Origin of the sequence: Curtobacterium sp. C2H10, from assembly GCF_025407985.1 — a bacterium.
In the GTDB taxonomy this organism is placed as follows: Bacteria; Actinomycetota; Actinomycetes; order Actinomycetales; family Microbacteriaceae; genus Curtobacterium.
The window spans coordinates 1-57,145 of sequence record NZ_JABXGF010000009.1; the positions used below are offsets into that span (position 1 = coordinate 1).

Annotated in this window: 54 protein-coding genes (1 of these 54 cut by a window edge); 11 read left to right on the top strand and 43 right to left on the bottom strand. The window is 71.4% G+C overall.

What is annotated here, in order from left to right; genetic code table 11:
- Positions 1 to 111: 111 nt before the first annotated feature.
- Complete coding sequence (glgB, locus tag HWD93_RS06075; RefSeq protein WP_306577003.1) at positions 112 to 2,610, top strand: 1,4-alpha-glucan branching protein GlgB; 2,499 nt, start codon at positions 112 to 114, stop codon at positions 2,608 to 2,610.
- Positions 2,611 to 2,822: 212 nt separating this feature from the next.
- Here glgB and HWD93_RS06080 read toward each other — a convergent pair whose 3' ends face one another.
- Complete coding sequence (locus HWD93_RS06080; RefSeq protein ID WP_261646357.1) at positions 2,823 to 3,827, bottom strand: tetratricopeptide repeat protein; 1,005 nt, start codon at positions 3,825 to 3,827, stop codon at positions 2,823 to 2,825.
- Positions 3,824 to 5,560: a hypothetical protein gene (locus HWD93_RS06085; protein WP_261646358.1), complete on the bottom strand. Its 1,737-nt coding sequence runs from the start codon at positions 5,558 to 5,560 to the stop codon at positions 3,824 to 3,826. Before HWD93_RS06085 ends, HWD93_RS06080 begins: the two co-directional genes overlap by 4 nt.
- Before the next feature lie 185 nt (positions 5,561 to 5,745).
- On the opposite strand from HWD93_RS06085, the gene HWD93_RS06090 reads away from it, so the two are divergent.
- Entirely contained in the window at positions 5,746 to 7,638 is a 1,893-nt protein-coding gene (locus HWD93_RS06090; protein ID WP_261646359.1) for a hypothetical protein, read from the top strand.
- An 89-nt stretch (positions 7,639 to 7,727) separates the two neighbouring features.
- On the opposite strand, the gene HWD93_RS06095 is transcribed toward HWD93_RS06090, so the two are convergent.
- From HWD93_RS06095 to HWD93_RS06140, 10 genes are all read right to left on the bottom strand, one after another.
- Positions 7,728 to 8,456, bottom strand: a complete 729-nt coding sequence (locus HWD93_RS06095; protein ID WP_261646360.1) for an alpha/beta hydrolase — start codon at positions 8,454 to 8,456, stop codon at positions 7,728 to 7,730.
- Complete coding sequence (locus HWD93_RS06100) at positions 8,453 to 8,758, bottom strand: hypothetical protein (protein ID WP_070416388.1); 306 nt, start codon at positions 8,756 to 8,758, stop codon at positions 8,453 to 8,455. The genes HWD93_RS06095 and HWD93_RS06100 overlap by 4 nt, the downstream gene beginning before the upstream one ends.
- 14 nt (positions 8,759 to 8,772) lie before the next feature.
- Positions 8,773 to 9,429: a transglycosylase SLT domain-containing protein gene (locus HWD93_RS06105; RefSeq protein WP_374115144.1), complete on the bottom strand. Its 657-nt coding sequence runs from the start codon at positions 9,427 to 9,429 to the stop codon at positions 8,773 to 8,775.
- Positions 9,430 to 9,825: 396 nt separating this feature from the next.
- Positions 9,826 to 10,374 (bottom strand): DivIVA domain-containing protein, encoded by a 549-nt coding sequence (locus HWD93_RS06110; protein ID WP_070419098.1) that lies wholly within the window; start codon positions 10,372 to 10,374, stop codon positions 9,826 to 9,828.
- Between the two features lie 68 nt (positions 10,375 to 10,442).
- A complete protein-coding gene (locus tag HWD93_RS06115; protein WP_261646362.1) occupies positions 10,443 to 11,435 on the bottom strand; it encodes a phosphatidate cytidylyltransferase in 993 nt (330 codons plus the stop codon).
- Positions 11,435 to 11,989 (bottom strand): ribosome recycling factor, encoded by a 555-nt coding sequence (gene frr / locus HWD93_RS06120; protein ID WP_070416389.1) that lies wholly within the window; start codon positions 11,987 to 11,989, stop codon positions 11,435 to 11,437. Before frr ends, HWD93_RS06115 begins: the two co-directional genes overlap by 1 nt.
- 47 nt (positions 11,990 to 12,036) lie before the next feature.
- Positions 12,037 to 12,756: a UMP kinase gene (gene pyrH, locus HWD93_RS06125; RefSeq protein WP_070416390.1), complete on the bottom strand. Its 720-nt coding sequence runs from the start codon at positions 12,754 to 12,756 to the stop codon at positions 12,037 to 12,039.
- A gap of 153 nt (positions 12,757 to 12,909) precedes the next feature.
- A complete protein-coding gene (gene tsf / locus HWD93_RS06130) occupies positions 12,910 to 13,737 on the bottom strand; it encodes a translation elongation factor Ts (protein WP_261646363.1) in 828 nt (275 codons plus the stop codon).
- Positions 13,738 to 13,818: 81 nt separating this feature from the next.
- On the bottom strand, positions 13,819 to 14,751 hold the full coding sequence (gene rpsB / locus HWD93_RS06135; RefSeq protein ID WP_261646364.1) for a 30S ribosomal protein S2: 933 nt from the start codon (positions 14,749 to 14,751) through the stop codon (positions 13,819 to 13,821).
- Between the two features lie 300 nt (positions 14,752 to 15,051).
- On the bottom strand, positions 15,052 to 16,494 hold the full coding sequence (locus HWD93_RS06140; RefSeq protein ID WP_071296160.1) for a sugar porter family MFS transporter: 1,443 nt from the start codon (positions 16,492 to 16,494) through the stop codon (positions 15,052 to 15,054).
- A gap of 335 nt (positions 16,495 to 16,829) precedes the next feature.
- Here HWD93_RS06140 and HWD93_RS06145 point away from each other — a divergent pair, with 335 nt between their 5' ends.
- Positions 16,830 to 17,411, top strand: a complete 582-nt coding sequence (locus HWD93_RS06145) for a M23 family metallopeptidase (protein WP_261646365.1) — start codon at positions 16,830 to 16,832, stop codon at positions 17,409 to 17,411.
- A gap of 6 nt (positions 17,412 to 17,417) precedes the next feature.
- Here HWD93_RS06145 and HWD93_RS06150 read toward each other — a convergent pair whose 3' ends face one another.
- From HWD93_RS06150 to rplS, 9 genes are all read right to left on the bottom strand, one after another.
- Entirely contained in the window at positions 17,418 to 18,428 is a 1,011-nt protein-coding gene (locus tag HWD93_RS06150; protein WP_261646366.1) for a tyrosine recombinase XerC, read from the bottom strand.
- 25 nt (positions 18,429 to 18,453) lie between these two features.
- Entirely contained in the window at positions 18,454 to 19,647 is a 1,194-nt protein-coding gene (gene dprA, locus HWD93_RS06155; protein ID WP_261646367.1) for a DNA-processing protein DprA, read from the bottom strand.
- Complete coding sequence (locus tag HWD93_RS06160; protein ID WP_261646368.1) at positions 19,644 to 21,170, bottom strand: YifB family Mg chelatase-like AAA ATPase; 1,527 nt, start codon at positions 21,168 to 21,170, stop codon at positions 19,644 to 19,646. The genes dprA and HWD93_RS06160 overlap by 4 nt, the downstream gene beginning before the upstream one ends.
- On the bottom strand, positions 21,167 to 21,535 hold the full coding sequence (locus HWD93_RS06165; protein WP_261646369.1) for a YraN family protein: 369 nt from the start codon (positions 21,533 to 21,535) through the stop codon (positions 21,167 to 21,169). The genes HWD93_RS06160 and HWD93_RS06165 overlap by 4 nt, the downstream gene beginning before the upstream one ends.
- 153 nt (positions 21,536 to 21,688) lie before the next feature.
- Positions 21,689 to 22,036, bottom strand: coding sequence for an Lsr2 family protein (locus HWD93_RS06170; RefSeq protein ID WP_070416398.1), 348 nt, complete (start codon positions 22,034 to 22,036; stop codon positions 21,689 to 21,691).
- A 109-nt stretch (positions 22,037 to 22,145) separates the two neighbouring features.
- Positions 22,146 to 22,469 (bottom strand): DUF2469 family protein, encoded by a 324-nt coding sequence (locus HWD93_RS06175; protein ID WP_070419101.1) that lies wholly within the window; start codon positions 22,467 to 22,469, stop codon positions 22,146 to 22,148.
- Between the two features lie 102 nt (positions 22,470 to 22,571).
- The gene (locus tag HWD93_RS06180) at positions 22,572 to 23,279 is read right to left on the bottom strand and encodes a ribonuclease HII (RefSeq protein ID WP_261646370.1); all 708 of its coding nucleotides are present in this window, start codon (positions 23,277 to 23,279) and stop codon (positions 22,572 to 22,574) included.
- The gene (gene lepB / locus HWD93_RS06185; RefSeq protein ID WP_092386757.1) at positions 23,276 to 24,022 is read right to left on the bottom strand and encodes a signal peptidase I; all 747 of its coding nucleotides are present in this window, start codon (positions 24,020 to 24,022) and stop codon (positions 23,276 to 23,278) included. The genes HWD93_RS06180 and lepB overlap by 4 nt, the downstream gene beginning before the upstream one ends.
- A gap of 142 nt (positions 24,023 to 24,164) precedes the next feature.
- Complete coding sequence (gene rplS, locus HWD93_RS06190; protein ID WP_022905818.1) at positions 24,165 to 24,521, bottom strand: 50S ribosomal protein L19; 357 nt, start codon at positions 24,519 to 24,521, stop codon at positions 24,165 to 24,167.
- A gap of 166 nt (positions 24,522 to 24,687) precedes the next feature.
- Here rplS and map point away from each other — a divergent pair, with 166 nt between their 5' ends.
- Positions 24,688 to 25,479: a type I methionyl aminopeptidase gene (gene map, locus HWD93_RS06195; protein WP_261646371.1), complete on the top strand. Its 792-nt coding sequence runs from the start codon at positions 24,688 to 24,690 to the stop codon at positions 25,477 to 25,479.
- Positions 25,480 to 25,751: 272 nt separating this feature from the next.
- Here the strand turns inward: map and trmD are convergent, their stop codons facing one another.
- The 8 genes from trmD to aroA all read right to left on the bottom strand — a co-directional run bounded on the left by trmD (position 25,752) and on the right by aroA (position 35,235).
- Complete coding sequence (trmD, locus tag HWD93_RS06200) at positions 25,752 to 26,444, bottom strand: tRNA (guanosine(37)-N1)-methyltransferase TrmD (RefSeq protein WP_070416402.1); 693 nt, start codon at positions 26,442 to 26,444, stop codon at positions 25,752 to 25,754.
- A 5-nt stretch (positions 26,445 to 26,449) separates the two neighbouring features.
- Positions 26,450 to 26,995, bottom strand: coding sequence for a ribosome maturation factor RimM (gene rimM / locus HWD93_RS06205; protein ID WP_261646372.1), 546 nt, complete (start codon positions 26,993 to 26,995; stop codon positions 26,450 to 26,452).
- Positions 26,996 to 27,014: 19 nt separating this feature from the next.
- A complete protein-coding gene (locus HWD93_RS06210) occupies positions 27,015 to 27,251 on the bottom strand; it encodes an RNA-binding protein (protein ID WP_022902329.1) in 237 nt (78 codons plus the stop codon).
- Between the two features lie 4 nt (positions 27,252 to 27,255).
- Positions 27,256 to 27,672 carry a 30S ribosomal protein S16 gene (gene rpsP / locus HWD93_RS06215; RefSeq protein WP_070416404.1) on the bottom strand — a complete coding sequence of 139 codons (417 nt, stop codon included), beginning with the start codon at positions 27,670 to 27,672 and terminating at the stop codon, positions 27,256 to 27,258.
- A gap of 167 nt (positions 27,673 to 27,839) precedes the next feature.
- On the bottom strand, positions 27,840 to 29,972 hold the full coding sequence (locus HWD93_RS06220; protein WP_261646373.1) for an FAD-dependent oxidoreductase: 2,133 nt from the start codon (positions 29,970 to 29,972) through the stop codon (positions 27,840 to 27,842).
- Positions 29,973 to 29,976: 4 nt separating this feature from the next.
- A complete protein-coding gene (locus HWD93_RS06225; RefSeq protein ID WP_071296154.1) occupies positions 29,977 to 30,831 on the bottom strand; it encodes an SDR family oxidoreductase in 855 nt (284 codons plus the stop codon).
- Positions 30,832 to 30,909: 78 nt separating this feature from the next.
- On the bottom strand, positions 30,910 to 32,079 hold the full coding sequence (locus tag HWD93_RS06230) for an acyl-CoA dehydrogenase family protein (protein WP_217647253.1): 1,170 nt from the start codon (positions 32,077 to 32,079) through the stop codon (positions 30,910 to 30,912).
- 3 nt (positions 32,080 to 32,082) lie between these two features.
- Positions 32,083 to 35,235: a 3-phosphoshikimate 1-carboxyvinyltransferase gene (gene aroA, locus HWD93_RS06235; RefSeq protein ID WP_261646374.1), complete on the bottom strand. Its 3,153-nt coding sequence runs from the start codon at positions 35,233 to 35,235 to the stop codon at positions 32,083 to 32,085.
- A gap of 118 nt (positions 35,236 to 35,353) precedes the next feature.
- Here aroA and HWD93_RS06240 point away from each other — a divergent pair, with 118 nt between their 5' ends.
- Positions 35,354 to 36,493: a glutamate--cysteine ligase gene (locus tag HWD93_RS06240; protein ID WP_217637395.1), complete on the top strand. Its 1,140-nt coding sequence runs from the start codon at positions 35,354 to 35,356 to the stop codon at positions 36,491 to 36,493.
- Between the two features lie 91 nt (positions 36,494 to 36,584).
- Here HWD93_RS06240 and ffh read toward each other — a convergent pair whose 3' ends face one another.
- Both ffh and HWD93_RS06250 read right to left on the bottom strand, forming a co-directional pair.
- Positions 36,585 to 38,135, bottom strand: a complete 1,551-nt coding sequence (gene ffh / locus HWD93_RS06245; protein WP_022905829.1) for a signal recognition particle protein — start codon at positions 38,133 to 38,135, stop codon at positions 36,585 to 36,587.
- 44 nt (positions 38,136 to 38,179) lie between these two features.
- Positions 38,180 to 38,893 carry a hypothetical protein gene (locus HWD93_RS06250; RefSeq protein ID WP_261646375.1) on the bottom strand — a complete coding sequence of 238 codons (714 nt, stop codon included), beginning with the start codon at positions 38,891 to 38,893 and terminating at the stop codon, positions 38,180 to 38,182.
- Between the two features lie 59 nt (positions 38,894 to 38,952).
- Here HWD93_RS06250 and HWD93_RS06255 point away from each other — a divergent pair, with 59 nt between their 5' ends.
- The 3 genes from HWD93_RS06255 to lipA all read left to right on the top strand — a co-directional run bounded on the left by HWD93_RS06255 (position 38,953) and on the right by lipA (position 41,237).
- Positions 38,953 to 39,486 (top strand): hypothetical protein, encoded by a 534-nt coding sequence (locus HWD93_RS06255; protein ID WP_261646376.1) that lies wholly within the window; start codon positions 38,953 to 38,955, stop codon positions 39,484 to 39,486.
- A 63-nt stretch (positions 39,487 to 39,549) separates the two neighbouring features.
- On the top strand, positions 39,550 to 40,257 hold the full coding sequence (gene lipB, locus HWD93_RS06260) for a lipoyl(octanoyl) transferase LipB (protein WP_261646377.1): 708 nt from the start codon (positions 39,550 to 39,552) through the stop codon (positions 40,255 to 40,257).
- A complete protein-coding gene (gene lipA, locus HWD93_RS06265) occupies positions 40,254 to 41,237 on the top strand; it encodes a lipoyl synthase (protein ID WP_261646378.1) in 984 nt (327 codons plus the stop codon). The genes lipB and lipA overlap by 4 nt, the downstream gene beginning before the upstream one ends.
- A gap of 96 nt (positions 41,238 to 41,333) precedes the next feature.
- Here the strand turns inward: lipA and HWD93_RS06270 are convergent, their stop codons facing one another.
- Positions 41,334 to 41,492 carry a DUF4175 domain-containing protein gene (locus HWD93_RS06270; RefSeq protein WP_139199230.1) on the bottom strand — a complete coding sequence of 53 codons (159 nt, stop codon included), beginning with the start codon at positions 41,490 to 41,492 and terminating at the stop codon, positions 41,334 to 41,336.
- Between the two features lie 58 nt (positions 41,493 to 41,550).
- Complete coding sequence (gene ftsY / locus HWD93_RS06275; protein WP_261646379.1) at positions 41,551 to 42,420, bottom strand: signal recognition particle-docking protein FtsY; 870 nt, start codon at positions 42,418 to 42,420, stop codon at positions 41,551 to 41,553.
- Between the two features lie 218 nt (positions 42,421 to 42,638).
- Between ftsY and HWD93_RS06280 the strand changes: the two genes are divergently transcribed.
- A complete protein-coding gene (locus tag HWD93_RS06280; RefSeq protein ID WP_070416415.1) occupies positions 42,639 to 43,667 on the top strand; it encodes a TerC family protein in 1,029 nt (342 codons plus the stop codon).
- A gap of 164 nt (positions 43,668 to 43,831) precedes the next feature.
- Here HWD93_RS06280 and HWD93_RS06285 read toward each other — a convergent pair whose 3' ends face one another.
- The 7 genes from HWD93_RS06285 to HWD93_RS06315 form a co-directional block, all read right to left on the bottom strand.
- A complete protein-coding gene (locus HWD93_RS06285; protein WP_261646380.1) occupies positions 43,832 to 47,623 on the bottom strand; it encodes a chromosome segregation SMC family protein in 3,792 nt (1,263 codons plus the stop codon).
- Positions 47,624 to 47,655: 32 nt separating this feature from the next.
- A complete protein-coding gene (mutM, locus tag HWD93_RS06290) occupies positions 47,656 to 48,627 on the bottom strand; it encodes a bifunctional DNA-formamidopyrimidine glycosylase/DNA-(apurinic or apyrimidinic site) lyase (RefSeq protein ID WP_261646381.1) in 972 nt (323 codons plus the stop codon).
- Positions 48,628 to 48,631: 4 nt separating this feature from the next.
- Positions 48,632 to 49,357: a ribonuclease III gene (gene rnc / locus HWD93_RS06295; protein ID WP_229086630.1), complete on the bottom strand. Its 726-nt coding sequence runs from the start codon at positions 49,355 to 49,357 to the stop codon at positions 48,632 to 48,634.
- Positions 49,358 to 49,370: 13 nt separating this feature from the next.
- The gene (gene rpmF, locus HWD93_RS06300) at positions 49,371 to 49,574 is read right to left on the bottom strand and encodes a 50S ribosomal protein L32 (RefSeq protein WP_022905230.1); all 204 of its coding nucleotides are present in this window, start codon (positions 49,572 to 49,574) and stop codon (positions 49,371 to 49,373) included.
- A gap of 47 nt (positions 49,575 to 49,621) precedes the next feature.
- The gene (locus tag HWD93_RS06305) at positions 49,622 to 50,224 is read right to left on the bottom strand and encodes a DUF177 domain-containing protein (RefSeq protein ID WP_070416418.1); all 603 of its coding nucleotides are present in this window, start codon (positions 50,222 to 50,224) and stop codon (positions 49,622 to 49,624) included.
- Between the two features lie 87 nt (positions 50,225 to 50,311).
- Positions 50,312 to 50,806 carry a pantetheine-phosphate adenylyltransferase gene (coaD, locus tag HWD93_RS06310; protein ID WP_070416419.1) on the bottom strand — a complete coding sequence of 165 codons (495 nt, stop codon included), beginning with the start codon at positions 50,804 to 50,806 and terminating at the stop codon, positions 50,312 to 50,314.
- 20 nt (positions 50,807 to 50,826) lie between these two features.
- Entirely contained in the window at positions 50,827 to 53,016 is a 2,190-nt protein-coding gene (locus tag HWD93_RS06315) for an ATP-dependent DNA helicase RecG (protein ID WP_261646393.1), read from the bottom strand.
- Positions 53,017 to 53,145: 129 nt separating this feature from the next.
- Between HWD93_RS06315 and HWD93_RS06320 the strand changes: the two genes are divergently transcribed.
- On the top strand, positions 53,146 to 53,709 hold the full coding sequence (locus HWD93_RS06320; RefSeq protein WP_070416420.1) for an RsmD family RNA methyltransferase: 564 nt from the start codon (positions 53,146 to 53,148) through the stop codon (positions 53,707 to 53,709).
- Positions 53,710 to 53,738: 29 nt separating this feature from the next.
- On the opposite strand, the gene thiL is transcribed toward HWD93_RS06320, so the two are convergent.
- Positions 53,739 to 54,746: a thiamine-phosphate kinase gene (gene thiL, locus HWD93_RS06325; RefSeq protein ID WP_261646382.1), complete on the bottom strand. Its 1,008-nt coding sequence runs from the start codon at positions 54,744 to 54,746 to the stop codon at positions 53,739 to 53,741.
- A 24-nt stretch (positions 54,747 to 54,770) separates the two neighbouring features.
- On the opposite strand from thiL, the gene HWD93_RS06330 reads away from it, so the two are divergent.
- Complete coding sequence (locus HWD93_RS06330) at positions 54,771 to 55,256, top strand: DUF3515 family protein (protein ID WP_071302177.1); 486 nt, start codon at positions 54,771 to 54,773, stop codon at positions 55,254 to 55,256.
- Positions 55,257 to 55,263: 7 nt separating this feature from the next.
- Here HWD93_RS06330 and HWD93_RS06335 read toward each other — a convergent pair whose 3' ends face one another.
- Together HWD93_RS06335 and HWD93_RS06340 are read right to left on the bottom strand one after the other, a co-directional pair.
- Entirely contained in the window at positions 55,264 to 56,364 is a 1,101-nt protein-coding gene (locus HWD93_RS06335) for a D-alanine--D-alanine ligase family protein (RefSeq protein ID WP_261646383.1), read from the bottom strand.
- A gap of 32 nt (positions 56,365 to 56,396) precedes the next feature.
- Positions 56,397 to 57,145 carry the 3' portion of an NAD(P)H-dependent glycerol-3-phosphate dehydrogenase gene (locus tag HWD93_RS06340; RefSeq protein ID WP_070419107.1) on the bottom strand. The gene runs 265 nt beyond the window's last position, so only the last 749 of its 1,014 coding nucleotides appear in the window; its start codon lies off the right edge, out of view; its stop codon occupies positions 56,397 to 56,399.

Here is a 57,145-nt window from a genome sequence, read left to right on the forward strand (position 1 = left end):
GCACAGCACGTCGCACCGGAGCCGCCGGCAGCCGGAGGACCGCGTCCGTCCGCCTCCCCGGAGCCTGCGACCCCCCGCTACGAGCCGCGTGTCTCGGCGCCCGGCGAGGACCTGCCCGGTGCACCCCCGGCCCGACGGGAAGCGCCGGACCGCGACGTCGCCGAGTCGGCCACGCTCGCGGGACACGCGTCCGACGCGGCCCATCCGCGGCACGTCACGGTCGAGGCGGTCGAGTCCGTCGAGCGGTCCGCGGCCGCCGGTGACGGCACGGGAGGCGCGACCGGCGTCACGACGTCGGCCGACGCGGGCGACACGGACGGCCCCGGCGACGGGGCGGACGCGCCGACCAGCGAAGGCGGCAGCCCGCTCGCCGCGACGAGCGAGGCGGGGTCGACCCGCGCCTCCCGTCCGACCGACACCACGCCGGAGACGACCGGCCCGCGTCCCGCCCCCGTCGAGGAGTGGCTCCGCCAGCAGGTCGCCGAGGCCCGCTGGTCGCAGCCGCACGACGTCCTCGGACCGCACCCCGTCGACGGCGGCACGAGCGTCCGGGTGGTTCGCCACCTCGCGACCGCCGTGCGGATCGTCCGACCGGACGGCGACGACGTCGAGCTCACGCACGAGGGCGACGGCCTCTGGGCCGGCGCGACCCCCGGCGAGCTCGGACGGTACCGGGTCGAGGCCGACTACGACCCGGACCCGTCGACCGACAGCGACGACATCACCTGGACGACCGACGACGCGTACCGGTTCCCCCCGACGATCGGCGAGCTCGACCTGCATCTCTTCGGTGAGGGCCGTGACGAGCAGCTGTGGCACCACCTCGGCGCGCACGTCACCACGGTCGACGGCGTGGACGGCGTCTCGTTCACGCTCTGGGCCCCGCGGGCGACCGCAGCCCGGGTGATCGGTGACTTCGAGGGCTGGGAAGGCCGCACCACCGCGATGCGTCGCCTGACCGACCTCGGTGTCTGGGAGCTGTTCTGGCCCGGCGCCCTCGTCGGTCAGCGGTACAAGTTCCAGCTCCTCACCGACTCCGGCTGGGTGGAGCGGGCCGACCCGTTCGCCCGGCGGACCGAGGTACCGCCGCTGACCGCCTCGGTGATCGACGAGTCGCACCACGAGTGGTCCGACGGCGACGCGCAGTGGATGGAGCACCGGGCACGGACGACCACGCACGACCGTCCGATGAGCGTCTACGAGGTCCACCTCGGTTCGTGGCGTCCGGGGCTGTCCTACCGCGAGGTCGCCGACCAGCTCATCGGCCACGTCCAGTACACGGGCTTCACCCACGTGCAGTTCCTGCCGCTCGCCGAGCACCCCTTCGGCGGATCGTGGGGCTACCAGGTCACGGGCTACTACGCCCCGACTGCCCGGTTCGGCTCCCCCGACGACCTCCGGTACCTCGTCGACCGGCTGCACTCCGCCGGCATCGGCGTGATCATGGACTGGGTCCCCGGGCACTTCCCGAAGGACGAGTGGGCGCTGGCGAAGTTCGACGGCTACGCGCTGTTCGAGCACCCGGACCCCCGCCGTGGCGAGCAGCTCGACTGGGGCACCTACGTGTTCGACTTCGGGCAGCCGCAGGTCCGCAACTTCCTCGTCGGGAACGCGCTCTACTGGCTCGAGGAGTTCCACATCGACGGGCTCCGCGTGGACGCCGTCGCCTCGATGCTGTACCTCGACTACTCGCGCACCGAGTGGCTGCCGAACATCCACGGCGGGCGCGAGAACCTCGAGGCGATCTCCTTCTTGCAGGAGACGAACGCCACCGCGTACAAGCGCTACCCGGGCATCGTGATGATCGCCGAGGAGAGCACCTCGTGGCCGGGCGTCACGCAGCCGACCAGCGCGGGCGGTCTCGGGTTCGGCCAGAAGTGGAACATGGGCTGGATGCACGACACCCTGCAGTACATCGAGCGCGACCCGGCGTACCGCAGCTACCACCACGACGAGATCACGTTCTCGTTCGTGTACGCGTTCAGCGAGCAGTTCACCCTGCCGATCAGCCACGACGAGGTCGTGCACGGCAAGGGATCGCTCTACGGCAAGATGCCCGGCGACGAGTGGCAGAAGCTCGCGAACGTGCGGGCCTACCTCGCGTTCATGTGGGCGCACCCCGGCAAGCAGCTGCTCTTCATGGGGCAGGAGTTCGCCCAGCCCAGCGAGTGGTCCGAGGCGCGCGGGCTGGACTGGTGGCTCCTCGACGACCCGGGGCACCGCGGTGTGCAGGACCTCGTGTCCTCGCTCAACCGGGTGTACCGCGAGACGCCGGCGCTCTGGACGCACGACGCCACGGCCGACGGCTTCGAGTGGATCGAGGGTGGCGACGCACCGCACTCGACGCTCGGGTTCCTGCGGAAGGACGGCGACGACCGGCTCGCGGTGTTCGTGAACTTCTCCGGCGTGCCGGTCGAGCGACGCTTCGGGTTGCCGGCGGCCGGTGCCTGGCACGAGGTCCTCAACACCGATGCCGCGGAGTACGGCGGGTCGGGCGTGGGGAACCTCGGCGTGGTCACGGCCGAGGACACCCCGTGGGCGGGGCGTCCGGCGTCCGCGCACCTCGTGGTGCCGCCGCTCGGCGCGGTCTGGCTGAAGCTGGCGCGCTAGCACCGCGCACGACGGACGGGAGGCGCGGTGCCGGCTGGCACCGCGCCTCCCGTCCGTTTCGTGGTCGCGTCCCGGACGCGACCACGACCGCGGTGCAGACCCACGGTGTCGAACCACGAAAGCGACGTCGAACCAGGGTGCGACCGTGGTTCGACGTCGGTTTCGTGGTTCGACGCTCGCGCTTGGCGCGCCCCGCGCCGACGCGCCGGCGCTCAGTACAGCGCGCTCGCCAGACGCCGGCGCGCGGCGACCACGCGCGGGTCCTCGGTGCCGATCAGCTCGAAGTACTCGACGAGCCGCACGCGGAGCGCCTCGCGCTCGTCCCCGAACACCGTCGGGACGAGGTCGAGCAGCCGGCCGAACGCGTCGTCGACGTGCCCGCCGGAGATGTCGAGGTCGGCGACCGCGAGCTGCGCATGCACGTCGGAGGGCCCGGCGGCCGCAGCAGCCCGGATGTCGTCCGCGGTGCGACCGTTCAGCCGGTCGAGCAGCGACACCTGTGCGAGCCCGGCGACGGCCATCTGGTCGTGCGGGTCCTGCGCGATCGCGGTCTTGTACTCCTGGATCGCGGTGGCGTAGTCGCCCTGCTCGATCGCGTCGTACGCGGCCTGGTGGTGCGGCGGCAGCGGCTCCGGCTCGGGCTCGCCCTGCTCGACGGCGTCGGCCGGGGCCGCTCCGTCGACCGTGACGCGGCCGGAGACACCGTTCTCGGCGGCTGCGGCGAGGACCTGCTCGTAGACGTCGCGGACCTGCGCCTCGGGCAGCGCCCCGACGAAGAGCCCGAGGGGGCGTCCGCCGATGAGCGCGGCCACGGTCGGGATCGACTGCGCCTGGAACGCCTGCACGAGCTGCGGGTTCGTGTCGGCGTCGACCTTGGCGAGCAGCACGCGGCCGTCGTACTCGGCGGTGAGCTGCTCGAGGATCGGCGAGAGCTGCTTGCACGGCCCGCACCACTCGGCCCAGATGTCGACGATCACGGGGACGATCGTGGAGAGCTGCAGGACGTCCTGGAAGGTCTGGTCGGTGACGTCGAGGACGAGCGACGGGACGGTCAGGTCGGCACCGGTCTCGCTGCCGGGAGCACCGGCGGCGACGCCGGACCCGGGGCCGCCGGCAGCGGCCCCGCCGGGCTGGGGCGGCCGCTGGGCGCGGTCCACCAGGGACGACAGGTCGACGGCTCCGCGGAGACCGGACGGGGTCGGGGGGACGTTGGTCATTGCACCTCACTCGCTGCTGTCAGGCCCTGCGTGAACCCGAGCAGGACCACTTTGTCATCGGTGCCCACCGGGGGCACGTAGAAGAGCAGCTGCACGCCGTAGGTCGCGCTGATGCCCTTCGTGCTGGAGTCGACACCGGAGAGCGCCTTCACAGCACCCTCGGTGTTCACCTCGGCGCCGGCCGCGGTCGGCGTGACCTTCTCGACCTCGTTCAGGTCGGCGGACACGAGTGCTCCGGCACCGTCCGTCGCGATCGCCACGGCGCTGTCGTCGGGGACCTCGGACGAGTACTCGATCTTCGCGGTGTCCGGCAGCGACTCGGACTTCTTGTCCTTGTAGGCCTTGCCGATGGTCGACCGGAGGCCGTCGCCGTCCGCCTGGAACAGCGACGCGTACGAGCTGTCCTTGTCCTTGGAGAGGATGTCGCCGTACGCCTTCGCGATCTCGTCGGGTGCGATGGCGAGCAGCTTCGTGTTCGACGCGAGCAGGGCGGCACCGATCGACGTGGGCGCGAGGCTCGGGATCTTCGCCGCGGCCTCGAGCGAGACGTCGTAGGCGACCTTGTAGTCGTCGCGGGCGGAGTCCTGCACGAGCGTCAGCGCCTGCGGGGCCGACTTCGCGTCGCAGTCCTCGGCGACGACCGCGAACACGGTGCGCGGCCACGAGTCGGTCTGCTGCGGCAGCGCCACGCACACCTGCTCCCCCGAGATCGTCGGCGGGGCGTCGACGTCCGAGTCCTTGCCGCGGATCGTGTAGTTCGCCGCGCGCAGGTCGAGGGCCGCACCGGTGAAGCGCTGCTCGGCGAGCTTCGCGTCGCGAGCGTCGTCGGCACGCTTCGCCACGTACGCGACCCGCTGGACGATCCGGGTGATCTGCTGCTTCGTGGCGGCGGTCGGCTCGGTCTGTGCAGCCGTCCCGGTCGCCGTCGCGGTGGGCGTCGGGCTGGCCGCGGACGCTCCCTGCGGCCAGTAGTCGGACGAACAGCCGGCGAGACCGAGGGCCCCGACGAGCAGGACCGGGATCGCCACGAACGCCCGGCGACCGCGACGACCGCGGACCGGTACCTGGGCGCCGGCGGCCGCGGCACGGCGCGAGGCACGCACGCGCGGCGGACGGGAGCCCCCGCTGCGGCGGCGGGGTCCGCGGCCACGACGCTGGTGCACGAACGCCCAGACGAGCAGGACGATGCCGCCGACCAGGAACACGCCACCGGCGACGAGGAGCGGACCGACCGACGGCGTCGCGGTGTCGCGCGGCCACGTGACCGAGACGTCGCTCGGCGCCGCGGCCGTGCCGTCGCCGACGATGATCACGCTGACGTCCTCGGGCAGACGGACGGTGAACTGTCCGGCACTGTCGTACTCCTGGTACCAGAGGTCGCTTCCCGCGGGGTCCGGCACGGTGGACTCCGACCCGGTCGTGCGGCCGACGAGCTTCGCCTGCTCGGCGTCGAACCGCATCGTCGTGTGCTTCGCGTCACCGATCCAGGCGTCGACGTCGCTCGTCTTGCCGTAGGCCGCGAACACCTTGCCCGAGCCGGAGACGGTGATGCGCTGGTAGCCGGGGTTGGCGTTGAGCGTCGAGCCCGGGATCACGGTCACCGGGGCGGAGCTCTTCGAGGACGATGCCGCGACGAGCGACGACGGTGGCTCGAACACGGTCCGCTGGCCGACCGCGAGGGCGACGAGCAGCAGCCCGATGACGAAACTGACGATCGCCAGGACGAATCGCACGGATCTTCTCCCTACCGCGCCGGGGTGGGGGTGTCGGCGCGCGAATCAGCGCTCCAGGATAGCGAGGGAGTCTGGACGGCGCATCCCCCACCGCTGTCCGCGGTCACAGCCCACCGTCTCCGCACGCCACTACAATCGTGCCGGGCCTTCCCTGTGCCCTCCGCCGAACACCCAGGAGCGAACACGTGGCGAACGACGAGGCAGAGTTCGGGACCGAGCTGCGCGGGTACCGCCGCGAAGACGTGGACCGCTCGCTGAACGATCTGCGCCGCGAGCTCATCAAGTCGAACAACGACCGGGCCGACGCCGCGAAGGAGATCCGCCTCCTCCAGGCGCGCGTCTCCGAGCTGCAGGGCGAGCTCGACGAAGCCGGCACCCCCACGTACAGCGGCCTCGGCACCCGTCTCGAGTCGACCCTCCGCGTCGCCGAGGAACAGTCCACGCGGCTCATCAGCCAGGCCGACATCGACGCGCAGCGGCTCCGTGCCTCGAGCCGTGCCGAGGCCGACCGCACCCTGCGCGAGGCGCAGGACGAAGCCCGCGACACGCTCGAGGACGCCCGCACCCGGTCGACGAACGAGCTCACCCGCGCCCGCGCCGAGTCGGCCGACACCGTCGAACGCGCCCGCGCCGAGGCCGGGCTCCTGACGCAGGACGCCCGCAACGAGGCCGCCGCCATCCGCGGTGCCGCCGTGACCGAGGCGGCCGAGGTCCGCTCGGTCGCGATCCGCGAGACGAACGCGCTGCGCGCCCAGGTCGAGCACGAGGTCGCCGAGCTGCGCGAGATCACCCAGCGCGAGTCCGCCGAGGCCCGTCGCGCCGCCGCCGACCTCGACCGCGAGACCGAGCACCGCCGCAGCGTGTTCGAGGCCGACCACGCCCGCCGTGTCGAGGACCTCGACCGCGACGAGACCACCCGCCGCGACGCCCTCGAGCGCGAGATCGCCGAGGGTCGCGCCGCCTGGCACCGTGAACGCGACGACGAGCAGCAGGCCCACGCGCTCGAGCTCGAGACCGGACGCGCCGACCTCGCCGCCGAGGTCGACCGCCGTCGCGCCGAGCTCGACACCGAGCTCGCCGACCGCCGCCGTGTCCTCGACGAGGAGCTCGCGGCCGCCCGCGCTGAATGGGACCGCGAGCTCGCCTCGGCCCGCGCCGCGCTCGAACAGGAGATCGAGGCCGCGCGCGCCCAGCTCCGCGTCGACGAGGAGCAGACCCGCACCGAGAACGCCCGGCTGGTGCAGGAGACCGCGGACCGCATCGCCCGCGAACTCGACGAGCACGCGACGCGCATCGAGCGGGAGCGCGCCGAGGCCGAGGCGACCGCGGAACGCGCCGCCCGCGAGCACGAGAACGAACTCGCCGCCCGCCGCGAACGCGAACACGCCGAGGTCGACACCGAGATCGCCGACCGCCGCACCGCCGAGCTCGGCACGCTCGAGGCCGAGCGCACGGCGCTCCGGCAGGAGATCGACACGGCCCGTGCCGACCTCACCCGCGAGCGCGACGAGGTCCGTGCCGAGATCGCCCGCGAGCGCGACGAGGCCCGCACGACCCTCGAGTCGGAACTCGCCGCCCGACGCGACGACGCCGAGCAGGACTACCTGCAGAAGCACCACGACACCGTCACCGAGACGCAGAAGTACCTCGACGAGGCGAACCTGCAGCTCGCCGAGGCGACGCGCCGCGCGACCGAGGCACGCGAACGGGCCGAGCGCCTCCAGCAGGAGGCCGACGACCTCGAGCGCTCCAGCACCTCGGACGCGCAGGAGCACGCACGCACGATCGTCGCGGACGCCCAGGACCGCGTGCACAAGATGATCGCCGACGCCGAGGAGCGCACCGCCGCGATCATCGCCGAGTCCGAGGACCGCCTCGCGGCCATCCGGACCGAACGCGACGCCGTCGCCGGCTACCTCGAGAACCTCCGCGGGGTCCTGACCAACGCGACCGGCCTGCTCGGCACCGCACCGTCGGTCGACACCGCCGAGCCGGCGGAGCTCGTCATCGAGCCCGACGACGAGTCGGTCACCGACGACGCGACGGTCACCGACGACGAGGACGCGACCACGCGCTGAGCGTCGGCCGGTCCAGGAGGCGCGACCCGCGCCTCCTGGACCGCCCCGCGTCGTCGACGCGACCCGTCCCCCGCGACCCGGCCCGTCCGTCAGTCGGTGACGTGCGTCGGCAGCGGTGCACTGCCCGGCACGACGAGGTCCGCGATCGCGTCGAGCACGATCCGGACGTACTTCTCCCCCACCCAGAGGTGCTTCGCCCCCTCGACCGGGACGACACGGACGTTCGGCGCGATGGCGAACCGACGTGCCGCCTCGTCCGGCTGCAGGAAGTCGTCGTGCTCGGGGACGAGGGCCACGACGGGGACGGACACCTCCGCCCAACGGGCGAGTTCGTCGTCGGTGGTGCGGTGCAGCGGCGGCGAGAGCAGGACGACACCGGCGACCCGGCCGGCCTCGACGTGCTCGAGCGCGTGCTTGAGGATCACCTCGGTGCCGAACGACCACCCGACGAGCCACGGTGTCGGCAGACCGCGGTCGGCGACGTCCGTGACGGCGGCGCGCAGGTCGAACCCCTCGGAGACGCCGTCGCCGAAGACGCCCTCGGACGTGCCGCGCGGGGACGTCACCGAACGGAAGTTGAACCGGAGCACCGCGATGTCCGCGAGGGCCGGGAGCCGGGCCGCCGCCTTCTTCAGCACGTGCGAGTCCATGAAACCGTGCGCGGTCGGCAGCGGGTGCAACGTGACGATCGTGCCGCGAGCAGCGTGCCCCAGCGGCTCGGCGAGCTCACCTACCAGGGTGAGGTGGTCGTGCGTGACGAGCTCGATGTCGGTGCGTCGGGCCGGCAGCTCGGTGTTCGACCGGATCTCGGTGGTCATGCGATGCTCCAGCAGTGGTTGTGCCAGTGGCGGCGGGACGCCAGGTCGGCCTCGTCTCCGAGGACCCCGTCGGCACGCCAGACGACGACGTGCGCCACGCCGGGCAGCACCGTGCCGCCGCAGCCCGGGCAGATGTACTCCTTCTGCGCCGAGGCGGCGGAGATGGGCTGCACGAGGTACTCACGGCCGCGGCGCACCTCGGTGCGCTTCCACGAGCTCATCATCCGGTCGAGACCGGTCGGCTCGTCGTCCTGCTCGGGACCGCGGCCCCGAGGGCGTCGCGGCCGGTTGCTCCGCGGCACCTGCGTTCAGCCGATCAGTACCAGTTGTTCGCGACGCTGTGGCCCCAGGCACCGCACGGCGTGCCGTAGACGCCGGAGATGTAGTTGAGGCCCCAGGTGATCTGCGTCGCCGGGTTGGTCTGCCAGTCAGCGCCGGCCGTGGCCATCTTGCTGCCGGGGAGCGCCTGCGGGATGCCGTAGGCACCGCTCGGGTTGTACGCGTTCACGCGCCAGCCCGACTCCTTGTTCCAGAGCGAGACGAGGCAGTTGTACTGGTCGGTCCCCCAGCCGCGCGCGGCCACCATCTCCTGCGCGATGGCCTGGGCGCTGCCCGGGTCCGGCGTCGCAGCGGTCGCCGCGAGGGTGTTCGAGGCGCTCACCGAGGCGGTCTCGTCCGTGGTGGTGTCCGCGTCGGCATCCGTGGTCTCGGTCTCGGTCTTCAGCTTCTCGACGACCTTGGGCTTCGGGAGCGTCACGCCGTACGCGTCGCGGGAGACGTCGAACGCGGCGTAGGTGCCGTGCGCCGTGTACTCCTGCGGGGCCGCCGGCGCCTTGACGAGCACCGGAGCGGAGACCGCTGCCTGGGCCACGTCGGGCTGCAGCGGGTTGAACAGCGAGCCGACGACGATGCCGGACACCGCGAAGAAGGACAGCACCGGCACTGCAGCGCGCTTGCGCACGAAGGTGTTCATGCTCTGCGGGGACGACGACGGCTTCGCGGCTGCGGGGACGGCACGGGCGCGACGCTGCTTGACGATGCGGGGGTCGGCGGGGGTGGCGGGCACCGCGTTGGCGACCGACGCCTGCGCGTCCGTCGTGTCCGACACGCGGTTCGCCGCGACCGACTTGGGGGCGACGGCCGGAGCGGTCGGCACCGATGCCGTGACCACCGTCGGGTTCGCCGGGAGGACCGAGTTCTCCGCCGTGCGGGTTCGGTTCAGTGCCGCGCGGCGCTCACCGGCGGCCGTGAGGCCGAGGTGCTCGCGGGTATCGCGGTCGGAGCTGATGTCTGCCGTGTGCCTGCCCATGAGTTCGACCAGGATAACGGAACGATCACGGAAAGCGAAGCACCCGCCACCAGCGCGTCGTCAGCGGACAGCGAGCATGACCTCGACGACGGCGTCGAGCAGCGCGTCGACCTGTGCTTCGCGGTAGCCGCCGTGCTTCGGTCGGAAGACGATCGAGCGGACCTCGGTCAGGCTGAGCGGCTTGCCGTCGCGGAAGTAGCCCTCGAGCCGCTTCGCGAAGGCGTCGACGTCCTTCGGGTGGTACCCGGTGCCGAGGAAGCTGACGCGACCGAACCGCTGCCCGTCCGGACGCTCGAGACGCGCCACGACGTCGGAGGCCTTCGACCGGGCTTCGGCGTACCAGGCCTTCTGCCCGATGTCCGCGATCTCCCGCTCGCGCTCACGAGCCGCGAAGGCGTCCTCGAGCCGTTCGAGTGCAGCGTCGACGTGTGCGGTGGAGTAGCCGCCCTTGCGCATCGAGAAGGCGGTGGCCCGGATCTTCGCGGCCTCGATCGCCGGAGCGGTGTCGTTCGCCGTGTAGGCGCGGCGGGCGTCCTCGAGGAAGCGCTCGACCTCGTCGACGTCGTATCCGAGGGCGGAGCGGTCTGCGTTCGGGAAGGTGGTGGCCACGGCGACATTCTGCCAGGACCGGACCATGGTGTGACCTGGACGCGCTGGGGCGTGGACCAGGGGTCCGTTCAGTGGTTGACGACGAGGTACAGCACGTAGGCGACGGCGGCGGACGGCAGGATGCTGTCGATGCGGTCGAGGAGTCCACCGTGCCCGGGCAGGAACGACGAGATGTCCTTGATGCCCAGGTCGCGCTTGATCATCGACTCGGTGAGGTCGCCGAGCGTGGCGGACCCGGAGATGAGCACGCCGAGGATGATGCCCGTCCACCAGGGCAGCCCGAGCATGAGCCACGAGACGAGGATGCCGACGATGATGCTGGCGGCGACCGAGCCGGCGAAGCCCTCCCACGTCTTCTTCGGGCTGATCCGCGGCGCCATCGGGTGCTTGCCGAGGTTGAGCCCGGTGGCGTACGCGCCGGTGTCGACCGCGACGACCACGAGGATGAAGCCGATCACCCAGAGCTGTCCGCTGGGCTGTGCCGCCAGCAGGACCACGCAGGCGCCGAGGAGCGTGATGTAGGCCTGCACGAACAAGCCGTTCGTGAGGTCCCGCACCACGTTGCCCGCGGCCGGCTTCGGACGCGCGATCGCGACCTCGACCAGGCGCCAGAGGCTGATGAACACGATGCCGCCGAGGAGCGTGAACAGCGCCGGGATCTGCCCGCCGATGAACGCCGCCGGCACGATCGCCACACTCACGATGACGCTCGGGATGCGCGGCACGTCGCGCCCGGCGAACCGCATGGCGCTCGCGAGCTCGTAGACGCCGACGCCGAGCAGGAACGCCCCGACGACCATGAACGACGGCTTCCAGATGAGCAACGAGCCGAGCATCACGACCGCGAACGCCAGGGCGATCCCGATCGCGGCCGGCAGGTTGCGTCCGGTGCGTGCCGTCAGCGCCTCGTTGCGGGCGCCGAAGTCGGCCTTCCGCTGCCGGAGCTGCGCCTCGAAATCGGTGCGTGCGGCTCGTGCGCGCGCGTCGAAGTCCTGACGCAGCCCCTTCGCGGAACGCTTCTCTGCTGTGGGGCGGTCACCGCCCTGGTCCGGAGGGTGCATCAGACCTCGAGGAGTTCGGCTTCCTTCTTCTTCAGCGAGTCGTCGATCTGGTCGACGTGCTTCTTCGTCAGGGCTTCGAGGTCCTTGTCGCCACGGGAGATCTCGTCGTCCGAGATCTCGCCCTTGAGCGCGTCGAGGTCGTCCTTGGCCTTGCGGCGGATGTTGCGGATGACGACCTTGTGGTCCTCGCCCTTGCTCCGGACGAGCTTGACGAACTCCTTGCGGCGGTCCTGCGTGAGCTCCGGGATCGTCACGCGGACGATGTCACCGTCGTTCGTCGGGCTGGCGCCGAGGTTCGGGAACGTCGCGATCGCGCGCTCGATCTCCTTGAGCGCCGTCTTGTCGTACGGCGTCACGATGAGCGTGCGGGCCTCGGGGGTCTGCAGCGACGCGAGCTGCGCGAGCGGCGTCGGCGTGCCGTAGTACTCGACCGGGATCTTCTGGAAGAGCGCCGCGTTGATGCGGCCGGTGCGGACGGTCGAGAAGTCGTCCTTGGCGACCTCGACCGCCTTCGCCATCTTCTCGGTGGCTTCGGTCAGGACATCACTGATCACGGTGTTACTCCTTCGGTACTGGCGTCGAGTCTAGTCAGCGGACGGGGTCAGTTGCTGACCACCGTGCCGATGCGCTCGCCCCGGATCGCGGCGGCGACGTTGCCGTCGCCCTCCATGCCGAAGACGTGCATCGGCATGCCGTTGTCCATGCAGAGCGAGAACGCGGTGGCGTCGACGACCTTGAGGCCCTTCAGGAGCGCGTCCTGGTAGGTGACGTGGTGGAGCTTCTCCGCCGTGGCGTCCTTCTTCGGGTCCGCCGTGTAGACGCCGTCGACGCCGTTCTTGGCGACGAGGACCTCTTGCGCGTCGATCTCGAGGGCACGCTGCGCGGCGACCGTGTCGGTGGAGAAGTAGGGCAGGCCCGCTCCGGCACCGAAGATGACGATGCGCCCCTTCTCGAGGTGCCGCTCGGCCCGCCGCGGGATGTACGGCTCGGCGACCTGGGTCATGCTGATCGCCGACTGCACGCGCGTGGCGGCTCCGGCCTGCTCGAGGAAGTCCTGCAGCGCGAGGGCGTTCATGACGGTCCCGAGCATGCCCATGTAGTCGGCGCGCCCGCGGTCCATGCCCCGCTGCGAGAGCTCGGCGCCGCGGAAGAAGTTCCCGCCGCCGACGACGATCGCGACCTCGACCTCCTGCGCGGCGACCGCGATCTCCTTCGCGATCGTGCTGATGACGTCCGGGTTCACACCGAGCGAACCGGCACCGAACGCCTCCCCCGACAGCTTCAGCAGGACCCGGCGGCGTCCGGTCTTCTCGTTCGTCATGTGGTCGCACCCTTCGTCGAATGTCTCGTGGGAATCTACCCGGCCGCAGCCGGTCCGGCGGAGGCGGGTCGCGCCTCCAGCCGGTGCTCGCGCGTGTCGGCGCGCGAAAACGGGGCCCGGAACCTGGTGGTTCCGAGCCCCGTCACGGGTTCGTTACGCGCCGACCTTGACGCGGGCGAAGCCCTGGATCGTGATGCCGGCGTTCTCGGCGGCCTTCGCGACGGAGATCTTGTTGTCCTTCGCGTAGTCCTGGTCGAGGAGCGCGACCTGCTTGCGGTAGGCGTTGAGGCGACCCTCGACGATCTTCGGCAGGGCGGCCTCCGGCTTGCCCTCCTCGCGCGTGATCGCCTCGACGGTCGCGCGCTCCTTCTCGATCGCCTCGGCCGGGATCTCGTCCCGCGTGAGGTAGGTCGGGTTCGCGAACGCGACGTGCTGCGCGATGGAACGGGCCTCGGCCGCGTCGGAGCCCGAGTAGGCGATGACGACGGCGATCTGCGGCGGGAGGTCCTGGCTGGTCTTGTGCAGGTAGACCTCGAAGGCGTCGCCCTCGACACGGGTGACCGTGCGGAGCGCGAGCTTCTCACCGAGCGCGGCGGCAGCCTCGTCGATGACCTCGGCGACCGTCTTGCCGTCCAGCGGCGCGGCGTTGCCGGCTTCGACGTCGGTGGCACCGGCGGCGGCGACCGCGGCGACGACCTTGTCGGCGAGGGTGGTGAACTTCTCGTTCTTCGCGACGAAGTCGGTCTCGCTCGCGAGCTCGACGACGGTCGCGGCGCCACCGTCGGTCGACGCGACGACGACACCCTCGGAGGTCGCACGGTCGTCGCGCTTGGCGACGGCCTTCGCGCCCTTGATGCGCAGCAGCTCGACGGCCTTGTCGTAGTCGCCGTCGGCCTCGACGAGCGCGGTCTTCGCGTCCATCATGCCGGCCCCGAGTTCCTCACGGAGCTTCTTCACGTCAGCAAGGCTGTAGTTGGCCATTGACTGGAGTCCTTTCTGGACTGAGCGTTTGTGGAGAGTGGAGCAGGGGCGCCGGACCGATCGGCCCGACGCCCCCGATGGTCACTCGGCGGGGGTGGTCTCCGCAGCGGCCTCGGCCTCGGCCGTCGGCTCTGCGTTCTTCGCGTCGTCGGCGATCGGCTCGCCGATCTCCTTCGCGGCGACCTGCGCGTCAGCGTCGTTCTCTTCGACCGGGGTCTCGGCCTCGGCGGCGGCGGGCGTCGCGGCCGGCGCGGCGGTCTCGCCACCGAGGAGCTCCTGCTCCCACTCGGCGAGGGGCTCGGCCGCAGCCTCGTCGTCGCCACCGTTGTGGCGGGTCTTCAGACCCTCGGCCGCGGCGTCGGCGACGATGCGGGTGAGGAGACCGACGGAGCGGATCGCGTCGTCGTTGCCCGGGATCGGGTACGTGATCTCGTCGGGGTCGCAGTTGGTGTCGAGGATGCCGATGATCGGGATACCGAGCTTCTGCGCCTCGTCGACGGCGAGGTGCTCCTTCTTGGTGTCGACGATCCAGAGCGCGCTCGGGGTCCGCGTGAGGTTGCGGATACCACCGAGGGTCTTGTGGAGCTTGTCCAGCTCGCGCTTCTTGATGAGGAGCTCCTTCTTGGTGAAGCCCTTCGTCGTGTCGTCGAAGTCGATCTCCTCGAGCTCCTTCATGCGCGCGAGGCGCTTGGAGACCGTCTGGAAGTTCGTGAGCAGACCGCCGAGCCAACGCTGGTTGACGTACGGCTGGCCGACGCGGGTCGCCTGCTCGGCGATGGAGCCCTGGGCCTGCTTCTTGGTGCCCACGAAGAGGATCGTGCCACCGTGCGCGACCGTCTCCTTGACGAAGTCGTACGCGCGGTCGATGAAGGCCAGCGACTGCTGCAGGTCGATGATGTGGATGCCGGAGCGCTCGGCGAGGATGAATCGCTTCACCTTCGGGTTCCACCGACGGGTCTGGTGTCCGAAGTGGACGCCGCTGTCGAGCAGCTGGCGGATGGTGACGACGGCCATGTGCCGTCCTCCTTCTGTCTTCTCGGCGCGCAGCCGTGCTCTCGCACGTCGCTGCGGACCTGTTGCGGTTGTGTCGATCACGACCGTCGGTCGTGGTCCCTGGTGCCCTGGCACGCGACCGCCCGCTCGTGAGAGCGAGACCGATGGTCGGGTGCCGCGCCGGTGACGGCGCTGTGGACACGCGAAGTCAGCGCGCCGGAGCGCACTGCTGAGGAGATGCTAGCAGACGGTGGACGCACAGGAGGCGCGGTGCGGGTCGGACCCGCACCGCGCCTCCTGGACGGTGGTGACGCTGGTGCGTCAGGCCTTGGCGTCCACCGTGTCGCCCTCGGCCGTGATGCCCATCTCCTCGAGGGAGCGGCCCTTGGTCTCCGGGATCTTCGCGATGACGAAGAACAGGGAGAGCAGGGCGAACAGCGCGTAGATGCCGTAGGTCACGGTCAGGTTGAAGCCGGACAGGACGGGGAACGTGATGGTGACGAGGAAGTTCGCGATCCAGTTCGCCGCGGACCCGATGCCGAGTGCGGTCGCACGGATGCGGTTCGGGAACATCTCACCGAGCAGGACCCACATGAGCGGACCCCACGTGGCACCGAACGAGACGACGAAGAGGTTCGCGAAGATCAGCGCGATGACGCCCCATGCACCGGGGAGGTTCGGTTCGCCGTTCACGATCGTCGCCTGCGAGAACGCGATCGCGACCATGAGCAGCGACACGAACATGCCCGTCGAACCCGCGATGAGCAGCGGCTTCCGGCCGAGCTTGTCCACCGTGAAGATCGCGATGAAGGTGACGGCGACGTTCACGACCGAGGTGATGGTCGAGATGAGGAAGGACTGGTCCTCCTTGAAGCCGACCGCCTGCCAGAGCGTCGTCGAGTAGTAGAAGATCACGTTGATGCCGACGAACTGCTGCAGCACGGCGAGGATGATGCCGACCCAGACGATCGGCTGGAGCCCGAAGCGGTTGCCCCGGATGGAGCCCTTCTTCTCGCTGGCCTCCTTCTTGATGCCGTCCTGGATCTCCTCGAGGCTGGTGTTCACCGTGTCGCGCGGCACGATCTTGCCCATCACCTCGCGCGCGTCGTCCGTCCTGCCCTTGGCGAGGAGGAAGCGCGGCGATTCGGGGAGCGTGATGGCGAGGACGCCGTACACGACCGAGGGGATCACACCGACCAGGAACATCCAGCGCCATGCGGCGAGGCCGAGCACCTGCTCCGAGGCACCACCGGCGGTCACCGCGAAGAGCTGGTCGGACAGGAGCGCGGCGAAGATACCGAGCGTGATCGCGAGCTGCTGGAACGAGGCCAGGCGACCGCGGATGGCCTTCGGCGAGACCTCGGAGATGTACGCCGGCGCGATGACCGACGCGGTGCCGATGCCCAGACCGCCGACGAGGCGCCAGATCACGAGGTCCCACGTGGCGAACGCGAACGCGCTGCCGATCGAACTCACGAAGAACAGGACGGCGGCCCAGAACATGACGCGCGTGCGACCCCAGCGGTCCGCCAGGCGGCCGGCGAAGTAGGCGCCGAACGCGCAGCCGATGAGTGCCGAGGCGACGGCGAAGCCGCTCGCGGCCTCGGACAGGCCGAACTCGCCCTTGATTGCCTCGACCGCACCGTTGATGACGGACGAGTCGAATCCGAAGAGGAAGCCGCCGACCGCTGCCGCGATGGCGAACAGCGTGACCTTCCCCTTGAAGGCACGGTCTTCGCCGTGCTGCGTTGTCGCGTTCGACACGATGCTCCAGGTTTCCCGCCGCCGTGCGGGATGCTGCACGGTGCCCCGGCGGTCGGCTGGTTCGCCGTCCGAGCGGCGTTGCGTGTTCCGGAGCGGCCCCGACTGTACTCCCGGATCGGGCGCGGGGGCCAACCGGGCGCGCGGGTGGGGTGGGTGGCCGGTTGGTGCGATCCACGAGTCTTTCGACATTCCGCGCGTCGAACCGCTGGTGGAGTGTCGCATTGCTCGTCCGGATCGCTCCCGCTTCCCCTCCACGGTCCAGGAGGCGCGGGTCACCGTCCACAGGACGGGTCGCCTTCGGCGCGATCGGCGCCACGCACCGCGATGCTGGGCGGATGTCGTTCCGTCACCCGGGTCCAGTCGTCGTCGCGTTCCTGCTGCTCCTGTGCCCACTGCAGCACGGGATCGACTCCCGTGCGACCGGGTCACCCATCGCCACGTCATCGCCGGTCCGGAACGACGTCGCCCGTGACCGCCCGACGCCTGCGTCGGCGGAGGCACCGTGGGTGTGGCCGACCGGTAGCCGGGTGGTCGGCCGGCCGTGGGAGGCCCCGGCGGACGACTACGCAGCGGGCCACCGCGGGATCGACGTCGCGGCGCCGCTCGGGACCGCGGTGGTGGCCGTCGACGACGGGACGGTGACGTTCGCCGGGCAGGTCGCCGGGCGCGGGGTCGTGACGATCGACCACGGCGGCGGGCTCCGGAGCACGGTGGACTCCGTCGCGCCCGGGGTCGCGACGGGCGACACCGTGGCGCAGGGTGACGCGGTGGGCACGGTGTCGGTCGGCCACTGTCCGGCAGCGGACCCGTGCCTGCACCTCGGCGCACGGCTCGACGACCGGTACGTCGATCCGACGCCGTACCTGCCCGCGGCGGCGTGGCCGGTGCTGCTGCCCGAGTCCGCCTGGACGGGGTGAGTCCGGTCAGGCGCGGGGGTGTGCCGTGCGGTAGACCTCGCGCAGCCGTGCGGAGGAGACGTGCGTGTAGATCTGGGTCGTCCCGAGGCTGGCGTGCCCGAGCAGCTCCTGCACGGCACGGAGGTCCGCTCCCCCGTCGAGCAGGTGCGTCGCCGCCGTGTGCCGGAAGGTGTGCGGACCGCTCGGACCGTCGCCCGGCAGGTCCTGCAGGAGCCGAGCGACGATCCGGTACGCGCCACGGACGCCGAGCCGGCCACCGCGGTCACCGAGGAACAGCGCGTCCGCAGCCGGCGCGGCGTTCCGGGCACCGCTGACCGCCGCGTGGCCGTCGCCCGCCGCGCGGCCATCGCCCGACGCGCGACCATCGCCCGCCTGCGCGCTGGTGAGCAACGCCGGGCGACCACGGTCGAGCCACGCCTCGAGCGCATCGCGTGCGGGCACCCCGAACGGCACGACGCGCTCCTTCCCGCCCTTGCCGAGCACCCGGACGGTCAGCCGGCCCCGGTCGAGGTCGCGCACGTCGATGCCGACGAGTTCGCTCACCCGGATCCCCGCCGCGTACAGGAGTTCCACGACCGCGAGGTCGCGGAGCGCGCCGGGATCGTCGGTCGCAGCCCGAGCGGCCAATCCGTCGAGCATCGTCCGGACCTGGTCGGACGACACCACGCGCGGGAGGTGCGACGCCCCCTTCGGCGCCCGGAGCCGCACGCCCGGGTCGGACGCGATCCACCCGGACTCGCTCGCCCACCGGGTGAACGCCCGGACCGACGACGACCGGCGAGCGATGGTGGACCGAGCCAAGCCCCGGTGGTCCGCATCCCACAGCCAGTCGCGCAGCAGCTCGAGGCCGAGGTCCGACAGCCGATCGACTCCGCGGGCGGTGGCGAACGCGACGAGCTGCTCGAGGTCGTTGGCGTAGGCGCGGACGGTCTGCTCGCTGAGTCCGCGGCCGTGGCGGGCGTGCGCGAGGAACGCGTCCACCGCCACTGCGAGCCGTTCCCCGGTGCGTTCCGTCACCCGCCCAGCGTAGGTCCGACGTCCGTCATCGACGGCACCATCCCTCGGCCAGTGCCACCACCAGCCCCTCGAGCTGCGCCAGGGCGAGGGCGTCCGCCGTGTCGTCGACGGAGAGCCCGCTCCGACGGGCGATCTCCTCCACCGGGAGCGGCCGCCGGTCGAGTGCGTCGAGCGCCCGCGTGACGTGCGGATCCGACCGGGTCCCGAGGACGAGCACCTCCGCCACCGGCGGCGCGTCGTGGACGACGACCGCGGACACCGCTGCGACCGGGTCGCGGGGCTGGACGACGATCTGCGCGGTGCCGTCGGCGATCAACCGGTGGCATCCGACCGAGGCGGCCGACGCGAAGGGTCCGGGCACGGCGAACACCGGACGACCGAGGTGCAACGCGTGGTGGGCGGTGTTGAGCGCCCCCGACCGAGCAGCGGCCTCGACGACCACCGTTGCCCCGGACAGAGCAGCGATCAGCCGGTTGCGGTGCAGGAAGCGCCACCGCGTCGGCCGGGTCCCCGGTGGCGACTCGGACAGCACCCGGCCCCGTCCGAGCACGTTGCGCAGCAGGTCGTGGTTGCCCGCCGGGTAGAACTGGTCGACACCGCCGGCGAGCACCGCCGTCGTGGGGGTCCCGGCGGCGACGGCGACCCGATGGGCCACGGCATCGATGCCGTACGCGCCGCCGGACACGATCTCGACGCCGTCGTCCGCCGCGACGGAGGCGATCTCCGCCGTGGCCTCGGCCCCGGCGACGGTGTTCGCCCGGCATCCGACGATCGCGAGCGCCCCGCGGCAGCCGGCTGCACCGACCGGGTCGTCCAGCTCCGAACGACTCCACAGCACGAACGGCGCGTGCGGCCCGAGGTCCTCCAACCCGCTCGGCCACTCAGGCGTGCCCGGGACGAGGAGGCGCGCGCCGACCGCGCTGGCGGACGCCATGGCCGCGACGGCGCGGTCGTCCGCTCCCCCGAGGCGCGGTCGCCACCGGTCGAACGCCGACTCGAGCGCCGCGCGGGCCCGGTCGGGGCCGTCGGCGAACGACGCGTCCGTACCGACCTGCTCGAGGAGTTCGCTCGCGCCGCCCGCAGCCGCACGACGGACCAGTGCGAGGGACTCGTCCGGTCCGAGCGCCGCGACGAGTTCCCCCGCGACGGCGTCGCCCGGTTCGGCGAGGACGCTCCAGACGACCCGGGCGAGGGTGTCCTCGTCGGGCGACGGGTTCACAGCGCGCTCCGCAGTGTCAGCGCGCGCCGGACCTCGACGGAGCCCGGACGCTCGACGTCGTCGAGGTCGGCCATCGTCCACGCCAACCGCATGACCCGGTCCCACCCCCGCATCGTCAGCGTGCCGAAGTCGAGTGCCCGGTCGAGCGGTGCCGTCGCGCCCGGCTCCGCCCGACCTTCCGACCGGAGCCACGGCCCGGTGACCTCGGCGTTGCAGGCCCAGCCGGTGCCGTGCAGCCGATCGGCCATCCGACGTCGGGCTGCGGCCACACGCGCTGCCGCCTCGGCCGTGGTGGGCGCGGTGCCCTCCGCCGAGCGGATCGTGCCCGTCGTCACCCGGGGTACCGCCACGCGGATGTCGATCCGGTCGAGGAGCGGTCCGGAGAGGCGGCCGAGGTACTTCCGCACCGTGCTCGGGCTGCAGGAGCACGGTGGGCCACCCCGGGTCCCCGCGTTGCCGCACGGGCAGGGGTTCGCCGCGAGCACGACCTGGCACCGTGCGGGGAACTCAGCACTGCCGACGCTGCGGTGGATCGTGATCCGACCGGACTCGAGCGGCTGGCGGAGTGCGTCGAGGACCGCTCGGGGGAACTCGGTCGCCTCGTCGAGGAAGAGCACCCCGCGCGTGGCCCGCGACACGGCACCGGGGCGGAGGAGCCCCGAGCCCCCGCCGATCAGGGCCATCGCCGACGACGAGTGGTGCGGCGCTTCCCACGGCGGTCGCACACTCCAGGACTGGTTGCCGAGCCCGCTGACGGAACGGACGGCCGCGACCTCGAGCGCTGCCTCGGGGTCGAGGTCCGGCAGGAGACCCGGCAGGCGCTCGGCGAGCATCGTCTTGCCGGCACCGGGCGGGCCGAGCAGGAACACGTGGTGCCCTCCGGCCGCGGCCGCGATCACCGCCCGGACGCCGACGGCGTTGCCGATCACGTCTGCGAGGTCGTGCACGTCCGGACGGACCTCTGCCACGGCGGGCTGCAGGACGGGGTCGGTCTCGACCGGCGGCAGGAGCGCACCGGCGGTGATCGCGCTCGCCCGGAGCGACGGTGTGCCGATCACCTCGACGCCCGGCACGATCCGGGCTTCCTCGACGTTGCCGAACGGCACGACGACCGTGTGGATGCCGGCGTCCCGCGCGGCGATCACCATCGGGATGACCCCGGGCACGGGCCGGACCCGCCCGTCGAGTCCGAGCTCGCCGATGTACGCGACGTCGCGGGAGACCTGCGGCGCGATGCCCTCGGCCCCGAGGACCGCCATGGCGATGGCGAGGTCGAACCCGGAGCCACGCTTCGGGATCGACGCCGGGGTGAGGTTCACGGTGATCCGCCGAGCCGGGAGCGGACAGCCGGCGACGGCGCTGGCCGACCGGACCCGCTCACGCGCTTCGCCCAGGGCCGCGTCGGGCAGCCCGATGATGCTGAAGCCGGGCAGTTGGCTGGTGAGGTGCGCCTCGACCTCGATCACGCGCCCCTGGACCCCGACGAGCGCGATCGCCGACGCGCGCCCGATGTCCGTCGTCACAGCACACCCGCCACGTGCTCGACCCCGACGCGGTCACCGTCGACGTGCACGGCGACGGCATCGATGCGGATCATCCGCGCCGAGACCTCGGGATGGTCCGCGAACCAGGCCGGTACGAGGCGGCGCAGTCGTGTGACCTTCGAGGCCGTGATCGCCTCGAACGGATGGCCGGTCGCGTTCCCCGACCGGGTCTTCACCTCGATGAAGCACAGCGTGCAGGACTGCCACGCGACGATGTCGATCTCCCCGCGGGCGCATCGCCAATTGCGTTCGACGACGCGGAACCCGTGGCGTTCGAGCCATTCCGCAGCCTGTCCTTCGCCGAATCGTCCGAGACTGCTGTTCCGCAGCGGTGTTCGTTCCATGTCGTTGCCTCCGCCACGACGATCCCGGGAATCGACGCGCCATCGAGTCGCACCTCGACGATTTGTGGACGGGAATCGGCGGACGACGACTTGTGGAGGACAAGGAAGGACCCCGGTCGGCCGAAGCCGTCCGGGGTCCTGCAGCAGGGGCACTCAGTGTGCGGCTGCGTACGCTTCCTGCACCTGGGTGGAGATACGCCCGCGGGTCGAGACCTCGTACCCGTTCTCCTTCGCCCATTCACGGATCTTGGCGAGCTCTTCCGAGTTGCCGCGCTTCGGCGCCGCCTTCGGAGCAGTCCCACCGGAACGGCGGCCGGAGACCTTGCGCGCAGCGGCGACGTAGTCGGAGATCGCCTCACGGAACTTGTCGACGTTGTCGTCGGTCAGGTCGATCTCGTACGACGATCCGTCGAAGGCGAATTCGACGGTCCGACCCGAGCCGGCGGTGATGGGCGTGTCGTCGAGATCGTCGACGAGTTGAACGGTGACCTTCTGTGCCATGACGTGCTCCTTGTGCAGGGGACGGGAAATCCCCTTCACATTAGCGGGCGGAATGCATTCCGGCACAATTGTCTCGGCGATTCTCAGATTCACCGAAAAGAAGTGAAGATCACTCGTCGAGCGCGAGTTCTTTCGGCAGCTCGAGTTCGCGGGAAGTGAGTTCCTCGACGTTCACGTCCTTGAACGTCAGCACCCGGACGGACTTCACGAAGCGGTCGGAACGGTAGACGTCCCACACCCAGACGTCGTTCATCGTCAATTCGAAGTAGAAATCGTGTTCAGTGTCACGGCGGGCGAGTTCCACCTCGTTGGCCAGGTAGAAACGTCGCTCGGTCTCGACCACGTACCGGAACTGCGACACGACGTCGCGGTACTCGCGGTACAGGGCCAGTTCGACCTCGCGGTCGTAGTCGTCGAATTCGTCGTCATCCATCGCGCCCACAGTCTACGGCGATGGAAGCACCGACGACACACCGCGACCGACCCTCACCACAACGCGCGACCGACCCACAGCCCGACGCACGACCGAACGCGCTCAGCCCGCGAGCGCGTCCAACTCGGCGAACCCGTCCAGCGCCACGCTCGACGCCTGGTGCAACCAGCTCTTCCGGTGCAGCGCGTGCGCCCCCACCGACCGGATCGCGTCGTAGTGCGCCGTCGACCCGTACCCCTTGTTCGACGCCCACGCGTAGTGCGGCGCCTCGTCGTGCGCAGCCGTCATCAGCGCGTCACGAGCGACCTTCGCCACGACCGAGGCCGCAGCGACCGAAGCGCAGTCCCGGTCGGCCTTGACCCGCACGACGACCTCGAGCGGGTCGGACGGCAGCCGGAGCGTCACGGGGACGGCACGGGTGAGCCAGTCGAACGAACCGTCGAGCACGACCACGGCGCCATCCAGCGAGAGTCCGTCCGCCACCAGCGCGGCGATCGCCGACGCCCCGGCCTGGCCCAACGCCGGCACGATGCCCTGCTCGTCGACCACCGAGGCGGACGCCATCCCCACCGCGGTCCGGGTCCACCGGCGGACGACGGGGTCGAGGGCCTCGCGACGAGCGGCGGTGAGCAGCTTCGAGTCGGCGAGCCCCTGCGGCACCCGGCCGATGTCGAGCGTCACGGCAGCGACCCCGACGGCGACAGGCCCGGCGATCGCGCCGCGGCCGACCTCGTCCATCCCGATGACGGTCACCCGGCCGTCGGCCAGGAGCTTCTTCTCGAGCCGGAGCGACGGCCGGACGGCGGTCACTTCTCCCGCTCCTCCACGCCCGCGAACACCTCGGGGTGGTCGTCCAGCCAGGTCCACCGGCTCGACGGCCACGAGATGACGAAGGCACGGCCGGTCACGTCGGACAGCGGCACGAACCCCTTCGACGGGGTGTCGCCGTTGTACCGCGAGTCCTTCGAGTCGTAGCGGTTGTCGCCCATCACCCAGATGGCGCCCTTCGGCACGGTCACCGAGAAGTCGGTCCCCGAGGCGCGGGTCTCCCCCGTCGGCAACTTGAGGTACGGCTCCTTGATCGGCACACCGTTCACGGACATCTGCCCGAGGTCGTTGCAGCAGGACACCTTGTCGCCGGGCAGGCCGATGACGCGCTTGATGAGGTGGTCGTCGCTGTCGCCGGTGCCGAGGCCGACCTGGGTGAGGAGCCAGTCGATGGCCTTCGCCGGCTGGGTCGTCGGCGTCACGCTCGGCACCTCGGACCCGGTGAGCCACCCGCCCGGGTCCTTGAACACGACGACGTCGCCGCGCTTGAGGGACACCACGTCTGGCACGAGCTCGTTGACGATCACCCGGTCGTTGATCTGCAGCGTGTTCTCCATCGACGCCGACGGGATGTAGAACGACCGGATCAGGAAGGTCTTGACGAGGAACGAGACGAGCAACGCCGCGATGAAGATGATGACGAGGTCGCGGAGGAAGGTGAGGACACCGTTCCGCTTCTTCTCGACACGGGGCCGGCGCCCGGTTTCGTCAGTCGTGTCCGTCATTTCCGCTCTCGTTCAACCACAGGATCCCGTCGCGGACCGCAGGAGTCCACGAAAAAGGGAAAGCCCCCCGTCGATGCACAACCGTACATGGACGAGGGGCCGACAGCGGCGTCCGGCTCGCGGACGCTCACTGTGAAGGCGATCAGGAGTCGCGCTTCTCCTTGATCTTGCGACGGGCAGCCTTGCCGCGGAGTTCGCGGAGGTAGTAGAGCTTCGCACGACGGACGTCACCCTTGGTGACGATCTCGATGTGGTCGATGATCGGCGAGTGCACCGGGAACCAGCGCTCGACGCCGACCTGGAAGCTCACCTTGCGGACCTTGAAGGTCTCGCCGAGGCCGTGACCCTGGCGTCCGATGACGACGCCCTGGAACACCTGGACACGCGAGCGCGTGCCTTCGATGATGTTGACGTGCACCTTGATGGTGTCGCCGGGGCGGAAGTCCGGGACGTCGGTGCGCAGCGACGCTGCGTCGACGTGGTCGAGGAGCTGGCTCATGATTGGGTCACTCTCTGCGGACGCACACGGGTCGCCGCGGATCGAATTCGGTAAGTGAAGGTGTGTGCCCGGTGTCGGCGACTCCCCCGTGGCAGAGTCCAGCCAGGGCACGGCTACCCATCTTGCCACAGCAACCCACGTCCGCAAAACGCGCGAGGATGGTCCCATGATCGAACTCCGCACCCCCGCCGAGCTGGACGGCCTGCGCGCCGCCGGTCGGTTCGTGGCCGACGTCCTCGACGAACTGCTCGACACCGTCGACGTCGGCGTGAACCTGCTCGACCTCGACCGGGTTGCCGCACGGATGATCGCCGACCGCGGCGCGGTGAGCTGCTACGTCGACTACCACCCCTCGTTCGGCAAGTCGCCGTTCGGCAAGAACCTCTGCACCTCGGTCAACGACGCGGCGCTGCACGGCCTGCCGTACGACCGTGTGGTCGTCGACGGCGACCTCGTGAGCCTCGACTTCGCCGCGAGCGTCGACGGCTGGGTCGCGGACTCCGCCGTCACGGTGCAGGTCGGCACCCCGCGCGAGGACGACCAGCGGCTGATCGACACCGTCGAGCGCGCGCTCACCGCGGGCATCGCCCAGTTCCGCACGGGCAACAAGCTCGGCGACGTGTCGTACGCGATCGGTCGCGTCGCGAAGGACGCCGGCTACGACGTGAACCTGCAGTTCGGCGGGCACGGCGTCGGCAGGACGATGCACGGCGACCCGCACGTCCCGAACGACGGCCGGCCCGGGCGCGGTCTCAAGCTCCAGAAGGGGCTGGTCGTGGCGATCGAGCCGTGGCTCATGCAGGGCACCGCCGACCTGTTCCAGGACGACGACGGCTGGACGCTCAAGAGCGTCGACGGCTCGCGCGCCGCGCACGTCGAGCACACCGTCGCCGTGACCGACGCCGGTCCCGAGGTCCTCACCCTGCGTCGCGCCCAGCGCGCCGACGCGACCGCCTGAGGATCCGCAGCCAGCGGCGCACCGAGCCCAGGTGGTCACATCAGGGCCGGGAGGCGCGGTGCGGGCCGCTCCCGCGCCTCCTGTCTCGCAGTGCGCGGCCGGCGCCGAAGCCGCGAAAGCGACAGGTCACAGCCGTGCTGCGCGGTCCGTGCCGCGAGAGCGACAGACGCCCGCCAGCAGGTGGCGCACTGCTGTCGCTTTCGCGGAGCGCGCGTCCGACCGCCCGCGCGCAGCCGGGCACAGCGCCAGCCGCCCGCAGCGCCAGCCGCGCGCTACGCGTCCGGCAGCAGATCCGGCCGGACGCGCCGCGTCCGCTCCACCTGCTGCTCGTGCCGCCACGCACCGACGCGGGCGTGGTGCCCACTGAGCAGCACGTCCGGCACGTCGAAGCCACGCCAGGACGCGGGCTTCGTGTACGACGGGTACTCGAGCAGCCCGTCTTCGTGGGACTCCTCGACGAGGGACTCGGGGTTGCCGACGACTCCGGGCACGAGTCGCCCGACGGCCTCGATCATCGCCATCGCAGCGACCTCGCCGCCGTTCAGCACGTAGTCGCCCAGCGAGAGCTCGACGACCGTGGCGTGCGCCGCGGCCCACTCGAAGACCCGGGCGTCGATCCCCTCGTACCGCCCGCAGGCGAACACGAGGTGGTCCGACGTCGACGCGAGCGAGCGCGCGATCGACTGCGTGAACGGCGTGCCGGCGGGCGTCGGGACCACCAGGGTCGACGAGCCGTCGGGCCGGAACAGCGACTCGAGCGCCAGCGCCCACGGTTCGGGCTTCATGACCATGCCCGCTCCCCCGCCGTACGGGGTGTCGTCGACGGTGCGGTGCCGGTCGGTCGTCCACGAGCGGAGGTCGTGCACGTGCAGGTCGAGCAGGCCGCCGGAGCGGGCCTTGCCGAGCAGCGAGACGTCCAGCACGGAGAAGAACTCCGGGAAGATCGTGACGATGTCGATGCGCACGCGCGCTAGTCCGTCACGGTCTCGGGTCGGGACGTGTCCTCGGGGTCCTCGAACAGGCCCGTCGGCGGCGTCACGGTGACGGTGCCGGCGGCGATGTCCACCGCGGGCACGATCGCCGAGACGAACGGCACGAGGACCTCGCCCCGCGACGGGGTGTCGATGGCGAGGAGGTCCTGCGCCGGCAGGTGGTCGACCCGCGCGACGGTACCGACCTCGACGCCGTCGCGGAGGACCGTCAGCCCGACGAGCTGGTGGTCGTACCAGGCGTCGTCCTCACCGGTCTCGGCGTCGGCGTCCTGCTCGACCCAGAGGATCGCCCGCGCGAGCGTCTCGGCTGCGGTGCGGTCCCCGATGCCCTCGAAGAAGGCGACCGGGTGGCCGTTGTACCAGCGGAGCTCGTCGAGCGCGATGGTCTTGCCGGCCCAGGGCGAGTCGTCCGGGACCTGGAGCGTGAACACGGCTCCGGGCGTGAACCGACGATCCGGGTCGTCGGTGTAGAGCTCGAGCTTGGTGCCGCCCTTGAGCCCGTGCGCCTTCGTGATGCGACCCACCCGGAGCTGGGTCGTCTCCCTAGGAATCGGTGTCGACCACGTCGACACGCACCCGCTTGCCGTCGGCGAGAGCCGAGACGAGGGTGCGCAGCGCCTTTGCGGTCCGTCCGGCGCGACCGATCACGCGGCCGAGGTCCTCGGGGTGCACACGCACCTCGAGGACCTCGCCCCGCGCGGAGGTGGAACTGGCGACGCGCACGTCGTCAGGGTGATCGACGATCCCCTTGACGAGGTGCGTCAGCGCGGATTCGAGCAAGGAATTACGCCTCGGTCGTCTCTGCGGTCTCGTCGGCCGACTCGGCCGGAGCGGCGGCGGGGGCCGTCTTCTCCGACTTCGGCTTGAGGACGGCCTTCTTGGAGGAGTCCACGACGAACGCCTGCTTGGGCTCGGCGACCTTGACCTTGGACTCGGTGTCCTTCTCGCCCTTGAACTTGGCCCAGTCGCCGGTCAGCTTGAGGAGGGCCGCGACCTGCTCGGTCGGCTGCGCGCCGACGCCGAGCCAGTAGAGCGCACGCTCGGACTCGATCTTGATGACCGAGGGCTCCTCGGTCGGGTGGTACTGACCGATCTCCTCGATGACGCGACCGTCGCGCTTGGTGCGCGAGTCGGCGACGACGATGCGGTAGTACGGCGCCCGGATCTTACCGAGACGCTTGAGACGGATCTTGACAGCCACAAATGCTCCTGTTGCGTGTTGTTGTGGTTGAACCGGACCGCGGGCGTGGGGGCACACACGGTGGAAGCTCGATGAGACCGTGATCCGCTGGATAGAGGGTCGAGCGGACACGATTCGACCGTTCATTCTTGCAGGTTTCCGAGCGAGAAGCGAGTCGGGACGCGCCGTCAGGGTGCGAGTCGTCGAACCGCTTCGAGCGCTTCGGACGTGGCACGCACCGCGTCGACGCTCCGGGCGTCGCGTGCGCCGCCCACGACGGCGTACGGCACACCGGCTGCCAGGAGGCCCGACTCGAGTCCGTCGGACGGCCCTGCGCCCGCCTCGGCATCCGTCCCGAGCGCCCGCTCCTGCCCGGCGCAGACCACCACGGTGTCCGCGGGGACGCCGCGTTCCTCGCCGTGCTCGTCGCGGATCCAGAGCACACCGGGCTCGATGCGGAGGTACTCCTGCACGCCGCCGACCAGGTGCACGCCGGCGTCCCGGAGCCGGCCGATCGCCACCCAGCGGGAGGTGATGCCGATGCCCTGCCCGAACTTGCCCGAGCGACGGAGGACGGTGACGTCGCCGCCGGGTCGGAGCGTGCGGGTCGCCACGGGGAGCCGCTGCGGCACGTCCCCCACGACGGTGTCCGCGACGTCGAGGTCCCAGCGGACGCCGAACTCGGTGGCACGCCGGGCCTCGTCGGGCGACTCGACGAGGAACGCCGCCGTGTCGACGCCGATCCCACCGCCGCCGATGATCGCGACGGTCCCGGCGGGGACGCCCTCGCGGAGCGCCCGCTCGTAGGACCGGACGTGCGGCAGGTCGGCACCGGGGACGTCGATCGTCCGGGGCACGACACCGGGGGCGAGCACGACGGCCTCGCTCGCGGTGAGGTCGGCGGCCGTGGCGGCCCGACCGAGGTGGATCGTCGCGCCGCGGTCCTCGAGCTCGGCGCGGGCGGCGCGGACCGTCGCCGCGTAGTCCTCCTTGCCGGGCACCAGCGCGGCGAGGTCGAACTGTCCGCCCAGCCGGTCGGACGCCTCCCAGAGGGTCACGGTGTGGCCGCGACGAGCGGCGTCGACCGCGGCGGCGAGCCCGGCCGGGCCACCACCGACGACGTCGACGCGCTTCGGGTCGGTCGTCGGGCGGGCGGGGAACGCGACCTCGCGGGCCGCGCGCGGGTTGACCAGGCACGACACGGGCTGGCCGACGATCGAGCGGTCGAGGCAGGCCTGGTTGCAGCCGATGCAGGTGTTGACGAGGTCGAAGGCGCCGGCGAGCGACCGGTTCACGATCGCGGGGTCGGCGAGGAACGGGCGCGCGAGGGCGACCGCGTCCAGGAGCCCGTCGGCCAGCACGGCCTCACCGTCGCGCAGGTCCGTCATCCGGTTCGACGCGATGACCTTCACGTCCGGGTACGCCGAAGCGCGGACGACGCCGGCGATGCGGGCGGCGTACGCGAGCCACGCGCCGTGCGGCACCGCGGCCTGCACGGTCGGCGTGCGGGACTCGTGCCAGCCGATGCCGACCGATATCCCGTCGAGGCCGAGGGGCAGCAGCTCGTGCACGAGCGCGTCGACGTCGTCGTCGGTCGACGAGCCGGGCATCAGGTCGGCGCCGGAGAGCCGGATCGTCACGGCGAGGTCCGGTACCGCCCTGCGGACGGCGTCGACGACCGCCACCGTGAACCGACGACGCCGGACCGCGTCCCCGCCCCACTCGTCGTCGCGCAGGTTCGTCAGCGGCGACTGGAACTGGTTGATGAGGTAGCCCTCGGACGCCATGATCTCGACGCCGTCGAAGCCGATGTCCCGCGCGGACCGGGCGGCGTCGGCGAAGTCCTCGATGGTCTGCTCGATCTCGGCGGCGGTCAGCTCGACCGGCACCACGCCACGGGCAGCCGCCCACGGCAACGCGGACGGGGCCACCACACGCTGGGGTTCCCCGTGCCGGTCGACCATGCCCGACGCGAGCGCGTACCGCCCGGCGTGGAAGAGCTGCGCGAGGATCACCGAACCGGCGTCGTGCACGGCGTCGACCGCGGTACGGAACCGCTCGTCCGCTCCCCCGACGCCGAACACGGCGAAGTCCGGGCCACCACGGGCCTCGTCGCTCACCGCGATGCCGCCCGTGATGATGCAGGCGGCGCCCCCGGCGGCACGCTCACGGTAGAACGCCGCCATGCCCGCCCCGCCGTCGTCGTGCACCTCGAGCCCGGTGTGCATCGACCCCATGACCACCCGGTTCGGCAGGGTCAGGGGGCCGAGCGTCCACGGCGAGGAGACGACGGCGAGGTCGGGCATGGCGACGGTGCTCATGCGCCTACTCTGCCGTGTCGGCAGCCGAGTCGGCGGCAGCGTCGGCCGGCGGCAGGACCGCGTCGCGCAGCGGGGACGTCGTGTCCGCCCAGAACGGCGGGGCGATCACGGTCAGGCCGCCGTCGACCGACAGCACCTGGCCCGTGATGTAGCCGGCCTTGTCGGAGAGCAGGAAGTCCACCGCGTCGGCCATGTCGTCGGCGGTGCCGGGACGCTGCAGCGGGAGCTTCTCGAACACGGTGTCGATCGGCGCCTGACCGGGCACCTTCGTGTAGAAGTACTCGAGCGAGTCGGTGTCGATGAGCCCGCCGTTGACCGCGTTCACGGTGATCTGACGGGGCCCGAACTCGACCGCCATGTACTTCATGTAGGACTCGCTCATGGCCTTCGCGGCACCGAGCGCGGCGTACGTCGGGAACGCGCGGAGCGACCCGTACGAAGTGACCACCACGATGCGGCCGCCCCTGTCCATGAGCTGCGCGGCACGCTGCGCACCGAGGACGAACGAGCGGGCGTTCGTGGCGTAGCTGCGGTCGAGGTGGTGCAGCTTGAGGTCCGCGACGGGCTTGAAGGCGCTCGCGGCGGCGTTCGCGACGAAGTAGTCCAGACGCCCGTACGTGTCGCGGACGAGGTCGAACAGCGCGTCGATCGACTCGGGCTGCTCGATGTCGACCTGCGCCGTGATCCCGTCGCCGCCGGCGGCCTTGACGTCGGCGAGCGACTCCTCGGCCAGGTCGGCGTTGCCCTTGTACGTCACGACGACGGTGACGCCGCGCTGGCCGAGCTTCTGCGCGAGCAGGCGGCCGATGCCGCGGGAGGCACCCGTGATGAGGGCGATGGGAGCAGTGGTTGCAGCCAATGTGTTCCTTGCGTTGTCAGGGCCTGGAGGCGCGGTGCGGGCCCGCACCGCGCCTCCAGGCCATGGAGTGGTTGCGGATCAGAACCCGGCCTGGCCGGTCACGACGGCGCGGCCGACGACCAGCTTCTGGATCTCGTTGGTGCCTTCCTCGAAGCGCTGCGCGCGCGCGTCGCGGTAGACGCGCTCGATGGCGTTGCGCTTCCAGTAGCCCTGGCCGCCGTGCACCTGCAGTGCCTTGTCGGTGACGCGGGCGAGCATGTCGACGGCGACCATCTTCGAGGCGCTGGACAGCGTGCCGGCGTCCGGACGGCCCTCCTCGTAGGCGCGGGCCGCCTCGAGGACGAGGGCGCGCGCGGCGGCGATGTCGGCGTAGTTCTCCGCGACGTAGAACTGGATCGCCTGCCGGCTGGAGAGCTTCTTGCCGAACGTCTCGCGCTTGTTCGCGTACTCGACGGCGAGCTCGTTCGCACGCTCGGCGAGACCGACGGCGCTCATCGCGACGGACACGCGGCTCGGCAGCAGGAAGCCGCCGAGTGCGACCTCGAGGCCCTGGCCCTCGTCGCCCAGGCGGGCGGAGGCAGGGATCGGGGTCTCGGTGAAGCGGAGGATCGCGTGGTCGGTGCCACGGATGCCCATGGTGTCGGAGTCGTCGATCACCTCGGCGCCGGGCAGGCCGGAGTTCGGCATGAGGAACGCGACGGTGCCGTCCTGGCCCGTGGTGCCCTCGAGGCGCGCGGCGATGAGCCAGTAGTCGGCCTTCACGCCGAACGTGATGAGGTGCTTCTCGCCGTTCATCACGTAGGTGTCGCCCTCGCGGCGGACGGTCGTGCGGATGTCGGCACCCGTGCCCGCGGTCGCCTCGGTCAGCGTGAACGCGACGAGCTTGTCACCGGCGACGCTCGGCTTCACGACCTCGTCGAGCTGCTCCGGCGTCGCGTACGGCTGCATGGCGCGCCAGGTGCCGTTGATGACGTGCACGAGCATGCGGATCGACGCGTGCGAGCGCGACACGATCTCCATGATCTCGAGGTAGCGCGAGAACGGGATGCCCCGTCCGCCGAGCTCGGCCGGGGCGGCGAGCGACAGCCACCCCTTGTCCTTGAGCTCCTGGAACAGCTCGGGCGCGACCTGGCCGGTGCGCTCGATCTCCTCCGCCCACTCCTCGCCGCGACCGCGGACCCACTCGGTCACCTCGGCCTTGAGCTCCTGGAAGGCGGCCTCGGTCTGCGGCTCCATGACCATCGTCATCTGTCAGTTCTCCTTCGTCGCGACGAGCGCGGCTGCCTGCTCGCGCAGGACGTTCTTCTGGACCTTGCCGACCGCGTTGCGCGGCAGCTCGGCGATGTACTCGAGACGCTCAGGCCAGTAGTACTTGCTCACGCCGGCCTTGTCGAGCGCGCGCTGCATCGCGGCGAAGTCGAGCTGCTCCGCACCGGCCGCCGGCACGACGAACGCGCAGGCGCGCTCCCCGAGGCGGGCGTCCGGCATCGCGACGATCGCCACGTCGGTCACGAGTGGGTGCTGGTAGAGCAGGTTCTCGATCTCGACGACCGGGATCTTCTCACCACCGCGGTTGATGACGTCCTTGACGCGGCCGGTGATGGACAGGAAGCCCTTGGCGTCGACCTTCGCGAGGTCGCCGGTCTTGTACCAGCCGTCCTCGGTGAAGACGTCGTCCGTGAGGTCCTGCCGGTCGAGGTACCCGTCGAACATCGTCGGCGAGTGCAGCTCGAAGTTGCCCTCGGTGTCCGCCGGCAGCTCGTGCCCCTCGTCGTCGACGATGCGGATCCGGATGCCGGGCAGCGCGCGACCGTCGTGACCGTAGGCGTCCGCCGGGTCGTCGGTCGGGCTGGAGAGCGCCCCGAGGCAGGTCTCGCTCGTACCGAACGCGCCGAGGATCGCGGTGCCGACCACCGTCGCGGCACGCTGGGCCAGTGCACGGGGCACCGCGGCGCCCGTCGGCACGAAGATCCGGAGGGACTCGGGCTGTCCGGCCCCGGCCTCGACGAGGTCGACGAGGTCGGTCAGGAACGGCGTCGCGCACTGCACGAACGTGGCCTTCGCGGCGCCGAACGCCTGCTCGAGCGCGACGGTGCCGTCCCACACGGGCTGGATGACCTGCGGTGCGCCGAGCCGGAAGGCCAGGAGCATGCCGTACAGGAACCCGGTCTGGTGGGCGAGCGGCGACGGGATGTAGATCCGGTCCTCGCTCGTCAGGCCGGACTGCGCGACGTGCATCGCGGTCGCCAGGCCGAGCGTCCGGTGCGGGTGCTGCACGCCCTTCGGCTCGCCGGTGGTGCCGGAGGTGAAGAGCAGCTGGCAGACGTCGTCCGGGCCGGGCGCGTGGGACAGGATCTGGTCGACGTCCACCTGCACCGAGTCGAGCGCGGTGTCGAAGTAGCGCCAGTTCCACTCGCTCGCGGCGACGCGGTCGGCGGCGTCGGCGGGCAGCGGCGGCTGGTTCGTCGGGCTGTCCGCCTGCCCGCGGGCCTCGGAGCGGAGCACGACCACGTGCTCGACCGACAGGCGGCGCTTCTGGGCCTTCGCCTCGTCGATGACCTCGAGCAGTTCGAGCGCCGGGCGACGCTTCCGGAAGACGTTCGGCAGGAAGACCACGCGTGCGCGGGACCGGGCCAGCGTCATCGTGGTCTCGCGGGGACCGAACACGGGCATGATCGGCGTCGCGACGGCACCGATCTGGATCGCACCGAGGGTGATCGAGACGAACTCGCGCCAGTTCGGCAGCTGCATCGCCACGGACTCGCCCGTGCGGACACCGAGCTCGAGGAGCAGGGCGGAGACCTTGTCGGCCTCGTCCTGCAGCTCGCGCCACGTCGTGTTCACCGGCTCGGGGCCGCCGACCTCGATCACGGCGAGGCCGTCCGGGTCCTGCTGGGAGAGCGCGCGGACCTTCTCGCTGAGGACGAGCGGATCGGCGTCGACGCCGGCGAGCTCGGGCAGCGCGCTCGTCACCGTCTCCTGCTCATCCCCCAGGTCCGTGCTCTCCGCAGCGGCCTCGGCGGCGTCGATCCGGTCGTCGCGGGCGATCTGCGCCTCGGCGCCGTCGCCGACCTCCATGTCGAGGCCGACCGAGTTCATCGCCTCGAGGAAGGTCGGGTACGAGATCCGGTAGGCGCGCGGGTAGGTGAGGGCGGAGACGCCGTCGGCCTTCGACGCGGCGACGGCCAGCGACATCAGCACGCGGTGGTCGTTGAACGAGGACATCGGCGACCCGTGCAGGTCGCCCGGACGGACGCCGGTGACGCGCAGCTCGTCGGCGCCCTGCTCGGCGCGGCCGCCCAGTCGGTTGAGCTGGAGCATCGCCGCGACGCGGTCGGACTCCTTCAACCGGATGTGCGCGACGTTCCAGAGCCGGGTCGTGCCCTCGGCGAAGGTCGCCATCGTGGACAGGATCGGCAGCAGGTCCGGGATCGGCTGGCAGTCGATGTCGAGGGGGCGCAGCGGGGAGCCGTCGTGCTCGATGCGCACGAAGCCGGTCTCCTCGTCGATCCGCATCGGGACGCCCATCGCCGTGGCGAGGTCGAGGAACTCGCTCTCCGGGTGGTCGGTCTCGGCGGTGGTGAACGCCGTCATGCCGCGGAGCAGCACGTTCGACTCGCGGATGCCGGCCGCAGCGATGCCGAACGCGGCCGAGCCGATGTCCGGCGGGATCACGTAGTCGTGCGGGGTGGCCTGCTGGTTCGCCGGGATCCGGTACTCGAGCCAGTCGTCGGACACCTCGACCGTGAGGCCGAACTGGCGCATCATGCGCACGGTCAGCTCGACGTACGGCTGCTCGTTGAGCCGTCCGCCGGTGATGTGGATCCGGGTCTCCTCATCCGCGAAGGGCGCGACGAGGAGCAGGCCGGAGATCCACTGCGACAGGGTGCCGGCGATCTGGACGTCGCCGCCGCGCGGACGCTTCGGCTGCACGGTGACCGGCGGGCAGTCGTTCGTGGCCTCGAGCTCGATGCCCATCTGGGTGAGCGAGGTGAGCAGGGCCTTGATCGGGCGGCGCTGGAAGTACTTCATGCCCGAGAGGGTCATCGGCTTGTCGGCCAGCGACGCGAGCCCCGTCATGAAGTAGAGCGTGGTGCCCGAGGAGCCCATGTTGAGGAGCCCGTCGGCGCCCCGCGAGCCGTGGTCGACGACGTCGGTGGCCTCGTACCGACCGCCGAGGCCGGTGACGTGGTACTCGTTCCCGCGGCGCTTGACGTCGACGCCGAGGGCACGGAGCGTGCCCACGGTCCACTCGACCTGCCGGGTCGCACTGATGCCGGAGACGATGCTCGTCCCCTTCGCCAGCGACGCGAGCACCAGCGCGCGGTGCGCGTGGTACTTCGAGACCGGGATGTCGAGTTCTCCGACGAGCGGTGCGTTCGTCCCGCGCACGACCAGCTGCATGCCTACCTCTTCCCTGTTGAGCGTTACTACGGTACGCCCGGTGTGGATCGTCTGTGAATCGGATCCGCACGACCGGGAGTGCGGTTCCTTGTGCGTGTCCGACAAGGAGCCGGGCAGGATGTACAGCATGGACATCCGTTTCACCGAGTCCCGCCCGTCGACCATCGGCGTCGAGTGGGAGCTCCCCCTGGTCGACCGGGACACCGGCGACCTGACCCCGCGTGCCCCGGCCGTGATCCAGGCGGTGCAGCAGCGGCTCGGTGACCACGACCGGGTGACCGAGGAGCTCCTGACGAACACGGTCGAGGTCGTCACCGGCGTCCACTCGCGGGTGAGCGGTGCCACGAGCGAGCTGTCCGGCATCATCGGCGAGGTCGTCGACGCCGCCGAACCGCTCGACGCGCAGGTCATGTGCGCCGGCACCCACCCCTTCGCCGTGTGGGACCAGCAGGAGATCACACCGGACAGCGAGCACTACACGACCCTCATCGACCGCACCCGGTGGTGGGGCCGTCAGATGCTCATCTGGGGCGTCCATGTCCACGTCGGCATCGACGACCGCGACAAGGCGCTGCCGATCCTCGGCGCGATGCTCGCGTACGTGCCGCACCTGCAGGCCTTCACCGCCTCGAGCCCGTTCTGGGCCGGCACCGACACCGGGTACGCCTCGAACCGCGCCCTGATGTTCCAGCAGCTGCCGACCGGTGGCCTGCCGCCGGCACTCGGCGCGTGGGCGAACTTCGAGGAGGTCGTCGACGACCTCACCCGCACCGGCGTCATCGAGGGCGTCAAGGACCTCCGCTGGGACATCCGCCCGTCGCCCGGCTGGGGCACCCTCGAGAACCGCGTCTCCGACGGCATCTCGACCCTGCACGAGGTCGGGGCCGTGACCGCGCTCGTCCAGTGCCTCGTCACCGAGATGTCCGACCGGCTCGACGCCGGCGAGACCCTGCCGACCATGCAGCCCTGGTTCGTCCGCGAGAACAAGTGGCGCGCGGCCCGGTACGGCATGGAGGCCGAGATCATCACGAACGCGGCCGGCGACGAGCGGCTCGTGACCGACGAGGTGCACGACCTCGTGCAGCGGCTCGACCCGGTGGCGGACCGTCTCGGGTGTCAGCAAGAGCTGCACCACCTCGACACGATGATCGCGGACGGCGCCTCCTACCAGCGGCAGTTGCAGGTCGCGCAGGAGAACGGCGGAGACCTGCGCGCCGTCGTCCGGCACCTGGTCACCGAGCTGCGCGACTCGCTCTGACCGTCACCGTCCGACGGACGGGAGGCGCGGTGCCGGCCGGCACCGCGCCTCCAGTCCTGGGGGACGTGCGGGAGTGCGATCGCGAGCCGCGTCAGCGACCCAGGAACTTCTGCAGCGACGCGAGCTCTTCCTCGGTCGGCGCCTTGCCGCCCTTGCCGCCGCCGAGCCCGAGACCGGACCCCTTCGGCGCCTGCTGCGGCGCCGCGGCCGCACCCGCGGCGAGCGCCGCACGCTTCGCCGGGTTGCCGACCTTGGACTTCTTCTTGCCGCCCTGCTGCTGCTTCTTGCCGCCGTGCATACCGGGGATCGGCCCCATGCCGGGCATCTGCGGGACGCCACCGCGGGCGACGGTCTTCATCATCTTCGCGGCCTGCTCGAACCGGTTCACGAGGGCGTTGACCTCGGTCACGGTGGAGCCGGCACCCTTGGCGATGCGGAGGCGGCGGGAGCCGTTGAGGAGCTTCGGCAGCTCGCGCTCCTGCGGGGTCATCGACTGGATGATCGCCTCGGTGCGGACGATCTCGCGCTCGTCGAAGTTGTCGAGCGCCTCGCGCATGCCCTTGGCGCCGGGGAGCATGCCGAGCATGCCCTTGATCGAGCCGGCCTTGCGGAGCTGCTGCATCTGCTCGAGGAAGTCGTTGAGCGTGAACGAGTCGCTCGCGATCTTCTCGGCGACCTTGCGCGCTTCTTCCTCGTCGAAGGCACCCTGCGCCTGCTCGATGAGGGAGAGGATGTCGCCGAGGTCGAGGATGCGGCTCGCCATGCGGTCCGGGTGGAACGGCTCGAAGTCGTCGAGCCCCTCGCCCGTGGAGGCGAACATGATCGGACGGCCGGTCACGCTGGCGACCGACAGGGCCGCACCACCGCGGGCGTCGCCGTCGAGCTTCGAGAGGACGACGCCGGTGAAGTCGACGCCTTCCTGGAAGGCGCGGGCGGTGTTGACCGCGTCCTGACCGATCATCGCGTCGATGACGAAGAGGACCTCGTCGGGGTCGACGGCCTTGCGGATGTTCGCGGCCTGCTTCATGAGCTCGGCGTCGACGCCGAGACGACCGGCGGTGTCCACGATGACGGTGTCGTACTGCTGGTCGACCGCGGCCTTGATGGCGTTCTTCGCGACCTTGACCGGGTCGCCGACGCCGTTGCCGGGCTCCGGCGCGAAGACGTGCACGCCGGCTTGTTCGCCGACGACCTGCAGCTGCTGCACGGCGTTCGGACGCTGGAGGTCCGCCGCGACGAGCATCGGCGTGTGGCCGTCCTTCTTGAGCCACTTGCCGAGCTTGCCGGCGAGCGTGGTCTTGCCGGCGCCCTGGAGGCCCGCGAGCATGATGACCGTCGGGGGCCGCTTCGCGAACTCGAGACGCCGCTGCTGGCCGCCGAGGATGCCGACGAGTTCCTCGTTGACGATCTGGACGACCTGCTGCGCCGGGTTGAGCGCGCGGTTGACCTCGTCGGAGAGAGCGCGTTCGCGCACTGCTGCGGTGAACGCCTTGACGACCTCGAGCGCGACGTCGGCGTCGAGGAGCGCCCGCCGGATCTCGCGGACGGTGCCGTCGACGTCGGACGGAGTCAGCCGACCCTTGCTCCGCAGGTTGCGGAAGGTCTCGGTCAGCCGATCGGAGAGTGAACCGAATTGCGCCATGATCCGTCGATTCTACAAGGCCCCGCCCGGACGCTCTCGCCCGTTCACCGCAGGAGGACGCCCTCGGCCAGTTCCACCGTCGTGCCGAGCCCGAGATCGACCACCACCGGAGCCGACGACGGGGCCCGGTCCAGCGTCGGGAACCACCGGCGGCCGGGCGACACCAGGATGAGCAGCCCGTCGACGTCGCCGACGGCGGCGAAGTCGGGCCCCGCCGGGTCGGCGTAGGGGTCGAGTCCGTGCTGGCGGAGGGCCTCGACCGCCCCGGGGACGTCCGGGACTGCGATGCCGACCTCACTGACCGACACGAGCAGCGGGGCGAGCGGTGCGGGGTGCCCGTCGGCCCGCGCGGCGTGCCCGTCGGCCGGCGCGGCCTGCCCGTCGGCCGCCACGGCGTCGCCGTCGGGGAGCTCCCGTCGCTCGATGAGCTCGAGCAGCTGCCGGTCGGGCCCCTCGAAGTACACCGACCGCGAGTCCCAGCCCGCCGGCCCCTCGAACTCGTCGACACCCTGCGCCCCGAGCACCGTCGCGACCTCGGCCACCCGGCGCTTCGCGTCCGCGAACGTCCCGGTCGGGATCGTGAACGCGAGGTGGTGCGCCCCGGTCATCCCGTCGAGCACCCGGAAGACGAGCTGCGACGACCCGACGGTGACCCGGACCGAGTCGTCGTCGGCGAGCACGGCGCACCCGAGTCGCTCGTAGAAGCGGACGGTGTCGTCGAGGGAGCGGGTGGCGAGCTGGACCTGGCGGATGTGCATGGCCCCACCCGACACCCTCAACCGCGCTCCAGGTCAAGGCCCGGACTACTGTCCGACGCATGCACCTCCGGGAGATCGACCTCGGCGGCTGGGCCCGTGCCGCTGCCGTCGCACTGCTCTGCGGGTTCGCCGCCGCCGTGTTCGCGTCACGGTTCGCGATCCCGGTGTCGACCGTCGTGGCCGTCGGCATCGGCGCGGGGGTGCTCGTGACCGTCCTCGTCGTCGTCGCCTGGGCCACCATCGGCGGGTACGCGACCCAGCTGGCGCTGCGGGAGTGGGTTCGAGGGGGTCCGGAGCCGGTCGGCGTCCCCGCCCGACGGCGGGTCCGGTGGCTCGCGCACTTCATCGACCGGACCAGCTGGTTCGCGTGGCTCTCCGCGGTCCTGGCCGTCCTGTTCCTCGCACCGGCCGTCTCGCAACTGGCCGGTGCGACCGACTGGCAGGACGTCGTGCTCGCGCTCTTCCCCGGGGTGCTGTGGGCGGGCATCGCGGTGCACGTCTTCGCGGTCGAACGACGCCACCTGCCACGGGCTCGTGCGCTGTACGAGGAGGAGCTCCGCACGGCCACGTGGCAGGACGTCCGCGTGCCGTGACCTCCAGACACCCGTCGACGCCGTTGTTGGACGGAGTACAGAAACTGTCGTAGCCTGGCGCGCATGCCGGAACTCGACATCGTGCGCCCGTCCGGGTTGCTGGACCACGCCGAGGGACTCGCGCTGCAGCGGGCCCTCCACGCCGACGTCGTCGCCGGCCGCTCTCCCGGGGCCGTCGTCCTGTGCGAGCACCCGTCCGTGTACACCGCCGGGCGCCGCACCGAACCGTCCGACCTGCCGACGGACGGCTCCCCCGTGGTCGACGTCGACCGCGGCGGGCGGATCACCTGGCACGGACCGGGGCAACTCGTCGCGTACCCGATCGTCCGGCTGGCCGAGCCGCTCGACGTCGTCGCCTGGGTGCGGGACCTCGAGCAGGTCATCGTCGACGCGGCGGCCGCCGTGGGTGTGCTCGCCGAGCGGGTCCCGGGACGCAGCGGCGCCTGGGTCCCCGGCCCGGCCGGTGCCCCGCACGCCAAGGTCGGCGCGATCGGCCTGCACGTCGCCGAGGGGGTGACGAGCCACGGCCTCGCGATCAACTGCACGAACAGCCTCGACGCCTACGCCGCGATCGTGCCGTGCGGGATCAGCGACGCGGGGGTGACGACCCTCAGCCGCGAAGCCGGTCGCACCGTGACGGTCGACGAGATCGTCCCCGTGGTGCTCGACCGCCTCCGCGCCGCCGAGCAGGGCATGCACTCCGGACACCGGATCAGCAGCGCCGCGAGCACGCCCGTCACCACGTCAGCACGACAGGAGACCCTCGTATGACCCTCGCCCCCGAAGGCCGCCGGATGCTCCGCGTCGAGGCCCGCAACGCCCAGACCCCGATCGAGACCAAGCCGGCGTGGATCAAGACCCGCGCCACCCAGGGCCCGGAGTTCCGCGAGCTGTCCGGCCTCGTGCGGAGCAAGCAGCTGCACACCGTCTGCCAAGAGGCCGGCTGCCCGAACATCTTCGAGTGCTGGGAGGACCGCGAGGCCACCTTCCTCATCGGCGGCTCGCAGTGCACGCGCCGCTGCGACTTCTGCCAGATCGACACCGGCAAGCCCGAGCCGCTCGACCGCGACGAGCCCCGCCGGGTCGCGGACTCCGTCGCCGAGATGGGCCTGAAGTACGCCACGGTCACCGGCGTCGCCCGCGACGACCTGCCCGACGGCGGCGCCTGGCTCTACGCGGAGACGATCCGCCAGATCCACGAGCACTCCCCCGGGACCGGTGTCGAGATCCTCGTGCCCGACTTCAACGGCCGCCCGGACCAGCTCGGGCAGGTGTTCGCCGCCCGCCCCGAGGTCTTCGCCCACAACGTCGAGACCGTGCCGCGCATCTTCAAGCGCATCCGTCCGGCGTTCACGTTCGAGCGCTCCCTGGACGTCATCACGCAGGGACGCGACGCGGGGCTCGTCACGAAGTCGAACCTGATCCTCGGCATGGGCGAGGAGCGCATCGAGATCGAGGACGCCCTGCAGCGGTTGTACGACGCCGGCACGGACATCATCACGCTGACGCAGTACCTCCGCCCGTCGCCGCGGCACCTGCCGGTCGCTCGATGGGTCGCACCCGAGGAGTTCGTCGCCCTGCGCGAGGTCGCCGAGGAGATGGGCTTCGCCGGGGTCCTCGCCGGGCCGCTGGTCCGGTCGTCCTACCGGGCCGGGCGCCTCTGGGCGCGTGCCACGGTCGCCCGCGGCGGCACGGTGCCGGAGCACCTGTCGCACCTGCTCGACGCGACGCCGGGTCGCCAGGCCGTCTGAGCGGTGGGACCGGACGGACGACGGACGGGAGGCGCGGTGCCAGCTGGCACCGCGCCTCCCGTTCCGCGCATGCGTCCGTGACGGACGCGTCGGTCGCTACGCGCGACCGCGGATGCTCCTGAGCAGCCAGCCGATGACGGCCAGGATGATGAGGACGATCCCGACCCACAGCAGGAACTTCAGGGCACCGACGAAGATGCCGCTGAAGAGCAGGACGAGGCCGACGATGATCGCGATGATCAGCAGAGCGGGCATGTGAGGGCTCCTTCCGTGTACCTGGACGATCCCTGTACTGCGCAGACGGTACCCGGAATCAGCCCACGAGGTTCTGCACGAACACGTGCGGGGTGAAACCGGTGAGGTCGTTGATGCCCTCGCCCTGGCCGATGAGCTTGATCGGGATGCCCGTCTTCTCCTGCACGCTCAGCACGAACCCGGCCTTGGCCGAGCCGTCGAGCTTGGTGATGACGAGCCCGGTGACGCCCGCGCCCTCGATGAACGCCTGCGCCTGCGCGAGGCCGTTCTGGCCGGTCGTGGCGTCGAGCACGAGCAGGACCTCGGCGATCTCGGTCTGCTTCTCGACCACGCGCTTGATCTTGGTGAGCTCGTCCATCAGCCCGGCCTTGGTGTGCAGTCGGCCGGCGGTGTCGATGACGACGATCTCGGTGTTGTCCCTGATGGCCTTCTCGACCGTCTGGTACGCGACCGACGCCGGGTCCTGCCCGGGCTGGGCCGGTCGCACGACCTCGACGCCCGCTCGCTCCGCCCACGTCGCGACCTGCTCGACCGCGGCGGCTCGGAAGGTGTCCGCCGCGCCGACGAGCACCGTGCGGTCGTACGTCTTGAGGAACTTCGCGAACTTGCCGATGGTGGTGGTCTTGCCGACGCCGTTCACCCCGACGACGAGCACGACCGCCGGCCGGTTGCTGAGCTTCAGCGTGGTGTCGAGCTTCGACAGCCGTTCCTCGAGCACCTCGCGCAGCATCCGCTGGAGGTCGGCGGGGTCCGTCGTGCCGTAGCGGTCGACGCGCTCGTGGAGGTCCTCGATGATCTCGTCGGCGATGTCCGGGCCGAAGTCCGCACCGATGAGCGCCGTCTCGAGGTCCTCCCACGTGGTCTCGTCGATCGTCTTGCGCTGGAACAGCCCGCGCAGCCGGGAGGACAGTGACCAGGAACTCGCCATGTTCCCAGCTTAGAGCGCGGCGCATGTGGGCGGCGCCCGGTACGCTCGGGGACACGAAGGGGAGTATTCCTCCTCGGTGTCCCCGTCAGTACGGTCCGGAACGATCCGGGCCCGGGGCGCCGGTCGTGATCAGCACCCAGTGCGGAGCGCGGCGGAAGAGACCTTCAGGCCTCGGCGTACCCACCACCTGGTTGCGCCCATCGACCTGAAGGAAACCCGTGGACGTCCCACTCTTCGTCTGGCTCCTCACCATCGCAGGCATCCTCGCGCTGCTGGTGTTCGACTTCTTCTCGCACGTGCGCACCCCGCACGTCCCGCACATCAAGGAATCCGCGTTCTGGTCGGCGTTCTACGTCGGGCTCGCGATCCTCTTCGGTGTCGGCATCCTCGTCTTCGGCGGCGGACAGGCCGGCGGTGAGTACTTCGCCGGGTGGCTGACCGAGAAGGCACTGTCGGTCGACAACCTGTTCGTCTTCCTCATCATCATGACGAGCTTCGCCGTGCCGAAGGAGTTCCAGCAGAAGGTCCTGCTCGTCGGCGTCGCGATCGCCCTCGTCGCACGCGGCATCTTCATCGCCCTCGGCGTCACGATCATCGACAACTTCTCGTGGGTGTTCTACCTGTTCGGTGCGCTGCTCTTCTGGCTCGCCTGGTCGCAGGCCCGCAGCGGCAACGACCACGGTGGCGACGAGGGTGACTCCCGCCTGATCCGGATCCTCAAGCGCGTCATCCCGACCTCGGACCACTACGACGGTGACCGCCTCACCACGAAGGTCGACGGCAAGCGCCTCTTCACGCCGATGCTGCTCGTGATGGTCGCGATCGGCCTCACCGACGTGCTCTTCGCGCTCGACTCGATCCCCGCGATCTTCGGGCTGACGCAGGACGCCTTCATCGTGTTCACCGCGAACGCGTTCTCGCTGCTCGGGCTCCGTCAGCTGTACTTCCTCATCGCCGGGCTGCTCGAACGCCTCATCTACCTCGGGCAGGGCCTCGCGGTCATCCTCGGGTTCATCGGCGTCAAGCTCGTCTTCCACGCCATGCACGTCAACGAGCTGCCGTTCATCAACGGCGGCGAGCACATCGAGTGGGCTCCGGAGATCCCGATCTGGTTCTCGCTGGGCTTCATCATGCTGACGATCGCGGTCGCCACGGTGGCGTCGCTCGTGGTGTCGAAGCGTCGCCAGGAGCGCGGGCTCACCCCGACGGGCGAGCCGAAGGAGGCCGTCGAGGCCGACGCGCACTAGTCGCGGCCGCCTGACGGTCTGGAGGCGCGGTGCCGGCTGGCACCGCGCCTCCCGTCCGTCGTGTGGTCGCGGAGGCCGGCGGCGCGCCGAGACTCGGCCCTGCGGACAGTTTCGCGGCCGCGAAGGCACGAAACTGTCCGCGGAGCCGAGTCTCGGACTCGGGCCTACGCGACCGCCGGCTCCGGCTCCGGCGACCGCTTCTGCACGCGCTGGCCGACGACGGCGGAGACGCCGTCCTGCCGCATCGAGACCCCGTACAGCGCGTCGGCGATCTCCATCGTGCGCTTCTGGTGCGTGATCACGATGAGCTGCGACGACGCCCGCAGCCGCTCGAACACCGTCAGCAGCCGCCCGAGGTTGGCGTCGTCGAGCGCCGCCTCGACCTCGTCCATGATGTAGAACGGCGACGGGCGGGCGGTGAAGATCGCCACGAGCAGCGCCACCGCGGCCAGGGACCGCTCGCCGCCGGACAGCAGGGTCAGCCGGTCGATCTTCTTGCCGGCGGGCTTCACCTGCACCTCGATGCCGGTGTTCAGCAGGTCGTCGGGGTTCGTCAGCGTGATCGACCCCGAGCCGCCGGGGAAGAGGATCGGGAAGATGACGTCGAACGCCTCCTTCGTGTCGTCGAACGCGGACTCGAAGATCGTCTGCATCTTCTGGTCGAGCTCGTCGATGATCGTCATGAGGTCGGTCCGGGTCTTCTGCAGGTCCTCGAGCTGCTCGGCGAGGAACGCGTGGCGCTGTTCGAGCGCCTGGAACTCCTCGAGCGCGAGCGGGTTCACCTTGCCGAGCTGCCCGAGGTCCCGCTCGGCCGCCTTGAGCCGTCGCTCCTGCTCGGCGCGGACGTACGGCACCGTCTCGACGTCGGCGGGGTCGACGTCCTCGGTGGCGTCGAACTCGGGTAGGGCAGGGCCGCCCGGGAGCGTCGACTCGGCGTCGACCAGTTCGACCAGGTCGTCGTCGGCGTCGGTGGTCGGGTCGGCGTCGGTCGGCGAGTCGTCGGACTGGAGGCGCGGCTCGGCCTCGTCCTCCACCGTCGCCTCCGGCACGGCGCCGTCCAGGGCCGTCCCCGCCGCAGCGGCAGCTGCGGCGCGCTCGGCGTCGCGGTGCTTCCGGGCGAGGACCCGGGGGTCGATCAGGACGTCCACCGGCACCGGCACGTGCGGCCCGTACTCGGCGACCAGCACGGCCTCGACGAGCCCGAGCTCGCTCTGCGCCCGGTCGAGCACGCCGGACACGTGCAACTTCTTCTCGTAGATCTCCATCTCGAGCGAGTGCACGCCGTCGGTGATCGACTGCAGGCGGTCGCGGAGCTCGCGCTCCTCGTTCCGGATCGTCTGGAGCTCGGTGTTCCGCTTCGACCGCTCCGCCTCTTCGGTGGCGAGCTGCACGCGGGCCTCGGCGAGGGACCGGTCGACGGCGCTGAGCAGCCCGGGCAGGTCGGCGAGCACGTCCTCGGCGACGGCGATCTGCCCACGGCGGATCACGGCGAGTCGTGCGGCCTCCGCCGCTGCGGCGCGTTCGGCCTCGAGTTGCCGCTCCAGCTGGTCGGCGCGGGTCCGCTCCGCGCGGACACGCTCGCGGACGGTCTCGACCTGGATGCGCTGCTCGATCTCGGCAGCACGTGCGGCCTCGAGCGCGTCCTGCAGCCCGGGGCGCTCGGACGCGTCGACGACGGGGCGCGGACGGTCGGCGAACTCCTGGCGTGCGCGTTCCGCCTCGGCCAGGACCGCCTCGGCAGCCTCGACGGCGCCGTCGGTCTCGGCGAGGGCCGCGCGCAGTCGCTCGACCTCGGCGGCGGCGTTCTCCACCTTCGCGCGGGTCGACGCGCTGGTCCGGTCGTACTCCGCCTTCGCCCGGGCGCTGGCGCGCGAGGCAGCGTCCGCGTCGTCCGCCGCGCGACGTGCGTCCTCGACGGCGGTGCGGGCGGCCTGGAGGCGCGTGGCCGCGTCCTCGGCGTCGCGCGCGATCGCGTCGCGGCGGGTCACGGCGTCGTCGCGTTCCGCGACGAGTTCGATGCGCGAGGTCACGCGCTCCCCGCCGCCCGTCACGCGGACCGCACGGACGAGGTCACCGGACCGCGTCACCACCGTGGCCTGCGGGGCGGCGGTGAGCACCGCCTCCAGGTCGACCCCGTCGGTGTCCGCGATCAGCGTGTCCCGCAGGATCGCGGCGATCGCCGGCGGACCCTGCACGAGGTCGAGTGCGCGGCGGACCCCGGCCGGAAGCCGCTCGGGCAGTCCGGACGGCGGGGAGTCGGCGTCCGCGACCACGACGTCGATGCGTCCGATGTCCTCGGTGCGGGCGTGCGCGACGGCGTCGAGCGCGACGGACCGGTCGTCGGCGAGGACGGCGTCGGCGAGCCCGTCGAGGGCGATCGCGATCGCCCCTTCGAACCCGGGCGTCACGCTGAGACGGTCCGCGAGGCGACCCACGATGCCGTCTCGCCCGGCCTCGATGAGTGCCTGCGAACCGTCACGGACGTCGATCGACATGCCGAGCGCGGCGACACGGGCGTCCAGGGCGTCCCGTTCGCGCTCGAGGGCGTGCAGGTGGTCACGGAGTTCGTCACGCGCCGCCTGGGCCGCTTCCTGCTGCTCGCGGGCGGTCTCGAGCGGTGCGGTCAGCGCGTCCTCGTCGATGCCCTCGGACGGGTCCGCGCCGAGTTCGGCGAGGGCTGCAGCCGCCCGTTCGGACCGCTCCCCTGCCTCGGCCAGCGCCCGCTCGCGCCGTTCCCGGTCGGCCACCGCGGAGCCGCGCTTCGACGTCGCCACGTCCACCGCGGACCCGAGGCGCTGGGCCTCGAGGTCGTGCTGCGAGACGAGAGCGGCCTGGGCGGCGATCCGCTCGTCGAGGGCGTCGAGCGCCGCACGGGCCGCCTGCACCCGCTGCGCCGCCACCGCCGTGCCGCCGGTCATCTCCGCCGCCTGCGCCTCGAGCCGGTCCGCTTCGTTCCGGACGCCCTGCACCTGCTCCGGCGTGATCGTGGGGCCCTGCTGCGGCGCGTCGGCCTGCTGGGCGAGGAACATCAGGCGCTGGTTCGCCAGGCTCGACAGGCCGCGGAGCCGCTCCTGCACGCTCTCCAGCCGGTGCACCACCGTGCGGGCGCGGTCGACGTCGTCGCCGACCATGCTCTGCTCGACGTGCTGCTGGCGGGCACGGGTCTGGTCGAGCCGTTCCTGCAGCACGATGCGCTCGGACTTGCGGCCGGCCTCGACCTCCTGGTGCTCGTGGAGCTCGCGGCGCAGGCGGACGACGTCGTCGGCGAGGATGCGGGCCTTGGCGTCACGGGCGACCGCGGCGACCGACTGGGCCTTGCGCGCGACCTCGGCCTGGCGTCCGAGGGGCTTCAGCTGGCGGCGGATCTCCCCCGCGAGGTCGGACAGGCGCGTCAGGTTCGTCTGCATCGCGTCGAGCTTGCGGAGGGTCTTCTCCTTGCGCCGACGGTGCTTCAGGATGCCCGCGGCCTCCTCGATGAAGCCGCGGCGGTCCTCGGGCGTGGCGTGCAGGACCTTGTCGAGCTGGCCCTGGCCGACGATGACGTGCATCTCACGGCCGAGGCCGGTGTCGCTCAGGAGCTCCTGGACGTCGAGCAGGCGGCAGTTCTCGCCGTTGATCGCGTACTCGCTGCCGCCGTTGCGGAAGAGGGTGCGGGAGATCGTGACCTCGGAGTACTCGATCGGCAGCAGGCCGTCGGCGTTGTCGATCGTCAGCAGCACCTGCGCACGGCCGAGCGGACCGCGCGTCGAGGTGCCCGCGAAGATGACGTCCTCCATCTTGCCGCCACGGAGGGTCTTCGCCCCCTGCTCCCCCATCACCCAGGCGAGGGCGTCCACGACGTTGGACTTGCCGGAGCCGTTCGGGCCGACGATGCACGTGACGCCCGGTTCGAACGCGAACGTCGTCGGCTGCGCGAAGGACTTGAACCCCTTGATGGTCAGGCTCTTCAAGTACATGCGGTCTCCGGATGCTCTGGTTGGGCGTCAGGCTAACGCGTGCGACGGCGTGGGCGTGGTTGGCACACGGGGCAGATGTGGCTCGATCGGTTCATGAAGGCCTCACGCACGATCGTGGTGCCGCACCGGGGGCACGGCTTCCCCTGCTGCCCGTACACGTGCAACCGCTGCGAGAAGTACCCGGACTGCCCGTTCACGTTGACGTACTGCGCGTCGAAGCTCGTGCCGCCGTCCTCCAGCGCACGGCCGAGGACGTGCCGCACCTCGGCCAGGAGGCAGTGCAGGTCGGCGCGGGTCAGCCGCTCGGCCAGCCGGTCGTAGTGCAGCCTGGCCGCCCAGAGGGACTCGTCGGCGTAGATGTTCCCGATGCCGCTCACGACGCCCTGGTCGAGCAGGACGCGCTTGATGCCGCTCGAGCGCTTCCGGGCGGCGGCGATGAAGCGGTCGTCGTCGAACGCGGGGTCGAGCGGGTCGCGGGCGATGTGCGACACCTGCTTCGGGATGCTCCGGCGCCACACGGCGTCGGGATCGACCTCGTCGACCTGTCCGGCGGAACCGGCCGGCGCCCCGTCGATCGTCGGGACCATCTCGTCGATCGCCATCGAGCCGAACGTGCGCTGGTCGACGAACTCGAGCTCGACCGGGGGCTCCGGGGAGCCGTCGCGGTCGGTGCCGGTGGGCTGGACGTCGAGGAGGATCCGTCGGTGCTTCGCCGCCTCGCGCCCACGGCCGAGCAGGATCTGACCGCTCATGCCGAGGTGGGCCACGAGGGCCTCGGGTCGGTCGCCCTCGTGCTCGGGCTGCAGGGGCATCCAGAGGAACTTGCCACGACGGACCGCGGCGGCGATGGTGCGACCGGTCAGGCGGTCGGCGAAGTCCTCGGCCGGACCGTCGTGCCGGGTCAGTGCGCGGTCGTCGACGACGTCCACGTGCAGGACCCGCGCGCCGCTGACGGCGGGTTCGAGGCCGGCGCGGACGACCTCGACCTCGGGCAGTTCGGGCACGCGGTCAGGCCGCCCGGCCGGAGAGCTGCGTCCACGCCTGGAGCGCCGCTGCCATCTCGGCGGTCTTCTTGCTCGACCCGGTGCCGGTGGAGACGTCCTCGCCCTGGAGCACGACCGTGGCGTGGAAGGTCTTGTCGTGGTCGGGACCGGCCTCGGTCACGCGGTACGACGGGTTGCCGAGCGACAGGCTCGACGCGAGTTCCTGCAGGCTCGTCTTCGGGTCCATCGCGGCGCCGAAGCGGTCCGGGTCGATGAGGAGCGGTTCGACCAGCCGGAGCACCAGCGCGGTCGCCGGGTCGGGGCCGGCGGAGAGGTAGGTCGCGCCGATCACGGCCTCGACCGTGTCGGCGAGGATCGACGACTTGTCGCGGCCACCGGTCTGCTCTTCACCCTTGCCGAGCCGGAGGTACTGTCCGAGCCCGATCATGCGGGCGATCTCGGCGAGGGCGACCGTCGACACCAGGCTCGCGCGCCGCTTGGCGAGGTCGCCTTCGTCGAGGTCGGGGAAGGACCGGTAGAGCTTCACGGTCACGGCCTGGCCGAGGATCGAGTCCCCGAGGAACTCGAGGCGTTCGTTGTGCCCGATGCCACCGTGCTCGTACGCGTACGAGCGGTGGGTCAGGGCGAGCTGCAGGAGCTCGAGGTCGATGTCGGCCCCGAGGATGCCCTGCAGACGAACGACGTCCGGCCCCACGGGGCGGGACCCCGTGGCGCCGGACGTCGCTGTCATGCGTGTGGTCCGATCAGACGTCGGCGACCTTGCGGCCCTTGTACTCCATGTACAGGGGCGTGCCGGCGGAGTCCTCGACGACCTTCGCGCGGTGCGGGAGGCTGTAGGTGACCTTGCCGTTCTCGATCGTCTTCACGAGCTGGACCGGCGCGGCCTTCCACTGCGAACGACGGGCGTGCGTGTTGGCACGGGACTGCTTGCGCTTGGGAACGGCCATGGTGGTTCTCTTTCGGTTGGTCGGTGGTCAGTGGCGAGGGGCGGCGGTCAGTCGGCCTGGTCGGCGTCGGACCGCTCCTGACCCTCGGTGGTCTGGGGCGTGGTCGTGCTGGCTGCGTCGGTGTCCTCGCCGCCGCTCGTCGCGTCGTCGAGGGTGATGCCGCTCAGCGCAGCCCACCGCGGGTCCAGGACCTCGTGAGCACGCTGCTCGCCGATGTCGGCCAGTCGCTCGCCCGTCACCGGGTCGAGGCCTGGGCAGTCCGGTCGGCAGACCGGCTGGAACGGCAGCGCCAGCACCACCGCATCTCGAACGACCTGTTCACAATCCACGTGGTCATCGTGAACGAAGAAGTCGAAATCCTCCGAGGCATCATACGCGAACAGCTCGGCGAAATCGACCTCGACGGGCTCGCTGATGTCGATGAGGCACCGGGAGCACTCGCCCTCGGCCTCGGCGCTGGCGTGCCCGGAGACGAGGACGCCCTCGTGCAGGCCCTCGAGCCGGAGGTCGATGTGCATCTCGGCGCCTTCGCGGACGGAGATGACACCCGCTCCCATCGCATCCGGCACCGCGATGTCGAGCGAGTGCTCGCGCATCTCGCCCGGCCGGTGCGCGAGGTCGCGCACGCGCAGGGCGTAGGGGCTGTTCACGTGGGAAGACACGATCGACAAGCCTACATCGCTCGGGCCTGCGAGTCGAGGCGGGGGCGGGCGTGTCCGGTTCCGTGCGTCCGGCGCTCAGCGCCCGGTGTGCTCGTGGAGGGCCGCCGCGACCACCTGCGGCACGTACGGGGTCACGTCGCCGCCGAGGGACGCCACCTGACGGATGAGCGAACTCGACACGTGGGCGCGGGCGGCCTCGGGCAGCAGGAACACCGTCTCGACGTCGGCGAGGTGGCGGTTCATGATCGCCATCGGGGTCTCGTACGCGACGTCCTCGCCGGATCGGACGCCCTTGACGAGGACCTTCGCACCGACCTGCCGGCAGTAGTCGACGAGCAACCCCGAGGTCCACTCCCCGACCCGGACGTTGTCGGACACGCCCGTCTCGACGAGCGACTCCTCGATGAGGCGGACACGGTCGACCGCGTCGAACATCGCGGGCCGCTTGTCAGGGTTGTGCACGACGAGCACGTGCACCTCGTCGAAGAGCCCCGCCGCACGCCCGATCACGTCGAGGTGCCCGAGGGTCACGGGATCGAAGGAACCGGGGACCACCGCGATCTGCGCCATGCCAGCGACGATACCGGCGTTCAGTTCTTGCCGAGGAACGCGGCGTCGGACTCGTCGAGCCGCCGGGCCAGGGCTTCGCGGAGCGCGGGGTGCCCGTCGAGCTGCGGATCGGGCTCCAGCACGCGCTCGGCTTCCTCGCGCGCGTCGACGATGAGGTCGGCGTGCTCCACGACGCGCAGCAGGTTGAGCGACGACCGCCCGCCCGACTGCCGTTCGCCGAGCACGTCGCCCTCGCGCCGGAGCTCGAGGTCGACCCGCGCGAGCTCGAACCCGTCGTCGGACGCCGACACCGCGTCGACCCGTTCCCGCGAGGTCGTCTCGGCCTCGGCCGCGGTCACGAGCAGGCACACGCCGGCGTACTGGCCGCGGCCGATGCGCCCGCGGAGCTGGTGGAGCTGCGAGACGCCGAACCGGTCGGCGTCGAGCACGGCCATCATCGAGGCGTTCGGCACGTCGACGCCGACCTCGATCACGGTCGTGGCCACGAGCACGTCGACCGTTCCGGCCGCGAAGGAGGTCATCACCCGGTCCTTCTCGTCCGCCGTCATGCGGCCGTGCAGGACCTCGATCCGGCGGTCGGCGAGGACCGGCATCGTCCGCATGCGTTCCGCCGTGGCGAGCACGGTGGCCGGGGCGCGCTTCGGGGCGTCGTCGTTCGCCGGGTCGGGCTCGCCGTCGTCTTCCGTGTGGGCGTCGTCGATCGCCGGGCACACCACGAAGGCCTGTCGGCCGTCGGCGAGTTCCTCGGCCATGCGGGTCCAGATGCGGGACTCCCAGCCCGGGTGCTCGGCGAGCGGGACCGTGAAGGTCTCGACGCCGGCGCGGCCGGAGGGCAGCCCGGTGATCGTCGAGACGTCGAGGTCGCCGAACACCGTCATCGCCACCGTGCGCGGGATGGGCGTCGCGGTGAGGACGAGCACGTGCGGCGGTGTGGCCCCCTTCGTGCGGAGGGCCTCGCGCTGTTCGACCCCGAAGCGGTGCTGCTCGTCCACGACGACGAGGCCGAGCTCGGCGAAGTCGACCCGGTCGCCGAGGAGCGCGTGCGTGCCGACCACGAGCCGCGAGCTGCCGGACGCCGCCGCGAGCAGGGCTCGCCGCCGTTCGTCCGTCGACTGCGACCCCGTGAGGATCACCGGCCGGAGCTCGGCCGCGAGGTCGGGGCCGAGGAACTTCACGATCGACCGGAGGTGCTGCGCCGCGAGGACCTCGGTCGGGGCGATGAGCGCCGACTGCCCGCCGGACTCGGCCACGGTGAGCATCGCCCGGATCGCCACGAGGGTCTTGCCGGAGCCGACCTCGCCCTGTACGAGGCGGTGCATCGGCCAGTCCGCCGCCAGGTCGTGCGCGATCTCGGCGCCGACCGACCGCTGGTCGTCCGTGAGGGTGAACGGCAGCGTGGCGTCGAAGCGTTCGAGGATCCCGCCGGGCGAGGCGGAGCGCGACGTCGCAGCGGTGGCGCGCGCGGCGATCCGGCGCTGCACGAGGGCGGTCTGGAGCACGAACGCCTCGCGGTAGCGGAGGGCGTCCTGCGCGCGCTTGAAGTCCGCGACCTTCTCAGGGCGGTGCAGGAGTTCGAGGGCCTTGCGGAACGGCACGAGGTCGAGCCGGGTCCGGACCCGGGCGGGGATCGGGTCCGGGACGTCGGGCAGCGTGTCGAGCACGATCGCCATCGAATTGGCGATCTGCCACGAGGTCAGCGTCGACGTCGCCGGGTAGATCGGGATCGGCTGGCGGGAGAAGCGGATGGCTTCCTCGGACTCGGGGTCCGCCGTCGCCCGGGGGTCGTCGCGGTCGAACAGCTCGTAGTCGGGGTGGGCGAGCTGCCGTGCGCCGCGGTAGTCGCCGACCTTGCCGGAGAAGATGCCGCGAGCACCGGGCACGAGGTCCTTCGTCCGCCAGCCCTGGTTGAAGAACGTCAGGGTGAGCAGCCCCTTGCCGTCGCCGATCTTGGCTTCGAGGATCGACCCGCGGCGCGCACGCATCGTCCGTTCGCGGACGTCGACGACCTCGGCCACGATCGTCACCGACTCGCCGATCGCGAGGGAATCGAGCGCGGTCAGGGCACCGCGTTCGGCGTAGCGCCGGGGCGCGTGCTCGAGGAACTCGCCGACCGTGCGGTACCCGAACGCCTTCTCGATCGCGCTCGCCGTCCGTCCGCCGAGGACGTTCGACAACCGCGCGTCGAGCGGTGCGGGGCCAAGGTCCGGCACCGCCGGCTCGGTTGTCGTTCCGGTCGTGACCACACGTCAACGGTACCCGGCGGCACCGACGCGATCCGCGCCTCCTGGACCGCCTGTGGAGAACGCCTGGAGCGCCCGGCGGCCCGCTACGGTGGCTGCATGACCCGCATCATCGCCGGCGCCGCCGGCTCCACGACGCTCCGGGTGCCGAAGTCCGGCACACGGCCGACGAGCGACCGGGTGCGCGAGGCGCTGTTCTCGTCGCTCGAGGCACGCGGGCTCGTCGACGACACCTCCGTCGCCGACCTCTACGCCGGCACGGGCGCCCTCGGGCTCGAGGCGGCGTCCCGCGGTGCGGTCGAGGTCGTGCTCGTCGACCGGGCGTCGGCGGCGGCGCAGGCCTGCCGGGCGAACGCGAAGGCCGTGCAGCAGCGGGTTCCCGGCGTGCGGATCGACGTGCAGCCGCAGCCGGTGCTCGGGTACCTGCGCGGCACCGTCCGGACGTTCGACCTGGTGTTCATCGACCCGCCGTACGACGTCACCGAGCACGAGCTGGCCGAGGTGCTCGAGACGCTCGTGCCCCGGCTCACGGCGGCCGCGGTGGTGGTCGTGGAGCGGAGCAAGCGCTCCCCCGAGCCGACGTGGCCCGCGGGGCTCGAGCCGTTCAGCAAGCGGAGCTACGGCGAGACCGTCGCGTGGGAGGCCGTGGTCGCCGCCGCCTGACGCCGCGGTCCCCCGCGCCCGCGAGCCGGTCAGCCGGCCGCGCCGTCCCAGTCGGCGTACGGGTCCCAGCCGGTCGTCGGCACGGGCACTCCCCCGCGCACGAGGTCCGCGTCGCCCCGGTCGAGCACGACGCCGATCCGACGGAACCCCCCGGGCAGCGGGACACCGGGCGGGAACGCGGCGAGCAGCCCGTGGTCCTCGCCGCCGTGCAGCGCCACCTCGTCGATGACGGGCCCGGTGCCGGAGGCCTCGTCGAGCGCCAGTGTCACCCCGCTGGCCCGGGCGAGCCGTCCGGCGTCGATCGCCAGCCCGTCGGAGAGGTCGAGCATCGCCGTCGCCCCCGCGGACGCCGCGCGTGGCCCGTCCGGGATCGGCGGGACCGGGCGCCGCTGTCGTCCGACGTCGGGGTCCGTGTCCGCGCCGCTCGCCACGACCGCCTCGCGGGAGGGTTCGCCGTCGGCGTCCACACCCTCGCGGAAGAGCCGCGTCAACCCGCGCGCCGCCGGTCCGAGCTCCCCCGAGACGGCGAGGACGTCCCCGGGGCGGGCACCCGAACGGACGACGGGGGCACGGCCCTCGAGGTCGCCGAACGCCGTCACCGACACCGTGAACGCCGACGACGTGGAGAGGTCCCCGCCGACGACACCGCAGCCGGGCGCCAGGGCGTCGACCGCCAGGCGCACCCCGTCCGCGAAGGACTCGAGCACCGCCACGGGGGTGTCCTGCGGTGCCGCCAGGGCGATCACGAGGCCGGTCGGCACCGCACCCATCGCGGCGACGTCGGACAGGTTCGTCGCCGCGGCCTTCCACCCGACGTCCTCGGGTGCAGACCAGGCCCAGCGGAAGTCCGGCCCGTGCACCATCATGTCCGTGGTCACCACGAACCGGCCGTCCGGTGCCGCCACGACCGCGCAGTCGTCGCCGGGGCCGAGCAGCGGCGCTCCGGCGGGCAACCGGCGCACGATGCGGTCGAGGACGACGAGTTCGCCGAGCTCCCCCACGGTCGGTCCGGCCCAGGCGTCGTACGTCGCGTCCACACGAGAACGGTAGCCTGGACGTCGATGGACACCGTGCGCCGCCCCACCCGGAAGACCGCGATCGTGGGCGTCGTGATCGCCCTCGCGGCCGGTCTGACCGGCTGCACGAACGCCGTCGCGATGTCCCCGGCGCCCTCCGCCGACGCCGCCGCGTGCGCAGCGGTGCAGGTCCGGCTGCCGGCAGCGGTCGACTCGAAGTTCGACCTGCGGAACACGAACGCCCAGTCGACGGCGGCGTGGGGCGACCCCGAGGTGGCCCTGTACCACTGCGGCGTGGCCGTCCCGACGGTCTCCGACCTGCCGTGCTTCTCGCTCGGTGACGTCGACTGGATCCGGGACGACCGTGGCGGGCAGATCGTCTACACGACCTTCGGGCGGTCGCCGGCGGTCCAGCTCGTCATCGACGCGACGAAGACCACGAACCAGGTCGTGCAGGACGTCACCGACGCGGTGTCGACGCTCCCGAAGGACGGGCACCAGTGCCTGGACCCGTCCGACGTCGACCAGTAGGCCCGGGTCAGCGGACGGCGGCGCGCCCCAGCTCGATGAGCTCGCGGACGAGCTCGCCGTAGGACACGCCCGACGCCGCCCAGCAACGCGGGTACATCGACAGCGGCGTGAACCCCGGCATCGTGTTGACCTCGTTCACGACGAAGCCGTCGTCGGTCAGGAAGCAGTCGACGCGGGCGAGCCCGGAGCCGCCGATCGCCTCGAACGCCCGAGCGCCGATCGACCGGATCTCGTCGGTCTGTGCCTCGGTGAGCGAGGCCGGGCAGAGCAGCGACTCGTCACCGCCGAGGTACTTCGACGCGAAGTCGTAGAAGCCGTCCTCGGCGACGACGATCTCGCCCGGCAGGCTCGTGCGCGGGACGCCGTCACGACCCTCGAGCACCGCGACCTCGACCTCGCGCCCGATCACCCGCGGCTCGACGATGACCTTGGAGTCGTGCTCGAACGCCAGGTCCATCGCGGCACCGAGCTCGTCGGGGCCGTCCACGCGGGACACCCCCATGCTGGAGCCCGCACGTGCCGGCTTCACGAAGAGCGGCCACCCGTGCGCGGCGATCGCCTCGGCGACGTCGACCGGGTCGGCCGACCACTCGCGACGGAGCACGGTCGTCCACGGCGCGACCCGGAGCCCGGCGTGCTCGAGGACCGCCTTGGCGACGTGTTTGTCCATGGCCAGGGCGCTCGCGAGCACCCCGTCGCCGACGTACGGCAGACCGGCGATCTCGAGGAGCCCCTGGACGGTGCCGTCCTCGCCGAACGGGCCGTGCAGGATCGGGAAGACGATGTCGACCGCGATCGTCGTGACGGAGCCGTCCGGGTGCGAGACCACGAGCTCGTTCGTCGCCGGCGACGTCGGGAACGCCACGCGGGTGCCGTTGTCGGGCACGGTCGGGAGCGTGCCGTCACGCAGCGCCCACTGCGCAGGGTCGTCGGACTGGAGCGTGAACGCCCCGTCCTTCGTGATGCCGATCGGCACGAGGTCGTACTCGGCACGGTCGACGACGTCCATGATCCCGCCGGCGGTCACGCAGCTGATCTCGTGCTCGCTCGAACGGCCGCCGAACAGCACGGCGACGGTCGTCGGTGGCACGGGTGCGATCGTGGGCATGGCAGTCCTCTTGCTGGTCGGGGTCGGACCGGTCACTCGCCCTGGGGTTCGTCGGTCTCGGTGAGGTGCGGCGCGATGTTGCGCGGATCGAGCCTACCGGCGAGCACCTCGGCGACCTGCCCCACGATGGGCATGTCGACGCCGTTCGCCGCGGCGAGCTCGAGGATCGGCGCGACCGAGGCGAGCCCCTCGGCGGTCTGGTTCATCTGGCGGACGACCTCGTCGAACCGGTACCCCTGGCCGAGCAGCCGCCCCGCGGTGTTGTTCCGCGAGAGCGGTGACTGGCAGGTGGCGATGAGGTCGCCGAGACCGGCGAGCCCGGACAGCGTCGAGGGCTGCGCGCCGAGCGACACCGCGAAGTCGGTCATCTCGGCGAGTCCGCGCGTGATGATCGACGCCTTCGTGTTCTCGCCGTAGCCGACGCCGTCGACGATGCCGATCGCCACGGCGATGAGGTTCTTCAGCACGCCGCCGAACTCGGTGCCGATGACGTCGGTGTTGATGAACGACCGGAAGTACGGGTTCGTGGCGACGGCGGCCACCGCGCTGGCGGTCTCGGCCGACGACGAGGACACGACGGCCGCGGTGGGCTGCCGACGCGCGATCTCGAGCGCCAGGTTCGGGCCGCTCGCGACGGCGATGCGGTCCTGGTCGATGCCGAGGCCCTGGAGCAGGACCTCGCTCATCCGCAGACCGGTCGCCTTCTCGACGCCCTTCATCAGGCTCACCACGGGCACCCCCGGCGCGAGCAGCGGCGCGATCGCGTCGAGGTTCGACCGCA

Coding starts and splice junctions, on each gene's coding strand:
- rplS (WP_022905818.1), bottom strand. CDS start 24,521: ATGAGCCAGCTCCTCGACCACGTCGACGCAGCGTCGCTGCGCACCGAC.
- HWD93_RS06230 (WP_217647253.1), bottom strand. CDS start 32,079: ATGACGATGGTCATGGAGCCGCAGACCGAGGCCGCCTTCCAGGAGCTC.
- HWD93_RS06320 (WP_070416420.1), top strand. CDS start 53,146: ATGACCCGCATCATCGCCGGCGCCGCCGGCTCCACGACGCTCCGGGTG.
- rnc (WP_229086630.1), bottom strand. CDS start 49,357: ATGACAGCGACGTCCGGCGCCACGGGGTCCCGCCCCGTGGGGCCGGAC.
- HWD93_RS06115 (WP_261646362.1), bottom strand. CDS start 11,435: ATGCACCCTCCGGACCAGGGCGGTGACCGCCCCACAGCAGAGAAGCGT.
- HWD93_RS06240 (WP_217637395.1), top strand. CDS start 35,354: ATGTACAGCATGGACATCCGTTTCACCGAGTCCCGCCCGTCGACCATC.
- rpmF (WP_022905230.1), bottom strand. CDS start 49,574: ATGGCCGTTCCCAAGCGCAAGCAGTCCCGTGCCAACACGCACGCCCGT.
- HWD93_RS06220 (WP_261646373.1), bottom strand. CDS start 29,972: ATGAGCACCGTCGCCATGCCCGACCTCGCCGTCGTCTCCTCGCCGTGG.
- HWD93_RS06285 (WP_261646380.1), bottom strand. CDS start 47,623: ATGTACTTGAAGAGCCTGACCATCAAGGGGTTCAAGTCCTTCGCGCAG.
- aroA (WP_261646374.1), bottom strand. CDS start 35,235: ATGCAGCTGGTCGTGCGCGGGACGAACGCACCGCTCGTCGGAGAACTC.
- HWD93_RS06250 (WP_261646375.1), bottom strand. CDS start 38,893: ATGCACATCCGCCAGGTCCAGCTCGCCACCCGCTCCCTCGACGACACC.
- map (WP_261646371.1), top strand. CDS start 24,688: ATGATCGAACTCCGCACCCCCGCCGAGCTGGACGGCCTGCGCGCCGCC.
- HWD93_RS06330 (WP_071302177.1), top strand. CDS start 54,771: ATGGACACCGTGCGCCGCCCCACCCGGAAGACCGCGATCGTGGGCGTC.
- lipA (WP_261646378.1), top strand. CDS start 40,254: ATGACCCTCGCCCCCGAAGGCCGCCGGATGCTCCGCGTCGAGGCCCGC.
- HWD93_RS06255 (WP_261646376.1), top strand. CDS start 38,953: ATGCACCTCCGGGAGATCGACCTCGGCGGCTGGGCCCGTGCCGCTGCC.
- pyrH (WP_070416390.1), bottom strand. CDS start 12,756: ATGACGAACGAGAAGACCGGACGCCGCCGGGTCCTGCTGAAGCTGTCG.
- HWD93_RS06080 (WP_261646357.1), bottom strand. CDS start 3,827: ATGACCAACGTCCCCCCGACCCCGTCCGGTCTCCGCGGAGCCGTCGAC.
- HWD93_RS06270 (WP_139199230.1), bottom strand. CDS start 41,492: ATGCCCGCTCTGCTGATCATCGCGATCATCGTCGGCCTCGTCCTGCTC.
- lepB (WP_092386757.1), bottom strand. CDS start 24,022: ATGACGGACACGACTGACGAAACCGGGCGCCGGCCCCGTGTCGAGAAG.
- HWD93_RS06175 (WP_070419101.1), bottom strand. CDS start 22,469: ATGGATGACGACGAATTCGACGACTACGACCGCGAGGTCGAACTGGCC.
- HWD93_RS06335 (WP_261646383.1), bottom strand. CDS start 56,364: ATGCCCACGATCGCACCCGTGCCACCGACGACCGTCGCCGTGCTGTTC.
- ffh (WP_022905829.1), bottom strand. CDS start 38,135: ATGGCGCAATTCGGTTCACTCTCCGATCGGCTGACCGAGACCTTCCGC.
- coaD (WP_070416419.1), bottom strand. CDS start 50,806: ATGGCGCAGATCGCGGTGGTCCCCGGTTCCTTCGATCCCGTGACCCTC.
- tsf (WP_261646363.1), bottom strand. CDS start 13,737: ATGGCCAACTACAGCCTTGCTGACGTGAAGAAGCTCCGTGAGGAACTC.
- HWD93_RS06170 (WP_070416398.1), bottom strand. CDS start 22,036: ATGGCACAGAAGGTCACCGTTCAACTCGTCGACGATCTCGACGACACG.
- HWD93_RS06095 (WP_261646360.1), bottom strand. CDS start 8,456: ATGACCACCGAGATCCGGTCGAACACCGAGCTGCCGGCCCGACGCACC.
- rpsB (WP_261646364.1), bottom strand. CDS start 14,751: ATGGCCGTCGTCACCATCCGCCAGCTGCTCGACAGCGGCGTCCACTTC.
- HWD93_RS06105 (WP_374115144.1), bottom strand. CDS start 9,429: ATGAACACCTTCGTGCGCAAGCGCGCTGCAGTGCCGGTGCTGTCCTTC.
- ftsY (WP_261646379.1), bottom strand. CDS start 42,420: ATGGCGAGTTCCTGGTCACTGTCCTCCCGGCTGCGCGGGCTGTTCCAG.
- HWD93_RS06165 (WP_261646369.1), bottom strand. CDS start 21,535: ATGGAACGAACACCGCTGCGGAACAGCAGTCTCGGACGATTCGGCGAA.
- HWD93_RS06145 (WP_261646365.1), top strand. CDS start 16,830: ATGTCGTTCCGTCACCCGGGTCCAGTCGTCGTCGCGTTCCTGCTGCTC.
- lipB (WP_261646377.1), top strand. CDS start 39,550: ATGCCGGAACTCGACATCGTGCGCCCGTCCGGGTTGCTGGACCACGCC.